54 protein-coding genes, 3 tRNA genes and 1 pseudogene (2 of these 58 only partly in view) are annotated in these 56,702 nt (G+C 69.5%); 31 read left to right on the top strand and 27 right to left on the bottom strand.

Annotation, left to right across the window (positions count from 1 at the left end):
* From O6P37_RS15500 to O6P37_RS15535, 8 genes and pseudogenes are all read left to right on the top strand, one after another.
* Positions 1-2,164, top strand: the 3' portion of a protein-coding gene (locus O6P37_RS15500; protein WP_269894923.1) for a DUF6049 family protein. The gene continues 293 nt to the left of window position 1, outside the view; 2,164 of the gene's 2,457 nt are visible here — the last part of the coding sequence; its start codon lies beyond the left edge, outside the window; its stop codon occupies positions 2,162-2,164.
* Positions 2,161-5,892 (top strand): murein biosynthesis integral membrane protein MurJ, encoded by a 3,732-nt coding sequence (gene murJ / locus O6P37_RS15505; protein ID WP_269894924.1) that lies wholly within the window; start codon positions 2,161-2,163, stop codon positions 5,890-5,892. The genes O6P37_RS15500 and murJ overlap by 4 nt, the downstream gene beginning before the upstream one ends.
* Positions 5,893-5,992: 100 nt before the next feature.
* Positions 5,993-6,565: pseudogene (gene sigM / locus O6P37_RS15510) on the top strand (RNA polymerase sigma factor SigM); the annotation flags it as partial.
* Positions 6,566-6,668: 103 nt separating this feature from the next.
* Entirely contained in the window at positions 6,669-6,962 is a 294-nt protein-coding gene (locus O6P37_RS15515) for a hypothetical protein (RefSeq protein ID WP_332909797.1), read from the top strand.
* Between the two features lie 109 nt (positions 6,963-7,071).
* Positions 7,072-8,043 carry a thioredoxin-disulfide reductase gene (gene trxB / locus O6P37_RS15520; protein WP_269894925.1) on the top strand — a complete coding sequence of 324 codons (972 nt, stop codon included), beginning with the start codon at positions 7,072-7,074 and terminating at the stop codon, positions 8,041-8,043.
* A 33-nt stretch (positions 8,044-8,076) separates the two neighbouring features.
* Positions 8,077-8,415 (top strand): thioredoxin, encoded by a 339-nt coding sequence (gene trxA / locus O6P37_RS15525; protein WP_269894994.1) that lies wholly within the window; start codon positions 8,077-8,079, stop codon positions 8,413-8,415.
* Between the two features lie 144 nt (positions 8,416-8,559).
* Positions 8,560-9,753: an N-acetylmuramoyl-L-alanine amidase gene (locus tag O6P37_RS15530; RefSeq protein WP_269894926.1), complete on the top strand. Its 1,194-nt coding sequence runs from the start codon at positions 8,560-8,562 to the stop codon at positions 9,751-9,753.
* A 21-nt stretch (positions 9,754-9,774) separates the two neighbouring features.
* A complete protein-coding gene (locus O6P37_RS15535; RefSeq protein ID WP_269894927.1) occupies positions 9,775-10,173 on the top strand; it encodes a VOC family protein in 399 nt (132 codons plus the stop codon).
* Positions 10,174-10,186: 13 nt separating this feature from the next.
* On the opposite strand, the gene O6P37_RS15540 is transcribed toward O6P37_RS15535, so the two are convergent.
* The 10 genes from O6P37_RS15540 to rpmH all read right to left on the bottom strand — a co-directional run bounded on the left by O6P37_RS15540 (position 10,187) and on the right by rpmH (position 17,396).
* Positions 10,187-11,044, bottom strand: coding sequence for a class I SAM-dependent methyltransferase (locus O6P37_RS15540; protein ID WP_269894928.1), 858 nt, complete (start codon positions 11,042-11,044; stop codon positions 10,187-10,189).
* A gap of 4 nt (positions 11,045-11,048) precedes the next feature.
* Positions 11,049-11,792 (bottom strand): acetyltransferase, encoded by a 744-nt coding sequence (locus O6P37_RS15545; protein WP_269894929.1) that lies wholly within the window; start codon positions 11,790-11,792, stop codon positions 11,049-11,051.
* A 218-nt stretch (positions 11,793-12,010) separates the two neighbouring features.
* Positions 12,011-12,994 carry a ParB/RepB/Spo0J family partition protein gene (locus tag O6P37_RS15550; protein WP_269894930.1) on the bottom strand — a complete coding sequence of 328 codons (984 nt, stop codon included), beginning with the start codon at positions 12,992-12,994 and terminating at the stop codon, positions 12,011-12,013.
* Between the two features lie 39 nt (positions 12,995-13,033).
* The gene (locus O6P37_RS15555) at positions 13,034-14,104 is read right to left on the bottom strand and encodes a ParA family protein (RefSeq protein WP_408633179.1); all 1,071 of its coding nucleotides are present in this window, start codon (positions 14,102-14,104) and stop codon (positions 13,034-13,036) included.
* Positions 14,101-14,802, bottom strand: a complete 702-nt coding sequence (gene rsmG, locus O6P37_RS15560; RefSeq protein WP_269894932.1) for a 16S rRNA (guanine(527)-N(7))-methyltransferase RsmG — start codon at positions 14,800-14,802, stop codon at positions 14,101-14,103. The genes O6P37_RS15555 and rsmG overlap by 4 nt, the downstream gene beginning before the upstream one ends.
* A 48-nt stretch (positions 14,803-14,850) precedes the next feature.
* Complete coding sequence (locus tag O6P37_RS15565) at positions 14,851-15,414, bottom strand: Jag family protein (protein WP_269894933.1); 564 nt, start codon at positions 15,412-15,414, stop codon at positions 14,851-14,853.
* A gap of 35 nt (positions 15,415-15,449) precedes the next feature.
* Positions 15,450-16,505: a membrane protein insertase YidC gene (gene yidC, locus O6P37_RS15570; protein WP_408633183.1), complete on the bottom strand. Its 1,056-nt coding sequence runs from the start codon at positions 16,503-16,505 to the stop codon at positions 15,450-15,452.
* Positions 16,506-16,548: 43 nt separating this feature from the next.
* Positions 16,549-16,878, bottom strand: coding sequence for a membrane protein insertion efficiency factor YidD (gene yidD / locus O6P37_RS15575; protein WP_269894935.1), 330 nt, complete (start codon positions 16,876-16,878; stop codon positions 16,549-16,551).
* Positions 16,875-17,231 carry a ribonuclease P protein component gene (gene rnpA, locus O6P37_RS15580; protein WP_269894936.1) on the bottom strand — a complete coding sequence of 119 codons (357 nt, stop codon included), beginning with the start codon at positions 17,229-17,231 and terminating at the stop codon, positions 16,875-16,877. The genes yidD and rnpA overlap by 4 nt, the downstream gene beginning before the upstream one ends.
* Before the next feature lie 21 nt (positions 17,232-17,252).
* Positions 17,253-17,396, bottom strand: coding sequence for a 50S ribosomal protein L34 (gene rpmH, locus O6P37_RS15585; RefSeq protein WP_264014458.1), 144 nt, complete (start codon positions 17,394-17,396; stop codon positions 17,253-17,255).
* 560 nt (positions 17,397-17,956) lie between these two features.
* Here rpmH and dnaA point away from each other — a divergent pair.
* The 12 genes from dnaA (at position 17,957) to O6P37_RS15645 (ending at position 31,324) form a co-directional block, all read left to right on the top strand.
* The gene (gene dnaA / locus O6P37_RS15590; RefSeq protein ID WP_269894937.1) at positions 17,957-19,447 is read left to right on the top strand and encodes a chromosomal replication initiator protein DnaA; all 1,491 of its coding nucleotides are present in this window, start codon (positions 17,957-17,959) and stop codon (positions 19,445-19,447) included.
* A gap of 613 nt (positions 19,448-20,060) precedes the next feature.
* Positions 20,061-21,254: a DNA polymerase III subunit beta gene (gene dnaN, locus O6P37_RS15595; RefSeq protein WP_408633180.1), complete on the top strand. Its 1,194-nt coding sequence runs from the start codon at positions 20,061-20,063 to the stop codon at positions 21,252-21,254.
* 31 nt (positions 21,255-21,285) lie between these two features.
* Positions 21,286-22,179 carry a phosphogluconate dehydrogenase (NAD(+)-dependent, decarboxylating) gene (gene gnd / locus O6P37_RS15600; RefSeq protein WP_264014460.1) on the top strand — a complete coding sequence of 298 codons (894 nt, stop codon included), beginning with the start codon at positions 21,286-21,288 and terminating at the stop codon, positions 22,177-22,179.
* A 3-nt stretch (positions 22,180-22,182) separates the two neighbouring features.
* The gene (gene recF / locus O6P37_RS15605; RefSeq protein WP_269894939.1) at positions 22,183-23,337 is read left to right on the top strand and encodes a DNA replication/repair protein RecF; all 1,155 of its coding nucleotides are present in this window, start codon (positions 22,183-22,185) and stop codon (positions 23,335-23,337) included.
* Positions 23,334-23,921, top strand: coding sequence for a DUF721 family protein (locus O6P37_RS15610; RefSeq protein WP_269894940.1), 588 nt, complete (start codon positions 23,334-23,336; stop codon positions 23,919-23,921). Before recF ends, O6P37_RS15610 begins: the two co-directional genes overlap by 4 nt.
* Before the next feature lie 214 nt (positions 23,922-24,135).
* A complete protein-coding gene (gene gyrB / locus O6P37_RS15615) occupies positions 24,136-26,163 on the top strand; it encodes a DNA topoisomerase (ATP-hydrolyzing) subunit B (RefSeq protein WP_269894941.1) in 2,028 nt (675 codons plus the stop codon).
* A gap of 36 nt (positions 26,164-26,199) precedes the next feature.
* On the top strand, positions 26,200-28,704 hold the full coding sequence (gyrA, locus tag O6P37_RS15620) for a DNA gyrase subunit A (RefSeq protein WP_269894942.1): 2,505 nt from the start codon (positions 26,200-26,202) through the stop codon (positions 28,702-28,704).
* A 31-nt stretch (positions 28,705-28,735) separates the two neighbouring features.
* Positions 28,736-29,605, top strand: coding sequence for a DUF3566 domain-containing protein (locus O6P37_RS15625; protein ID WP_269894943.1), 870 nt, complete (start codon positions 28,736-28,738; stop codon positions 29,603-29,605).
* Between the two features lie 56 nt (positions 29,606-29,661).
* Positions 29,662-29,735: transfer RNA gene (locus tag O6P37_RS15630), tRNA-Ile, on the top strand.
* 161 nt (positions 29,736-29,896) lie between these two features.
* Positions 29,897-29,969: transfer RNA gene (locus tag O6P37_RS15635), tRNA-Ala, on the top strand.
* Between the two features lie 39 nt (positions 29,970-30,008).
* Positions 30,009-30,494 (top strand): guanosine-3',5'-bis(diphosphate) 3'-pyrophosphohydrolase, encoded by a 486-nt coding sequence (locus tag O6P37_RS15640; protein ID WP_269894944.1) that lies wholly within the window; start codon positions 30,009-30,011, stop codon positions 30,492-30,494.
* Positions 30,491-31,324, top strand: coding sequence for a hypothetical protein (locus tag O6P37_RS15645; protein WP_269894945.1), 834 nt, complete (start codon positions 30,491-30,493; stop codon positions 31,322-31,324). Before O6P37_RS15640 ends, O6P37_RS15645 begins: the two co-directional genes overlap by 4 nt.
* A gap of 4 nt (positions 31,325-31,328) precedes the next feature.
* On the opposite strand, the gene cwsA is transcribed toward O6P37_RS15645, so the two are convergent.
* A complete protein-coding gene (gene cwsA, locus O6P37_RS15650; protein ID WP_269894946.1) occupies positions 31,329-31,754 on the bottom strand; it encodes a cell wall synthesis protein CwsA in 426 nt (141 codons plus the stop codon).
* A gap of 128 nt (positions 31,755-31,882) precedes the next feature.
* Here cwsA and O6P37_RS15655 point away from each other — a divergent pair, with 128 nt between their 5' ends.
* Positions 31,883-32,410: a peptidylprolyl isomerase gene (locus tag O6P37_RS15655; protein ID WP_264012280.1), complete on the top strand. Its 528-nt coding sequence runs from the start codon at positions 31,883-31,885 to the stop codon at positions 32,408-32,410.
* A 73-nt stretch (positions 32,411-32,483) separates the two neighbouring features.
* Here O6P37_RS15655 and O6P37_RS15660 read toward each other — a convergent pair whose 3' ends face one another.
* Together O6P37_RS15660 and crgA are read right to left on the bottom strand one after the other, a co-directional pair.
* Positions 32,484-32,903, bottom strand: coding sequence for a PH domain-containing protein (locus O6P37_RS15660; protein WP_269894947.1), 420 nt, complete (start codon positions 32,901-32,903; stop codon positions 32,484-32,486).
* Positions 32,904-33,058: 155 nt separating this feature from the next.
* Positions 33,059-33,343 carry a cell division protein CrgA gene (gene crgA, locus O6P37_RS15665; protein ID WP_264012278.1) on the bottom strand — a complete coding sequence of 95 codons (285 nt, stop codon included), beginning with the start codon at positions 33,341-33,343 and terminating at the stop codon, positions 33,059-33,061.
* A gap of 122 nt (positions 33,344-33,465) precedes the next feature.
* On the opposite strand from crgA, the gene O6P37_RS15670 reads away from it, so the two are divergent.
* From O6P37_RS15670 to O6P37_RS15680, 3 genes are read left to right on the top strand one after another with little or no spacing between them, the layout of a single operon-like run.
* The gene (locus tag O6P37_RS15670; RefSeq protein WP_264012277.1) at positions 33,466-34,218 is read left to right on the top strand and encodes a DUF881 domain-containing protein; all 753 of its coding nucleotides are present in this window, start codon (positions 33,466-33,468) and stop codon (positions 34,216-34,218) included.
* On the top strand, positions 34,218-34,754 hold the full coding sequence (locus O6P37_RS15675; RefSeq protein WP_269894948.1) for a hypothetical protein: 537 nt from the start codon (positions 34,218-34,220) through the stop codon (positions 34,752-34,754). The genes O6P37_RS15670 and O6P37_RS15675 overlap by 1 nt, the downstream gene beginning before the upstream one ends.
* 31 nt (positions 34,755-34,785) lie before the next feature.
* Positions 34,786-35,460: an aminodeoxychorismate/anthranilate synthase component II gene (locus O6P37_RS15680; protein ID WP_269894949.1), complete on the top strand. Its 675-nt coding sequence runs from the start codon at positions 34,786-34,788 to the stop codon at positions 35,458-35,460.
* Here the strand turns inward: O6P37_RS15680 and pknB are convergent.
* From pknB to O6P37_RS15715, 7 genes are all read right to left on the bottom strand, one after another.
* A complete protein-coding gene (pknB, locus tag O6P37_RS15685; protein WP_269894950.1) occupies positions 35,438-37,315 on the bottom strand; it encodes a Stk1 family PASTA domain-containing Ser/Thr kinase in 1,878 nt (625 codons plus the stop codon). The two genes, O6P37_RS15680 and pknB, sit on opposite strands and share 23 nt — an antisense overlap.
* Complete coding sequence (locus tag O6P37_RS15690; protein ID WP_269894951.1) at positions 37,312-38,646, bottom strand: protein kinase domain-containing protein; 1,335 nt, start codon at positions 38,644-38,646, stop codon at positions 37,312-37,314. The genes pknB and O6P37_RS15690 overlap by 4 nt, the downstream gene beginning before the upstream one ends.
* A 31-nt stretch (positions 38,647-38,677) precedes the next feature.
* Positions 38,678-40,156 carry a D,D-transpeptidase PbpA gene (pbpA, locus tag O6P37_RS15695; RefSeq protein ID WP_269894952.1) on the bottom strand — a complete coding sequence of 493 codons (1,479 nt, stop codon included), beginning with the start codon at positions 40,154-40,156 and terminating at the stop codon, positions 38,678-38,680.
* A complete protein-coding gene (locus tag O6P37_RS15700) occupies positions 40,153-41,565 on the bottom strand; it encodes an FtsW/RodA/SpoVE family cell cycle protein (RefSeq protein WP_269894953.1) in 1,413 nt (470 codons plus the stop codon). The genes pbpA and O6P37_RS15700 overlap by 4 nt, the downstream gene beginning before the upstream one ends.
* Positions 41,562-43,085, bottom strand: coding sequence for a protein phosphatase 2C domain-containing protein (locus tag O6P37_RS15705; protein ID WP_269894954.1), 1,524 nt, complete (start codon positions 43,083-43,085; stop codon positions 41,562-41,564). The genes O6P37_RS15700 and O6P37_RS15705 overlap by 4 nt, the downstream gene beginning before the upstream one ends.
* A complete protein-coding gene (locus O6P37_RS15710) occupies positions 43,082-43,546 on the bottom strand; it encodes an FHA domain-containing protein FhaB/FipA (protein WP_264011818.1) in 465 nt (154 codons plus the stop codon). Before O6P37_RS15710 ends, O6P37_RS15705 begins: the two co-directional genes overlap by 4 nt.
* A 192-nt stretch (positions 43,547-43,738) precedes the next feature.
* Positions 43,739-45,226, bottom strand: coding sequence for a DUF3662 and FHA domain-containing protein (locus tag O6P37_RS15715; RefSeq protein WP_269894955.1), 1,488 nt, complete (start codon positions 45,224-45,226; stop codon positions 43,739-43,741).
* Between the two features lie 258 nt (positions 45,227-45,484).
* On the opposite strand from O6P37_RS15715, the gene O6P37_RS15720 reads away from it, so the two are divergent.
* The 4 genes from O6P37_RS15720 to O6P37_RS15735 all read left to right on the top strand — a co-directional run bounded on the left by O6P37_RS15720 (position 45,485) and on the right by O6P37_RS15735 (position 47,649).
* Positions 45,485-45,567, top strand: a tRNA-Leu gene (locus O6P37_RS15720).
* A gap of 271 nt (positions 45,568-45,838) precedes the next feature.
* On the top strand, positions 45,839-46,216 hold the full coding sequence (locus O6P37_RS15725; protein WP_269894956.1) for a helix-turn-helix domain-containing protein: 378 nt from the start codon (positions 45,839-45,841) through the stop codon (positions 46,214-46,216).
* A complete protein-coding gene (locus O6P37_RS15730) occupies positions 46,213-46,572 on the top strand; it encodes a hypothetical protein (RefSeq protein WP_269894957.1) in 360 nt (119 codons plus the stop codon). The genes O6P37_RS15725 and O6P37_RS15730 overlap by 4 nt, the downstream gene beginning before the upstream one ends.
* A gap of 783 nt (positions 46,573-47,355) precedes the next feature.
* The gene (locus tag O6P37_RS15735; protein WP_269894958.1) at positions 47,356-47,649 is read left to right on the top strand and encodes a hypothetical protein; all 294 of its coding nucleotides are present in this window, start codon (positions 47,356-47,358) and stop codon (positions 47,647-47,649) included.
* A 226-nt stretch (positions 47,650-47,875) separates the two neighbouring features.
* Here O6P37_RS15735 and O6P37_RS15740 read toward each other — a convergent pair whose 3' ends face one another.
* A complete protein-coding gene (locus tag O6P37_RS15740) occupies positions 47,876-48,490 on the bottom strand; it encodes a hypothetical protein (protein ID WP_269894959.1) in 615 nt (204 codons plus the stop codon).
* Between the two features lie 135 nt (positions 48,491-48,625).
* On the opposite strand from O6P37_RS15740, the gene O6P37_RS15745 reads away from it, so the two are divergent.
* The gene (locus tag O6P37_RS15745) at positions 48,626-49,156 is read left to right on the top strand and encodes a hypothetical protein (protein WP_269894960.1); all 531 of its coding nucleotides are present in this window, start codon (positions 48,626-48,628) and stop codon (positions 49,154-49,156) included.
* A 17-nt stretch (positions 49,157-49,173) separates the two neighbouring features.
* Here the strand turns inward: O6P37_RS15745 and O6P37_RS15750 are convergent, their stop codons facing one another.
* The 5 genes from O6P37_RS15750 to O6P37_RS15770 form a co-directional block, all read right to left on the bottom strand.
* Positions 49,174-50,382 carry a Dyp-type peroxidase gene (locus tag O6P37_RS15750; RefSeq protein ID WP_269894961.1) on the bottom strand — a complete coding sequence of 403 codons (1,209 nt, stop codon included), beginning with the start codon at positions 50,380-50,382 and terminating at the stop codon, positions 49,174-49,176.
* On the bottom strand, positions 50,375-50,875 hold the full coding sequence (locus tag O6P37_RS15755; protein WP_269894962.1) for a copper chaperone PCu(A)C: 501 nt from the start codon (positions 50,873-50,875) through the stop codon (positions 50,375-50,377). The genes O6P37_RS15750 and O6P37_RS15755 overlap by 8 nt, the downstream gene beginning before the upstream one ends.
* Complete coding sequence (locus tag O6P37_RS15760) at positions 50,868-52,298, bottom strand: PepSY-associated TM helix domain-containing protein (RefSeq protein ID WP_269894963.1); 1,431 nt, start codon at positions 52,296-52,298, stop codon at positions 50,868-50,870. The genes O6P37_RS15755 and O6P37_RS15760 overlap by 8 nt, the downstream gene beginning before the upstream one ends.
* Before the next feature lie 141 nt (positions 52,299-52,439).
* Positions 52,440-52,979, bottom strand: coding sequence for a hypothetical protein (locus O6P37_RS15765; protein ID WP_269894964.1), 540 nt, complete (start codon positions 52,977-52,979; stop codon positions 52,440-52,442).
* A 34-nt stretch (positions 52,980-53,013) separates the two neighbouring features.
* Positions 53,014-53,847 (bottom strand): LLM class flavin-dependent oxidoreductase, encoded by an 834-nt coding sequence (locus O6P37_RS15770; RefSeq protein WP_269894965.1) that lies wholly within the window; start codon positions 53,845-53,847, stop codon positions 53,014-53,016.
* A 101-nt stretch (positions 53,848-53,948) separates the two neighbouring features.
* On the opposite strand from O6P37_RS15770, the gene O6P37_RS15775 reads away from it, so the two are divergent.
* Together O6P37_RS15775 and O6P37_RS15780 are read left to right on the top strand one after the other, a co-directional pair.
* The gene (locus O6P37_RS15775) at positions 53,949-54,713 is read left to right on the top strand and encodes an SDR family NAD(P)-dependent oxidoreductase (protein WP_408633184.1); all 765 of its coding nucleotides are present in this window, start codon (positions 53,949-53,951) and stop codon (positions 54,711-54,713) included.
* Between the two features lie 2 nt (positions 54,714-54,715).
* A complete protein-coding gene (locus tag O6P37_RS15780) occupies positions 54,716-55,654 on the top strand; it encodes a phosphotransferase family protein (protein ID WP_269894967.1) in 939 nt (312 codons plus the stop codon).
* A 3-nt stretch (positions 55,655-55,657) separates the two neighbouring features.
* On the opposite strand, the gene O6P37_RS15785 is transcribed toward O6P37_RS15780, so the two are convergent.
* Positions 55,658-56,702, bottom strand: partial view of an acyl-CoA dehydrogenase family protein gene (locus O6P37_RS15785; protein ID WP_269894968.1) — the 3' portion only. 254 nt of this gene lie beyond the right edge of the window; only the last 1,045 of its 1,299 coding nucleotides appear in the window; the start codon falls outside the window, past its right edge; the stop codon is at positions 55,658-55,660.

Here is a 56,702-nt window from a genome sequence, read left to right on the forward strand (position 1 = left end):
CGCCGGGCTGCGCACCAACCTGACCGGCAACGTCGACCAGTTCGCCCCCGTGGCCGAATTCGTCACGCTCGCCCCCGAACTCCAGCGCGGCAGGCAGGTGCCGTTCACCCTGCGCTACCCGCTGCGCTCCCCCGACCAGCCCTCACTGGCCATCGGCGCGCCGGGGGTGTTCCCGGTGCTGGTCAACGTGAACGGCACCCCGGACTACGGCGCGCCGGCCCGGCTCGACGACGCCCGGTTCCTGCTGCCCGTGCTCGGCGTCCCGCCCGACGGCGCCGCCGCGTCGGTCGCCGAGACCCTGACCTCCGTGGTGCCGCCCGACACGTCCCGCCCGGTCCGCCTGACCATGTTCTGGCCACTCGCCGACCGGCCGCGCCTCGCGCCGGGCGTCCCCGGCGGCGCGGCGCCCGTGCGGTTGGTCGACGACGAGCTGGCCACCTCGCTGGCGCCGGGCGGCCGGCTGGACACCCTGCTGTCGGCGGTGGACTTCGCCGTCGGGCCGACCGTCGACGCAGGCGGGCAGCTCAGCGGCGCGCTGTGCCTGGCCGTCGACCCCGATCTGCTCGTCACGGTCAACGCGATGACCACCGGCTACGTCGTCAACGAGGGTGTCGATGCCGGACCCGGCACCCCGACGCGGCCCGGCACCGGTCAGGACGCCGCAATCAGCTGGCTCAACCGCCTCAAGGCGCTGGCGCAGCGGATGTGTGTCGCGCCGACCACCTACGCCCAGGCCGACCTCGACGCCGTGCAGCGCGTCGGCGACCCGGCGCTGCGCACGATCGCCACCACCGGCGCCGCCGACATCGTCGACCAGCTGCTGGGTGTCCCGTCGGTGCGGGGCGTGACGATCGTCGGCGACGGTCCCCTGACCGGACCGGCCGCACAGCTGTTGTCCGCGCAGGGCCGCCGGGTGGCCATCGCCGCGGCCGACCTGACCGCGCAGGACTCCGCGACCGGTGTGCTGAGCACCGCCGACCTCGCCCCGATGCGCCTCGCTCCCGACCTGGTCGCGGTGCGGTTCGACCCGACCGTCGGGGCCGCGCTCGCCGGGGTCGGCTCCGAGCCGGTCGCCCCCACCTACCTGGATCCGTCGCTCGAGGTCCCCGTCCAGCACGACTCCGAGGTGGCCCGCCGCCAGGATGCGCTCGGCTCACTGCTGTGGCGTGGTCTGCGCCCGGATGCCGCGCCGCGCACCCAGCTGCTGATGCCGCCGCTGACGTGGAACGTGCGGGCCGACGACGCGCAGGCGATCCTGACCGCCGCCGCCACCGCGATCCGCGCCGGCCTCGCGGTGCCGCGTCCGCTGGCGGAGGTGATCGCCGACGGCGACGCGCTTCCGCCCCAGCCGCTGGCCCCGCCCCCGCCCGCCGAACTGGGCAACCCGGACGGCCGCATCGACCAGGCGGTCACGTCCGGCATCGCCGCGGCCGTCGGCCGGCTCAACGGACTCTCGGCGGCGCTGACCACCGACACGCGCACCGGCCTGACAGGCACCCAGTACACCGCGCCGCTGCGCGAGGACATGCTGCGCGCGCTCAGCCTGGCCGTGCCGCCCGGTGCCCGCAACGGGCTTGCGCAGCAACGGCTCTCGCGCATCGCAGACACCGTCGACGACCTGTTCGGCGCGGTCACCGTCGTCAACCCCGGCGGCGCCTACACCTTGGCGACCGAGCGCAGCCCGCTGCCGCTGGCGCTGCGCAACGACCTGCCGGTCCCGGTGCGGGTGCGCCTGCAGGTCGACGCCCCGCCGGGCATGTCGGTGACCGACATGGGTGTCATCGAACTCCCGCCCGGCTTCCTGCCGCTGCGGGTGCCGATCGAGGTGCACTTCACCCAGCGAGTGGCGGTCGACGTCGCACTGCAGACCGACGACGGGCTGCCGCTCGGCGAACCGGTGCGGCTGTCGGTGCACTCCAACGCCTACGGCAAGGTGCTGTTCTTCATCACGCTGACCGGCGGCGCGGTGCTGGCACTGCTGGTCGGCCGGCGGTTGTGGCACCGGTTCCGCGGCCAGCCCGACCGTGCCGACCTCGACGACGACATCGACGACGACATCGACAGCGAGCCGTCCGACCCGCTGGACACCGCGATCCGGCACGCGCCCGGCGCGGATGCCGACGCGAACCGGGTGGGTCGCGCGTCACCGGGCGACCGGGCATGAGCACGACCGGGCGGTGGGGGCCCGAGCCGACGCCGCCGCCGGTCCAGCCGTTCGAGCGCAGGCCGAGCACCCCTCCGCCGCCGCGCCGCCACGCAGCGCCGGGACCTCCGCCCCCTCCCCGCCGGCTGCCGCCGCCACCACCCCGCCAGCGCATCCCCCGCGGACCCGCTCCGCGGCGGCGGGCGGGCCGCCCCGAACTCTCCGACGCCGCCGTGGTCTCGCGGTCGTGGGGCATGGCACTGGCGACGCTGATCAGCCGCATCACCGGATTCCTGCGGATGGCCCTGCTGGCCTACCTGCTCGGCGACGCGCTGCTGAGTTCCTTCTCGGTGGCCAACCAGCTGCCCAACCTCATCGCGGCCCTGGTGCTGGAGGCCACGTTCACCGCGATCTTCATCCCGGTGCTGGCCCGGGCCGAGCGCGACGACGCCGACGGCGGCACCGCATTCGTGCGGCGGCTGGTCACGCTGGCCACCGCCCTCCTGCTGGTCACCACCGTGCTGTCGGTGGCCGCCGCTCCCGTGCTGGTGCGCCTGATGCTGGGCGACGACCCGCAGGTCAACAGCCCGCTGACGGTCGCCTTCGCCTTCCTGCTGCTGCCCCAGGTGCTGTTCTACGGGCTGTCGTCGGTGTTCACCGCCATCCTCAACACCCGCAATGTGTTCGGCCCGCCTGCGTGGGCACCGGTGATCAACAACGTGATCGCCATCCTCACGCTCGGCGTCTACATGCTGGTCCCCGGTGAACTGTCGCTCGACCCGGTGGAGATGGGCAACGCCAAGCTGCTGGTGCTGGGCATCGGCACCACCCTCGGTGTGGTCGCGCAGACCGTGGTGCTGCTGGTGGCGATCCGCAAGGAGCGCATCAGCCTGCGCCCGCTGTGGGGGCTCGACGACCGGCTCAAGAGGTTCGGCGCGATGGCCGCCGCGATGGTCTGCTACGTGCTGATCAGCCAGCTCGGCCTGATTGTGGGCAATCAGATCGCCAGCACCGCGGCGGCGTCGGGACCGGCGATCTACAACTACACCTGGATCGTCCTGATGCTGCCCTTCGGCGTGATCGGCGTGACGGTGCTGACCGTGGTGATGCCGCGGCTGAGCCGCAACGCCGCCGCCGACAACCTCCCCGCCGTGCGGGCCGACCTGTCGCTGGCCACCCGGCTGACCATGGTGACCCTGATCCCGATCGTGGCGGTGATGACCGTCGGCGGGCCTGCGATCGGCAGCGCGCTGTTCGCCTACGGCAACTTCACCCCCGAGGCCGCCGGCTACCTCGGCATGGCGATCACCCTCTCGGCGTTCACGCTGGTCCCGTACGCGCTGGTGCTGCTCCAGCTCCGGGTGTTCTACGCCCGCGAACGGCCGTGGACGCCGATCGCCGTCATCGTGTTCATCACCGCGGTCAAGATCGCCGGATCACTGGCCGCGCCGCACCTGACCGACGACCCCCAGTTGGTGGCCGGTTACCTGGGCCTGGCCAACGGACTGGGCTTCATCGCCGGCGCCGTGGTCGGCTATCTGCTGCTGCGCTCCCATCTGCGTCCGCCCGGCGGACGGCTCTTCGACAGGCAGGTGGTGCGCACGATCCTGGTGACGGTCGCCGCGTCACTGCTCGCCGGGCTGGTCGCCCACGTCGCCGACCAGCTGCTCGGGCTCGAGTCGTTGACGGAACGCTTCGGCGCAGGCGGTTCGCTGGTGCGGCTGGCGGTCATCGGACTGCTGATGGGGCCGATCATCGCCGGGGTGCTGATCGCCGCGCGGGTGCCCGAGGCGACCGCGGCGCTTGCGGCGGTCCGGCGGCGGTTCGGACGCGCACCCGCGGCGCCCGCGGCGCCCGCCGGGCGTGCCGTCTCGCCACGCCCGGATGGCCGGTTCCCGTACCCTGAGCACAGGAATCTCCATCCGGAACGGCGGCGGCCAGGACCGCCCGCCGGCTGGCCAGGACCCCCGGCGGGGGCAGGGATGCGGAAAGGACCAGCGGTGACCGACGAATCCGCGGGTGACGCCGTACCTGCGCCGGACCGCACGGCCACCACCAAGCTGCCCCGCGCCACCGCCGACGACTTCCAGCCCGACGTCGGCTACTCCGACGATGCTGCCGCCGACAGGGACGTCACGGCCGAGGTGCCCAACGGCACGACGCCGATGCCCGCATCGGGGCGCCCGCCTGCCGACTACGGCGGCGACCCGACGCGCGAGTCGCTGCCCTTCGACGCGCCGCGCGAACCAGCCATCGAGGCCGCCACCTCCGACGAGGATGTTCACCTCATCCCCGGCGCCACCATCGCCAACGGTCGCTACCGCCTGCTGGTCTTCCACGGCGGTCCGCCGAACCTGCAGTTCTGGCAGGCCGTGGACACCGCGTTGGACCGCCAGGTCGCACTGACGTTCGTCGACCCCGACGCGACGCTGCCCGACGACCAGCTGCAGGAGATCCTCGGCCGCACCCTCAAGCTCAGCCGCATCGACATGCCGGGGGTGGCACGCGTTCTCGACGTCGCAAACACCGGGTCGGGCGGGCTGATCGTGTCGGAGTGGATCCGCGGCGGCTCCCTTGCCGAGGTCGCCGACACCTCGCCGTCGCCGATCGGCGGCGCCCGCGCCATGCAGAGCCTGGCCGCTGCGGCCGAGGCCGCGCACCGTTCCGGGGTGTCGCTGTCGATCGACCATCCCAGCCGCGTCCGGGTCAGCATCGAGGGCGACGTGGCGCTGGCGTTCCCCGCGACCATGCCCGACGCGACGCCGGAGGCCGACATCCGCGGGATCGGCGCCTCGCTGTACGCGCTGCTGGTCAACCGCTGGCCACTCGACGAGCCGGGGCTGCCGAGCGGCCTGCGGCCCGCCGACCTGGACAGCGCAGGCAATCCGGTGGAGCCGCGGTCGGTGGACCGCGACATCCCGTTCCAGATCTCGGCCGCCGCCGCCCACGCGATACAGCCCGACGGCGGCATCCGCAGCGCGCCCACGCTGCTGAACCTGTTGCAGCAGGCGACCGCGATCGCCGACCGCACCGAGCAGATCAACCCCGTCGACCAGCCGAACGGGCCGGAGCGGGCACGCCCGGCACCGGACGACGACCCAGAGTTCGTGGCCCGTCGCCGCAAGGGCCTGATGGTGGGGCTGGCGATCGGCGGCGCGATCCTGGTGGTGGCGCTGATCGTGCTCGCCACGGTGCTCAGCCGCATCTTCGGCGATGTCGGCGGCGGCCTCGACGGCGACGAACTGGGACTGAACGCACCGTCGTCGACCGAGGCCGGCGAGTCCGGCGGCGGTACCGGCACCGCCGTGAAACCCGTTCGGGTGACGGTGTTCTCGCCCGAGGGTGAGGCCGATGCGCCCGATGAGGCCGGCCTGGCGATCGACGGCAACGCCTCGACCGTGTGGCCGATCGACACCTACTCCGACCCCGAACCGTTCCCGAACTTCAAGAACGGGGTGGGGTTGATGCTCGAACTTTCCGAGCCCACCACGCTGTCCGCGGTGAAGATCGACCTCAACAGCACCGGCACCGAGGTGGAGATCCGGTCCGCCTCGTCGCCCTCCCCGTCGTCGCTGGACGACACCACCGAACTCACGCCCGCGACGCCGGTGCGCCCCGGCTCGAACACCATCGAGATCAGCGACGCGGCGCCGACGTCGAACGTGCTGGTGTGGGTCTCGAAGCTGGGCAAGGTCGACGGGGAGAGCCGCAGCGACATCGCCGAGGTCACCCTCGAGGCCGCCCCCTGAGGCGTTGTCCCCAGGGGCCTGCGGCGCTGAACCCGCGGTGGGAGCCATCGGCGCAAACTGGTGTCTCGATCGCCCTCCGGCGCCGTTTAGTGTTCGGCGTGTGGAGAGCTTCGGGGGAACCTCTGAACCACCGGGGGTGACGCACTGCCAGTCGGACGCGGACCTGCTGGCCGCGCACGTCGCGGGTGACCGGTACGCGTTCGAGGTGCTGTTCCTGCGCCACGAGCGGCAGCTCTACCGGCTGGCGCTGGTCACCAGCCGCAACCCCGAGGACGCCGCCGACGCGCTGCAGGACGCCATGCTCAAGGCGCACCGCAAGGCCCACGCGTTTCGGTTCGACTCGGCGGTGAGCAGCTGGCTCTACCGCATCGTCATCAATGCCTGCCTGGACCGGCTGCGCCGCAACAAGAACCACCCCACCACCGCGCTGCTCGACGACGCTCTGCCCGCCGGCGACTCCACCGCCCGCGTCGACACCGCGATCGTGGTGGAGCGCGCGCTGCTGGCACTCCCGGTGGAGCAGCGGGCCGCGGTGGTCGCCGTCGACATGCAGGGCTACTCGGTGGCCGAGACGGCGCGGATGCTCGGCGTGCCCGAGGGCACCGTCAAGAGCCGGTGCAGCAGGGCCCGCGCCAAACTCGCCGAGGCACTGCACTACTTCGATGCGGGCGCCGAGCCGACGCGCGAACCGCGGACAGGGCGCCGCATCGCGGGCACCCATGGTGGAGACTGGGCGGGCAGGCCAGTGGCGATGCGACGGAAGGGCGGGAGCGGCGATGCCGGACGAGGGGCGCACGGACGCCGCGCCGCCCGACGGCCCGATCACGCCTGAACTCCTGGCCGAGCTGCAGGCCGGCACCCTCGACGCCGAGACGACCGCCCGGCTGTGGCGCCGGTTGCGCACCGATCCCGCGGCGGCTGCCACGCTGGCGGCGCTGGACCGCGTCCGGCGTGACCTCGCGCGTCTGGGCGGTGACGACGCGTCCGCCGGCGGTGTGCCTGCCGCGGTGACGGCGGGTGTCACCGCAGCACTGCGGGCGGCGCCGCCCCACCCCCGGCCCGGGTGTTGACCGCCGCACACTTGCGCCGGTCGTAGTCTGACCCACAGCCGATCGGGGAACACCCGGACCTAGGCTGGTGTTTGTACCCGTGCCGGCGTGATACGGCAGAAAGGCCCACATGACCACCTCATCGAAGGTCCACGACCTGATCATCATCGGTTCTGGCCCGGCGGGTTATACCGCGGCGATCTACGCCGCCCGTGCCCAGCTCGAGCCCCTGGTCTTCGAGGGCACCCAGTTCGGCGGCGCACTCATGACCACCACCGAGGTGGAGAACTTCCCCGGCTTCCGGAACGGCATCACCGGTCCCGAACTGATGGACGAGATGCGCGAGCAGGCCCTGCGATTCGGCGCCGACCTGCGGATGGAGGACGTCGACGAGGTGTCGCTGGAGGGTCCGGTCAAGACGGTCACCGTCGGTGACGAGACCCACCGGGCGCGCGCGGTGATCCTGGCGATGGGCGCCGCGGCCCGTCACCTCGGCGTGCCCGGCGAGGACACGCTGCTCGGGATGGGCGTCAGCACCTGTGCAACCTGTGACGGGTTCTTCTTCCGCGACCAGGACATCGCGGTGATCGGTGGCGGCGACTCCGCGATGGAGGAGGCCACCTTCCTCACCCGGTTCGCTCGCAGCGTCACCGTGATCCACCGGCGCGAGGAGTTCCGCTCCTCCCGCATCATGCTCGACCGGGCCCGCGCCAACGAGAAGATCACGTTCCTGACCAACACCCAGGTGACCGAGGTCGAGGGCGACCCCAAGGTGACCGGCATCCGGCTGCGCGACGCCATCACCGGCGAGGAGTCCAAGCTCGCCGTCACCGGCGTGTTCGTCGCCATCGGGCACGTCCCGCGCTCGGACCTGGTGCGCGGTCAGGTGGAGCTCGACCCCGACGGCTACGTCCAGGTCGAGGGTCGCACCACGAGCACCTCGATCGAGGGCGTGTTCGCCGCGGGCGACCTCGTCGACCGGGTCTACCGGCAGGCGATCACCGCGGCAGGCAGCGGCTGCGCGGCGTCCATCGACGCTGAGCGCTGGCTCGCCGAGGTCGGCGCCGCCCCGACTGATCAAGAGATCTCAGCGCCGATCTGACCCCGTCTGAACCACAGTCCGAACCGAAGGAGAATTACGATGCCCGAGACCTCCGCGACGGTCGCCGTCACCGACGACTCGTTCGCTGACGACGTACTGTCAAGCAGCACACCGGTTCTGGTGGACTTCTGGGCGACCTGGTGCGGCCCGTGCAAGATGGTCGCCCCGGTGCTCGAGGAGATCGCCGGCGAGAAGGCCGGCGCGCTGACCGTGGCGAAGCTCGACGTCGACGCCAACCCGAACACCGCACGCGACTTCCAGGTGGTGTCGATCCCGACCATGATCCTGTTCAAGGACGGCGAAGCGGTGAAGCGCATCGTCGGCGCCAAGGGCAAGGCCGCGCTGCTTCGCGAACTGGCCGACCTGGTCTGACATCCGCCACGCGGCAACCACGACCCGCCTGCGGTTTTCCGGATTCTGGCGAAGGTCTGCGACAATACTGGCTAGCGGTTCATGAAATAGTCGGCGCTGTCATTTTCTGTCAGCCGGATCGAAAGGCCATCCTGGAGGGCCAGTATGTCGATTCTTCGTCGCGGTGACCGCGGGGGTGCGGTCACCGAGGTCCGCGCGGCATTGTCCGCACTGGGCCTGATCGACAGCCCGGACGATGACCTGAGCACCGGCAAGCACGTCGCACTCGACGTGTTCGACGGCGAGCTCGACCACGCGGTCCGCGCTTTTCAGCAGCACCGCGGCCTGCTGGTCGACGGCATCGTCGGCGAAGCCACCTACCGTGCGCTCAAAGAGGCCTCCTACCGTCTCGGCGCCCGCACGCTGGCCCACCAGTTCGGCGCCCCGATGTACGGCGACGACGTCGCCACACTGCAGGCCCGGCTGCAGGACCTGGGTTTCTACACCGGCCTGGTCGACGGTCACTTCGGGCTGCAGACGCACAACGGGTTGATGTCCTATCAGCGCGAGTACGGCCTGTACCCGGATGGCATCTGCGGCCCGGAGACGTTGCGGTCGTTGTACTTCCTCGGATCCAGGGTGACCGGCGGGTCGCCGCACGCGATCCGCGAGGAGGAGCTGGTGCGGCGCTCGGGGCCCCGGCTGTCGGGTAAGCGGGTGATCATCGATCCGGGCCGCGGCGGCGCCGACCACGGGATGATCATGAACGGCCCGGCCGGCCCGATCAGCGAAGCAGACATCCTGTGGGACTTGGCGAGTCGGCTCGAGGGCCGGATGACCGCGATCGGCATGGAGACGTTCCTGTCGCGGCCCAACAATCGGGCGCTGACGGATGCCGAACGCGCCGAGACGGCCAACACCGTCGGTGCGGACCTGATGATCAGCCTGCGCTGCGCCGCCCAGTCGAGTCCGTCGGCGAACGGCGTCGCGTCGTTCCACTTCGGGAACTCACACGGTTCGGTGTCCACCATCGGCCGCAACCTCGCCGACTTCATCCAACGGGAAGTGGTGGCCCGCACCGGATTACGCGACTGCCGTACTCATGGCAGGACGTGGGACCTGCTCCGGCTGACCCGGATGCCTACCGTGCAGGTCGACGTCGGGTACATCACCAACCCGCAGGACCTCTCGCTGCTGGTGTCGACGCAGACCCGTGACTCGGTCGCCGAGGGCATCCTCGCCGCGGTGAAACGGCTGTACCTGCTCGGCAAGAACGACCGTCCCACAGGGACTTTCACGTTCGCCGAACTGCTGGCGCACGAACTGTCGGTGGAGCAGGCGGGCCGGCTCCCGTCCTAGCGGGACCGTGCCGCGCGAGACATGCTGGGGCACATCGGACTCAACGTCCCCGACCTCGTTGTAGCGAAGAAGTACTACGACGAACTGATGCCGCTGGTCGGGTTCGAGCCGTTCCTGGCCGCCGACGATCAGTTCGCCTTCCGTCCGGCCGGCGGCAAGCCCGGTACGTATCTGTTCTTCTATCCGGCCGTCGAGGCCGGTCCCTACTCACGTCACCGCGCCGGACTGCAGCATCTCGCATTCATGGTGAAGACCCGGTCCGCCGTGCACGCCGTTCATCGACTCGTCCAGCGGATCGGCGCCGACGTGGTGCACGAGCCCCAGTCGTTCCCGCAGTACCAGCCGCCCTACTTCGCGACCTTCTGGCTCGACCCGTTCGGCGTGTTGCTCGAAGCGGTGTGTCACCACGACCGGGACTGAATCCCTGGTCGGCTCAACGACTCGCTTCGCGTCTGGCTACGATCGCGAAGTTCAACGGGATCCTCGGCATGGAGTCGGGCAGCGTCCAACCCTGCTGACAGGGAACCAGTTCGGTGAATGCCGGCCAGTCCATGTAGGGCAGCTCGGCGAGGGCCTCGATCCGAAGGCCGGCTCGAAGTAGCGCGGTGACCACCTCGCCGACGTCGTGGCGCCATTCGTGATTCTCGACATGGGCGATGAGGCCGGCCGATTCTTCGGTGTACGAGCCGGAGTCTTCGTAGGTGCGAGGTCCGCCACCACCGAGGTAGTCGTCGCTGATGTCCCACGGCGAGAACGCCATCGCGCCGAGGATGGGGTGGTCGTCGCGGATGAGGAACACTCCGCCTGGTTCGAGGAGGTCGTGAATTGATGCCGCCCAGTCCTCGAGGTCCGGCAGCCATACGATCGTGCCTGCGCTGGTGACGACGATCTCGAATCGGCGGTCGATCAGACGAGCCGCGAACCGGGCGTCTCCTCCCACCCATGTGACGTCGCTCCGATCGGCGACCGCGATGCGGGTGGCATGGCGAAGCGAGTTGGGCGACAGGTCGAGTCCGTGGACGCCGACGGCGCCCAGCCGTGCCCATGAGATGGTGTCCAACCCGATGTGGCACTGCAGATGTAGCAGTGACCTGCCTTGCGCCTGACCGCCGGGCAGGTGCGGGGCGAGCACCGACAGATCGTTGAGCACCACCCGCGAGATTGCGGAGCGATCCGCGAGGAACCCGTCGACGTCGTACATGCGCGACGCGACGTGCACGTCGGCGCGGTCGTCCCAGTTGGCTCGGTTCGCCGCGATCGCGGCCGCGTGGCCGCGGATGTCGCCGACCACGCGACTATCCGATGCGGCCCGCGCCGGCGCCGACGGGCTGCTCCAACTGCGCGTGCTCGAGCAGCCGCTCCAACGCCGCCTCGACGCCGGCCTTCCAGCCGAGGCCCTGTTCCAGTTCGAGGCGCAGCCGCGGGAAGTACCGATGCGGGGCGACGACGGTGAAGCCGACGTCTTCGAGGAAGTCGGCGGCGATGATGCACTGATCCACCGAACAGTCGCCGAGTGTCTCGACAACCGCCCCGAGATCGCCCGGCACCAGCCGCGGGTCGGCGAGCTCGGCCGCCTCGGCGGTCCTGCCGAATGCCTCGAGCGCACGGACGCCCCGTCGAACGAGGTCGCTCACCACCGATGTCAGCAGGCTGCGCGACAACCCGTCGCAGCCGTCGCCGGATTCGACGCCGACGGTCGTCAGCAGGATCGCGTCGGCGCTCACCGGTCCGGTCGGGAAGAGCCGGGCGCGCGGGACGGCACGGGGCGGCGCGTAGAACGCGTACCCAAGGCAGGAGCCGGTGTCATCGGTGGGCGCCGCGTCCTCGAACCCCGGCGCCGCGTGGATGGCGACCTGGCCGCACGAACCCCACTCCAGCATGACCATCGACAGCCACGCTTCCTTCTCGAATTCCGGGTCGCTGAGGTGGTCGTCGGCGCCGAGGGTGGACGGATCCACCTCCCAGAACACGCAGCGGCGCGCATGCTTCGGCAGCTGTTCGAATGCCTCGAGCCGAAGAGGCGTGATTCGGGCCGGCACTAGACTCCCCGGATTCGTCGGTGGGCTGGCATGCGCGTGTGCGCCTCCAGGATAGGGAAGCCCGCCGAGCCGGGCCCGGTTTCCGCCGCTTCCCGCGACGAAATCACATGTTCAGACGAAACAGGTTGTCGCCCATCACGATTGCTTAGTCGATGAACGCAGTCGGACGTGCGCATTGGCATCAGTGTCACAGTGACGTAATTACCGTGTGTGGACGGTCATCGTCGCGACGAGTTCATCAAGTCCACTATCCGCTGCAAGTCTTCGACCGACCCGAACTCCACCACGATCTTGCCCTTGCGTTTGCCCAGGCTCACGGTGACGCGGGTGTCGAACGCCGAGGACAACTTCTCAGCAACGTCCTGCAGGCCCGGCATCTGAATCGGCTTGCGCCGCGGAGCCGAGGGTGCCGAGCCGTCGCCCCGATTGGCCAGGGTGACCGCTTCCTCGGTGGCGCGCACCGACAGCCCCTCGGCCACGATGCGGGCGGCCAGTTCTTCCTGCCGTTCCGGCCCGCCCTCAAGCGAGAGGAGGGCACGGGCGTGGCCGGCGGACAGCACCCCGGCGGCGACGCGGCGCTGGACGGCTATCGGCAGGCGCAGCAGCCGGATCATGTTGGTGATCAGCGGACGGGAGCGGCCGATCCGCGTCGCGAGTTCATCGTGGGTGACGTCGAACTCTTCGAGCAGCTGCTGATAGGCGGCCGCCTCCTCCAGCGGGTTCAACTGGGCGCGGTGGATGTTCTCCAGCAGCGCGTCGCGCAGCATGCTGTCATCGGCCGTCTCGCGGACGATGGCCGGGATGGTGGCCAGGCCGGCCTGTTGGGCCGCCCGCCACCGCCGCTCCCCCATCACCAACTGGTAGCGCGATGACTCGGTACCGGTGCTGACTGCCCGCACGACTATCGGCTGCATCAGACCGAACTCACGGATCGAGTGCACGAGTTCGGCGAGCGCCTCCTCGTCGAACACCTGCCGGGGCTGGCGCGGGTTGGGCTCGATGGTTGCCGGATCGATCTCCCGGTACACCGCGCCGACATCGCTCGGCTCGGCGACCGGAAGCCCGCCGATCACCACGTCGGCCGCGGCGTCACCCATCCGTGGTCCCATGGTGCCCGGGCCGCCCTCGTCGGCCGGACCGGTCGGGATGAGGGATGCCAGACCACGTCCGAGGCCGCTGCGCTTGCGGGTGGGTTGAGTCATCGTCGTCCTCTCGTCACGGATGTGCTGTCGCGGGGGTGCTCATCGCGGCGGGGCCTCGCCCGGTGCACCCCGTTCGGCGAGTTCACGGCTCGCGTCGAGATAGCTCAGCGCGCCGCGTGAGCCCGGGTCGTAATCGAGGATCGTCATGCCGTAGCCGGGCGCCTCGGACACCTTCACGCTGCGTGGGATCACCGTCCGCAGCACCTTGCTGCCGAAGTGCGCGCGGACGTCCGCGGCGACCTGATCGGCGAGCTTGGTGCGGCCGTCGTACATGGTGAGGATGACGGTCGACACGTTGAGTTCGGGATTGAGGTGCGACTTGACCATCTCGATGTTGCGGAGCAACTGGCCGACACCTTCCAGCGCGTAGTACTCGCACTGGATCGGGATCAACACCTCCGGCGCAGCCACGAGCGCGTTGATCGTCAGGAGTCCGAGCGACGGTGGGCAGTCGATGAACACGTAGTCGAAGTCGAACTGCTTGAGCTCGGCCAGCGCGGTCCTCAGCCTGCCTTCGCGCGCCACCATGCTGACCAATTCGATCTCGGCGCCCGCGAGGTCGATGGTCGCCGGGATGCAGAACAGCCGTTCGTTGTGCGGGCTGCGCTGCAGCGCCTCCGCGACGGGGATCTCCCCGATGAGGACTTCATACGACGACGGGGTGCCAGGGCGGTGCTCGATGCCGAGCGCGGTGCTGGCATTGCCCTGCGGGTCGAGGTCGATCACCAGGGTCTTGAGGCCCTGCAGCGAGAGCGCCGCCGCGACGTTCACCGCCGTGGTGGTCTTGCCGACGCCGCCCTTCTGATTGGCGATGGTGAACACCCGTTGGTGCGTCGGCCGCGGAAGGTGGCCCTGCGTGGTGTGCAGTAGGCGCACCGCCCGTTCGGCCTCGGCGCCGATCGGGGTGTCGATGCCGGCATCGTCGGTCCACGCGCCGCCGCTCGCTCCGCGCTGCCATGTTTCACGTGAAACATCGCGGGGAGGCTGCGCTCCGCTGCTCGCCCGCGATCCCGCGGTGGACGCTCGCGGCGGCACCGCCGCACCGGTCGGTGGAAGCGGAGCGGCCGCACCGCGCGGCCCGGTCCGTTCGCTGTCTGGCCCCGGCCTCATCGAGTTCTCCTGCCCGTTCGTTCCGACCGAGCCGATCTCGGCTTCTTCACCTCGCGCCGCGCCACGACCACGGTCGCGGGTGGATCTAGATAGTCCGCGCCACATTTCAACCCCCTCACATCGACGGCGCCAACCGACGCCAGCACACGCCGGTGCTCTTCGATCTCTGACTCGGCGCGCTCGCCCTTGAGGGCGATCATCCGGCCACCGTCCCGAAGGAGCGGGATGCTCCACCGGGCGAGCTTGTTCAACGAGGCGACGGCGCGTGACGTGACGACGTCCATCTCCCCCACCTGTTCGCGCACTGCCTTGTCTTCGGCCCGGCCGCGGACGACGCCCACGGCGAGTCCCAACTCGGCGATCACTTCGGTGAGGAACTCGCTACGGCGGAGCATCGGTTCCACGAGGGTCACCTCGAGGTCCGGCCGGGCCAGAGCCAACGGTATCCCGGGCAGCCCGGCGCCGCTGCCGATATCCACCAGCCGCTCGTGCGGGGTGAGCAACTCGGCCATCGCCGCACTGTTGAGGACGTGGCGTTCCCACAGTCGCTCGACCTCGCGTGGCCCGATCAGCCCGCGCTCGACGCCGGCGCCAGCGAGGATCTCCGCGTAGCGCTGGACGTCAGGCAGGCGGTCCCCGAAAAGGGTCCGCCCCGCCTCCGGTGGCGGCCCGGCGTCAGCATGTTTCACGTGAAACATCCCTCCGCCGAACCGCTCGAGAGAACTACACCGGTGTAACTCAGAGGATCAGTCAGCGAGGACGACAACACGGCGGGACGGCTCCACGCCTTCGCTCTCGCTGTGCACGCCCTGGACCGCGGCCACCGCGTCGTGCACGATCTTGCGTTCGAACGGGGTCATCGGCGCCAGCTCCTCGCGCTCCCCGGTCTCCAGCACCCGGCGGGCCACCTTGTCGCCCAGCGTCGCCAACTCGTCGCGACGATTGCGGCGCCACCCGGCGATGTCCAGCATCAGCCGGCTCCGCTCACCCGTCTTCTGGTGCACGGCCAGCCGGGTCAGTTCCTGCAGTGCGTCGAGCACCTCGCCCTTGCGGCCGACGAGCTTGTTCAGGTCGGTGCCGCCGTCGATGCTCACCACCGCACGGTCGCCCTCGACGTCGAGATCGATGTCGCCGTCGAAGTCGAGGAGGTCCAAGAGTTCCTCCAGATAGTCCCCGGCGATCTCGCCCTCGGCGACCAACCGTTCCTCGAGGTCCTCCCCGGCAGGCCGGGCGGCGTTCTCCTCGGCGTCAGCCTGCTCGAGGCCGGCGTCGATCTCGTCGGTGCGCTCGGTGGTATCAGCGTCCGTCATCTGTGTCTCTCCCTCTCCCCCAGTCCGCGGACTGGTCAACGCTTTCGCTTCTTCGGACGGGCGCCCGGCCGCGGCGTGCGGTTGGCGACCTGTTCTCCGCCGGCCGCCTTCGTGGGGCTGCCGTTGCTCTCTCCATCGACCGATGCGGTGCTCGTCGGCTCCGCGGCCTCCGACTCCGGCTCTCCCGCGGCGACGTCCTTGCCCGGGGCGGCGGCCGACGCCTTGCGCGCCCGATTCGGCTTGGCGCCAGGCGCCGGCGCATTGGCGGCTCGGCGTTCAAGCGCCTCGGTCTTCTTGGCTTCTTCTTCCTTCTCGATCTTGCCGAAGACGTAGTGCTGCTGTCCGTAGGTCCAGATGTTGTTGGCGAGCCAGTACATGATCACCGCGAGCGGCAGGAACGGGCCACCGACGATGACGCCGAGCGGGAAGACGTACAGGGCGAGCTTGTTCATCATCGCCGTCTGCGGGTTGGCCGCCGCCTCGATGCTCTGCCGCGCCACCGATGCCCGGCTGTTGAAGTGGGTGGCGATGCCGGCCAGGAGCGCGATCGGCACACCGACCAGGATCACCGACAGGCGGTTGAATTCGGTGAACGCCAGCAGACCGTGCTGCTGGATCATCGTCGCGCCGAGCGGGGCGCCGAAGAGGTTCGCGTCCAGGAAGTGCCCGACGTCGGTCGCGCTGAACACGTAGTTGCCCAGGCTGCGGTTCTCCTCCACCGACAGCCCGAGCCGGCCGATGCCGGTCTGCGTCCGGTTGAACGACATCAGCACGTGATAGAGGCCGAGGAACACCGGCACCTGCGCGAGCATCGGCAGGCAGCCCAGGATCGGGTTGAACCCGTGCTCGCGCTGCAGCTTCTGCATCTCGAGCGCCATCCGCTGGCGGTCCTTGCCGTACTTCTTCTGCAGCGCCTTGATCTGTGGCTGCAGTTCCTGCATCTGCCGGGTGGTGCGGATCTGCCGCACGAACGGCTTGTAGAGGATCGCGCGCAGGGTGAACACGAGGAACATCACCGTCAGCGTCCACGTGAAGAAGTTGTCCGGACCCAGGAACGGGATGGCGGAGAAGGCCTTGTACCAGACCCACATGATCGCCGACACCGGGTAGTAGATGATGTCGAGGCTGAACCAGTTAAACACTCGCCTTGCTCCAGACTTGGTCGTCGTCGGCCGCTTCGGTGCCGCTCGCATGCTCGGAGTGCGCGCACGCACCGCTGCCACGCTCCGGGATCGGATCCCATCCTCCCCTATGCCAGGGGCCACACTTGGCGAGCCGGACGACGGCCAACCATCCGCCGCGCACCAGTCCGTACTCGGTCAGCGCGTCGACGGCGTACTGACTGCAGGTCGGCATGAACCGGCAGGTCGGCAATCGCAGCGGCGAGACAGTGTGCCGGTAGAGCTGGATGGCCGCGATGACCGCCCGCGCCGCCATCGCACCCGTGCCCCGCAGCCGACTCATCGCGATGTCCCCCGCCGGCGCCGCACGCGAGCGAGACCGTCGCGCAACTGGCGCTCCAGATCGGGCGAGACCGCACGGGCGGAGTTCGGCAGCGCCCGGATCACCAACCGGTCGCGGCTGTCGAGATCCTCGAGCACGGTCCGGGCCACGTGACGCAACCGCCGGGACACCCGGTGGCGCACGACGGCGTTGCCGACGGACTTCGCCACAACGAGACCGATCCTCGGACCGCTGTCATCCACGGTGTCGAGGGCGGCGTGCAGCACCAGATCGGGGTGCGCCGAGCGCACCCCTTGACTGACCGTGGAACTGAACTCCGTCGACCGCGTCATCCGGTACCGGGCCGGAAGCACCGCGCTAGATCCTGCGTCGGATCACGCAGTGAGCGAACGACGGCCCTTTTGACGACGACCCGAGACGATCGCACGCCCGGCACGGGTGCGCATCCGCAACCGGAAGCCGTGGACGCGCGCACGCCGGCGGTTGTTGGGCTGAAAGGTCCGCTTGCCCTTGGCCACGGCAATATCTCCTCGTTACGAGTGGCGGCCACGCGCCACGCACAGCGGACTGTGTCGGTGGACGCGGTCGCCGTTGGTAAGCTCATGCGTCTTGCTAACCGGCGCGGTCTCCGGACCCCGGGTCGCAGCCGTGTCGCCACGTGCGGGCGACTGTTCGAGGGTACTGACGAGATTTCGCTGGGTCAAACCTGGTCGGACCGCTCCTCACGGGGCCGGAAAAGTTCACAACAGTCACAACCTTCACCGTCTTCGAGAAGCTGTCCAGGAGTGCCCAAACAATGTTGCAGAACGGTTGGCACGTCGAGAGAAAACTGTTAGCTTCTGGCAATGCCGTTCCCAGATCGGGGCGGCGGCGACAACGAAGCGAGGATGCCCACCGCACCGAGAGCCCACAGCATGCACCACCACTGTGACGAGCCCCGGCCTGCGGCGTTCACGCCGGTAGACAACAGAGAGCGGCGACGTACTGTCTCTATCCACAGACTGTGGATAACCATGTGGACAGACCGTCTTCGTTCCTTTGGTCGTCCTTGGACCGACCACGAGGGGGTAGGCGTCAATTGACTGCTGACCCCGACCCACCCTTCGTCGCCGTGTGGAACAACGTGCTGGCCGACCTCAACGGCGACGCCGACACCCGCGACCGCAACGGCTCCGGCCCACTGCCCGTCCTGACTCCTCAGCAAAGGGCCTGGCTGAAACTCGTCAAGCCGCTGGTGATCACCGAGGGATTTGCCCTGCTGTCGGTTCCCACGCCGTTCGTGCAGAACGAGATCGAACGCCACCTCCGCGAACCGATCATCTCCGCGCTCAGCCGGCACCTCGGTCAGCGGGTCGAGCTCGGGGTGCGCATCGCCACCCCCTCGACCGACGACGCCGACGACGCCACCGGACCGCCGCCACCGGCCGCGGTCACCGAGCCCGACGAGGTCGACGACGACCGAGAGGCGCTCGCCAGCGCCGAGGAAAGCTGGCCGACGTACTTCCGCGCTCCGGCGTCCGACTCCTCTGCCGCCGACGCCGTCAGCCTCAACCGCCGCTACACCTTCGACACCTTCGTCATCGGTGCGTCGAACCGGTTCGCCCACGCCGCGTCGCTCGCGATCGCCGAGGCGCCGGCCCGGGCGTACAACCCGTTGTTCATCTGGGGCGAGTCCGGTCTCGGCAAGACCCACCTGCTGCACGCCGCCGGCAACTACGCCCAGAGGCTGTTCCCCGGCATGCGCGTCAAGTACGTGTCGACCGAGGAATTCACGAACGACTTCATCAACTCGCTGCGCGACGACCGCAAGGCGTCGTTCAAGCGCAGTTACCGCGACATCGACGTGCTGCTCGTCGACGACATCCAGTTCATCGAGGGCAAGGAAGGCATCCAGGAGGAGTTCTTCCACACCTTCAACACGCTGCACAACGCGAACAAGCAGATCGTGATCTCCTCCGACCGGCCGCCCAAGCAGCTGGCCACACTGGAGGACCGGCTGCGAACCCGCTTCGAGTGGGGCCTGATCACCGACGTCCAGCCGCCGGAACTCGAGACACGCATCGCGATCCTGCGCAAGAAGGCGCAGATGGACCGCCTCGACGTGCCCGCTGACGTGCTGGAACTCATCGCGGCCGGCGTCGAACGCAACATCCGTGAACTCGAGGGCGCCCTGATCCGCGTCACCGCGTTCGCCTCGTTGAACAAGACCCAGATCGACAAGTCGCTGGCCGAGATCGTCCTGCGGGACCTCATCTCCGATGCCGGCACAATGCAGATCAGCACCGCGGCGATCATGGCCGCCACCGCCGAATACTTCGAGACCACCGTGGAAGAACTGCGCGGCCCGGGCAAGACCAGGGCGCTGGCACAGTCACGGCAGATCGCGATGTATCTGTGCCGCGAGCTCACCGAGCTCTCGCTGCCGAAGATCGGTCAGGCCTTCGGCCGCGACCACACCACGGTGATGTACGCCGAGAAGAAGATCCGCGGCGAGATGGCGGAGCGCCGTGAGGTGTTCGATCACGTCAAGGAACTCACCACCCGGATCCGTCAGCGCTCCAAGCGCTGAGACCCTTCACTCCATCTCATCCCGCGCGGTGTCCCGCGCACCATTCGTGTGCGCTCCCCCGCACCGCCATGTCATCCCGACGCACCCGGCTGGGTGCCGTCGGACGTCGAATCGCACTCCTCGCGGCGAAAAACTTCCGTCACATCGGCATCACTCGTCACCGCGGCGACCTGTGCACAACGGTGTGAACAACATGGTGGCCGATCGGGCGAACCGCCGAAGTTGTCACACATCCACCGTGTGCTCCACAGTTCCCGACCGCCCGCAGCCGGCCCGTCCACAGCCCACTCACAATTCGACACGCATGACTGCCAGCGCCGACGCGGCTTCATCCCCAGCGTCCACAGCCCCTATTACTGTTACTCATTTATCTCCATTGGTTTCCTCTCTGAAGACAGCGCCTGGGGAAACTCCGTCACCACCCCGGCCGGACGGCCGCACACCCCCGGTTGTCACCCCGATCGATTAGCTTTCAAGTTGGCGCGGAAAGCTCTACGGTGGTTCTTCGACAGCCGTTACGGTCATCGCATCGCATGCAGGTCACGCGGGTTGAGACGCCGGGAAACCGCTGGTTATCGCTGATTGTGTGGTTCATCGAAGGGACGTTTTGGACGTGACGACATCGACGGCTGGTCTCACGGATCTGAAATTCCGACTGGTGCGTGAGGACTTCGCCGACGCGGTGGCCTGGGTGGCCCGCAATCTGCCCACCCGGCCGACCGTCCCGGTGCTCGCCGGGGTGCTCCTCACCGGCAGCGACGACGGTCTGACGATCTCCGGATTCGACTACGAAGTCTCCGCCGAGGTCCGCGTCGCAGCCGAAATCGCTTCTCCGGGAAGCGTTCTGGTCTCCGGACGGCTGCTGTCCGACATCACCAGGGCGCTGCCCGCAAAGCCGGTGGACGTCAGCGTCGAAGGCACCCGCGTCTCGCTGACCTGCGGCAGCTCCCGATTCTCGCTTCCGACGATGGCCGTCGAGGACTACCCGACGCTGCCCACGTTGCCCGAGGAGACCGGTGTGGTTCCCGCCGCTCTGTTCGCCGAGGCGATCGGCCAGGTCGCGGTTGCCGCCGGCCGGGACGACACGCTGCCGATGCTCACCGGGATCCGGGTCGAAATCTCCGGCGAATCGGTGGTTTTGGCGGCGACCGACCGGTTCCGCCTCGCGGTCCGCGAGCTGACGTGGTCCACCGGGACCGCCGACATCGAGGCCGCGGTGCTGGTGCCGGCCAAGACGCTGGCCGAAGCGGCCAAGGCCGGTTCCGACGGTTCCGACGTCCACCTGTCGCTCGGCGCCGGGGCAACGGTCGGCAAGGAAGGCCTGCTCGGTATCCGCAGCGAGGGTAAGCGCAGCACCACCCGACTGCTCGACGCCGAGTTCCCGAAGTTCCGCCAGCTGCTGCCCAGCGAGCACACCGCGGTGGCCACCATCGGCGTCGCCGAGCTGACCGAGGCGATCAAGCGCGTCGCGCTCGTCGCCGACCGTGGGGCGCAGATCAGGATGGAGTTCTCCGAGGACGCGCTGCGGCTGTCGGCCGGTGCGGACGACGTCGGCCGCGCCGAGGAGGATCTTCCGGTGTCGTTCGCCGGCGATCCGTTGACCATCGCGTTCAACCCGACCTACCTCACCGACGGCCTGGGTTCGTTGCATTCCGAGCGGGTGGCGTTCGGCTTCACGACACCCAGCCGTCCCGCTGTGTTGCGGCCGGCAGGCGAGGATGATGGAACCGTCGGCGCAAGTGGCCCCTACCCGGCCGCCCAGACCGATTACGTGTATCTGTTGATGCCGGTACGGCTTCCCGGCTGACCGGCCCCTACCGCCGGAGAAGAGGGCATACATGCAGCTGGGTCTGATCGGGCTGGGCAAGATGGGCTTCAACATGCGGGAGCGCCTGCGTGAAGGTGGCCACGAGGTCGTCGGATTCGACCCACGCCCGGAGGTGACCGACGTGCCCACCATCGGCGCGCTGGCCGAGGCCCTCGCGGCACCCCGGGTGGTGTGGGTGATGGTGCCGTCGGGACCCATCACCCATGACACGATCGCGACGCTGGCGAACGAGCTCAGCGAGGGCGACCTGGTGATCGACGGCGGCAACTCCCGCTACACCGAAGACGGTCTGCACGCGAAGCTGTTGTCCGAGAAGGGAATCGCGTTCATCGACGCGGGTGTCTCCGGCGGTGTGTGGGGTTTGAAGGAGGGCTACGGCTTGATGGTCGGCGGCAGCGACGCCGACGTCGAGCGGGCCATGCCGATCTTCGACACGTTGCGGCCGCCGGGTGACCGGGCGGACGGATTCGTGCATGCCGGGCCGGTGGGCGCGGGTCACTTCGCGAAGATGGTGCACAACGGGGTGGAGTACGCCCTGATGACCGCGTACGGCGAGGGCTACGAAATGCTCGCCGCCGAGGAACTGATCACGGATCCGCAGGCGGTGTACCAGGCGTGGAGCAACGGCACCGTGGTGCGGTCGTGGTTGCAACAGCTGCTTGCCAAGGCGCTGAAGGAAGATCCGCAGCTGGCCGAGATCTCCGGCTACACAGAGGATTCCGGTGAGGGCCGCTGGACGGTGGAAGAGGCGATCCGGTTGCGGGTCCCGGTGCCGAGTATCGCAGCGTCCCTGTTCGCGAGATTCTCCTCGCGTCAGGAGGATTCGCCGACGATGAAGGCCGTCGCGGCACTGCGCAACCAGTTCGGGGGTCACGCCGTCAAGAGGATCAGCGAGTCCGGTTAGCCCGTGTACGTCCGTCACGTGACACTCACCGATTTCCGGTCCTGGGCGCACATCGACATCGATCTGACGCCGGGCCGGACGGTGTTCGTCGGTCCCAACGGCTTCGGCAAGACCAATCTCGTTGAGGCGTTGTGGTACTCGGCAACCCTCGGGTCGCACCGCGTGGGTGCGGACGCACCGCTGATCCGGACCGGCGCCGAACGCGCGGTGGTGTCGTCGATCGTCGTCAACGACGGCCGCGAACTCGCCGTCGACCTCGAGATCACCAGCGGTCGTGCGAACAAGGCGCGGCTGAACCGCTCCCCCGTGCGCAGCGCGCGCGAGATCCTGGGGGTGCTGCGCGCGGTGCTGTTCGCGCCCGAGGACCTGGCGCTGGTGCGTGGCGACCCGAGTGACCGGCGCCGCTACCTCGACGATCTGGCCACCACGCGCAGGCCGGCGATCGCGGGCGTGCGTGCGGATTACGACAAAGTGGTGCGGCAGCGGACGGCGCTGCTGAAGACCGCCGCGGGTGGCCGGCACCGCGGCGACCGCAGTGTGCTCGACACCCTCGACGTGTGGGACGGCCACCTGGCTGCCCACGGGGCCCGGCTGATGGCGGCGCGCGCGGTGCTGATCTCCGAACTCGCCCCCGAGGTGGAGAAGGCCTATCAACTCCTGGCGCCCGCGTCGCGGCCGGCCGCCATCCGGTACCGCCCCAGCATCGACCTGGACGACGACGCGCCGGCACCCGACAGCGTGCAGCACTACGAGGCGGCGCTGCTGGCGGCGATGAGTAGCCGGCGCGACGCCGAACTGGAGCGCGGCGTCTGCCTGGTCGGTCCGCATCGCGACGACCTCGAGCTGCGGCTCGGCGATCAACCCGCGAAAGGTTTTGCCAGCCATGGTGAGTCGTGGTCGATGGCGCTCTCTCTGAGATTGGCGGCCTACGAGCTGCTGCGCGCCGACGGCGGCGACCCGGTGCTGCTGCTCGACGACGTGTTCGCTGAACTGGACACCGCGCGGCGGCGGGCGCTGGCCACCGTCGCCGAGTCCGCCGAGCAGGTGCTGGTCACCGCAGCCGTCGGTGAGGACATCCCTGAGGACTGGGACGTCCGGCGGATCGAGATCCGCATGACGGACGGCGACGACGGGCGGATATCGACGGTGCAGACATGACGGACGACGAGATCCCCCAGAAGAACGACGACTCCGGCGATCCCGCGCCGGGTCCGCCGGCCCATCTGGCCGGCCTGTCCGGCATGGACCTCGTGCGCCGCACGCTGGAGGAGGCTCGCGGCGCCGCCCGCAGCCAGGGCAAGGACGTCGGCCGCGGCCGCACCTCCCCCGCCCGGCGCTCGGCGGGCACCGGCCGGCGGCGCAGCTGGTCGGGACCCGGCCCGGACTCCCGTGACCCGCAGACACTCGGTGCAGCGACGAGTGACCTGGCCCGCAGCCGCGGCTGGTCGGGCCGGGTGGCCGAGGGTTCGGTGCTGGGCCGGTGGACCACGGTGGTCGGCGAACAGATCGCCGAGCACGCGGTGCCCACCGGACTGCGCGACGGGGTGCTGACGGTGTCGGCGGAATCGACCGCCTGGGCGACCCAGCTCCGGATGGTGCAGTCCCAGCTGCTGGCCAAGATCGCCGCGGCCGTCGGCGACGGCGTGGTGACGTCGCTGAAGATCGTCGGCCCGGTGGCGCCCTCCTGGCGCAAGGGTCGCTACCACATCTCCGGCCGCGGGCCGCGCGACACGTACGGATGAGTCGCGACCGATCCGCTGTGCGCCGTCTGGCGCGCGGATCGGAGGTCCTCAAGCGTCCTGACGCACCGAAGTTCGAGAAATTCGGTGCACGGCCCAGTGAGATAGGTGGAAACGCCGCCACAGTGTCGGTCCAGTCGGCATGTTTCGGTAGACTGGTGAGCGATCACGAGGGGCAGTCGACCTCTCATGCGAACCCCGAGGAGACGCGTCCGACGTGCCTGCCCAAAAGAAGAGTGCGCCGACCGAGTACGGCGCCGAGTCGATCAAGGTCCTCGAAGGGCTGGAGGCGGTTCGTAAACGGCCGGGCATGTACATCGGTTCCACGGGCGAGCGCGGTCTGCACCACCTGGTCTGGGAGGTGGTGGACAACGCCGTCGACGAGGCGATGGCCGGTTACGCCACCAAGGTCGACGTCAGGATCCTCGAGGACGGCGGCGTCCAGGTCACCGACGACGGCCGCGGCATCCCCGTCGCGATGCACTCCACCGGCATCCCCACCATCGACGTGGTGATGACCGTCCTGCACGCGGGCGGCAAGTTCGAGGAGGGCGCCTACCAGGTGTCCGGCGGCCTGCACGGCGTCGGTGTGTCGGTGGTGAACGCGCTTTCCAGCAGGCTCGAGGCCGACGTCCGCACCGATGGCTACGAGTGGTTCCAGACCTACGAGCGGTCGGTTCCGGGAACCCTGAAGCAGGGTGAGAAGACGAAGGAGACCGGGTCGACCATCCGGTTCTGGGCTGATCCCGACATCTTCGAGACCACCGACTACGACTTCGAGACGATCGCGCGGCGGCTGCAGGAGATGGCCTTCCTCAACAAGGGGCTGACCATCGACCTCGTCGACGAACGGGTGAAGGCCGAAGAGGTCGTCGACGAGGTGGTCAGCGACACCGCCGAGGCCCCGAAGACCGCGGAGGAGAAGGAGGCCGAGAAGACCGCGCCCCACAAGGTCAAGCACCGCACCTTCCACTACCCCAACGGTCTCGTCGACTACATCAAGCACATCAACCGCACGAAGACCGCGATCCACCAGAGCATCGTCGACTTCGGCGGCAAGGGCACCGGCCACGAGGTCGAGATCGCGATGCAGTGGAACGCCGGCTACTCCGAATCGGTGCACACCTTCGCCAACACCATCAACACCCACGAGGGCGGCACGCACGAGGAGGGCTTCCGCGCGGCGCTCACCTCGGTGGTGAACAAGTACGCCAAGGACAAGAAGCTGCTCAAGGAGAAGGACCCCAACCTGACCGGCGACGACATCCGCGAGGGCCTGGCCGCGGTCATCTCGGTGAAGGTCGGCCAGCCGCAGTTCGAGGGTCAGACCAAGACCAAGCTGGGCAACACCGAGGTCAAGTCATTCGTGCAGCGGGTCTGCAACGAACAGCTCACCCACTGGTTCGAGGCCAACCCGGCCGAGGCGAAAACGATTCTGAACAAGGCGGTCTCGTCGGCCCAGGCCCGGATGGCCGCGCGCAAGGCCCGAGAGCTGGTGCGGCGCAAGAGCGCCACCGACATCGGTGGACTGCCCGGCAAGCTCGCAGACTGCCGTTCCACCGATCCCAGCCGCTCCGAACTGTATGTGGTGGAGGGTGATTCGGCTGGCGGCTCGGCGAAGAGCGGTCGCGACTCGATGTTCCAGGCGATCCTGCCGCTGCGCGGCAAGATCATCAACGTCGAGAAGGCACGCATCGACCGGGTGCTGAAGAACACCGAGGTCCAGGCGATCATCACCGCGCTGGGCACCGGCATCCACGACGAGTTCGACCTGTCGAAGCTGCGCTACCACAAGATCGTGCTGATGGCCGATGCCGACGTCGACGGCCAGCACATCTCGACGCTGCTGCTCACGCTGCTGTTCCGGTTCATGAAGCCGCTCATCGAGCACGGCCACGTCTTCCTGGCCCAGCCGCCGCTGTACAAGCTGAAGTGGCAGCGTTCGGAACCCGAGTTCGCCTACTCGGACCGGGAGCGCGACGGTCTGCTCGAGGCGGGCCGCGCAGCGGGCAAGCGGATCAACACCGAAGACGGCATCCAGCGGTACAAGGGCCTCGGTGAGATGGACGCCAAGGAACTGTGGGAGACCACCATGGACCCGTCGGTGCGGGTGCTGCGGCAGATCACGCTGGACGACGCCGCGGCCGCCGACGAACTGTTCTCGATCCTGATGGGCGAGGACGTCGAGGCCCGCCGCAGCTTCATCACCCGCAACGCCAAAGACGTTCGTTTCCTTGACGTTTAACCGCTTCGCGACCACGAACAGCGACCAGAGGATCTGATGACTGACACCACGTTGCCACCGGGCGACGAAGCCGGCGACCGCATCGAACCGGTCGACATCCAGCAGGAGATGCAGCGCAGCTACATCGACTACGCCATGAGCGTGATCGTCGGGCGTGCGCTGCCGGAGGTGCGCGACGGCCTCAAGCCGGTGCACCGCCGCGTGCTCTACGCGATGTTCGACTCCGGCTTCCGCCCCGACCGCGGACACGCGAAATCCGCACGGTCGGTTGCCGAGACGATGGGCAACTACCACCCGCACGGCGACTCGTCGATCTACGACACCCTGGTGCGGATGGCCCAGCCGTGGTCGCTGCGCTACCCGCTGGTCGACGGGCAGGGCAACTTCGGCTCTCCGGGCAACGACCCGCCGGCCGCCATGCGTTACACCGAGGCCCGGCTCACCCCGCTGGCCATGGAGATGCTGCGCGAGATCGACGAGGAGACAGTCGATTTCGTCCCGAACTACGACGGGCGCGTGCAGGAGCCGACGGTTCTGCCCAGCCGGTTCCCGAACCTGCTGGCCAACGGCTCCGGCGGCATCGCCGTCGGCATGGCCACCAACATGCCGCCGCACAACCTCCGCGAGCTCGCCGAGGCCGTGTACTGGTGCCTGGAGAACTTCGAGGCCGACGAGGAAGCCACCCTGGCCGCCGTCTGCGAGCGGGTGAAGGGCCCCGACTTCCCGACCCACGGCCTGATCGTCGGGTCGCAGGGCATCGACGACACCTACAAGACCGGACGCGGGTCGATCCGGATGCGCGGCGTCGTCGAGATCGAGGAGGACAGCCGCGGGCGCACCGGGATCGTCATCACCGAGCTGCCCTACCAGGTCAACCACGACAACTTCATCACCGGGATCGCCGAGCAGGTGCGCGACGGCAAGCTCGCCGGCATCTCCAACATCGAGGACCAGAGCTCCGACCGCGTCGGCCTGCGGATCGTCGTCGAGGTCAAGCGCGACGCCGTGGCCAAGGTGGTGCTGAACAACCTCTACAAGCACACCCAGCTGCAGACCAGCTTCGGCGCCAACATGCTGTCGATCGTCGACGGCGTTCCGCGCACGCTGCGACTCGACCAGCTGATCCGGCACTACGTCAACCATCAGCTCGAGGTCATCGTCCGGCGCACCACCTACCGGTTGCGCAAGGCCAACGAGCGGGCCCACATCCTGCGCGGCCTGGTCAAGGCGCTCGACGCGCTCGACGAGGTCATCGCGCTGATCCGGGCGTCGGAGAGTGCCGACGTGGCCCGCACGGGCCTGATGGAGCTGCTCGACGTCGACGAGATCCAGGCCCAGGCCATCCTCGACATGCAGTTGCGCCGGCTGGCCGCCCTGGAACGCCAGCGCATCGTCGACGACCTCGCCAAGATCGAGACCGAGATCGCCGACCTCGAGGACATCCTGGCCAAGCCGGAACGCCAGCGCGCGATCGTGCGCGACGAGCTCAAGGAGCTCGCCGACAAGTACGGCGACGACCGCCGCACCCGCATCGTGCCGGCCGACGGCGAGGTCAGCGACGAGGACCTGATCGCCCGCGAGGACGTCGTCGTCACCATCACCGAGACCGGCTACGCCAAGCGCACCAAGACCGACCTGTACCGCAGCCAGAAGCGCGGCGGCAAGGGTGTCCAGGGCGCCGGGCTGAAGACCGACGACATCGTGAACCACTTCTTCGTCTGCTCCACCCACGACTGGATCCTGTTCTTCACCACGCAGGGCCGGGTCTACCGGGCGAAGGCCTACGAGCTGCCGGAGGCGTCACGCACCGCGCGTGGTCAGCACGTCGCCAACCTGCTGGCCTTTCAGCCGAACGAGCGCATCGCCCAGGTCATCCAAATCAAGGGTTACGAGGATGCGCCGTATCTGGTGCTGGCCACCCGCAACGGCCTGGTGAAGAAGTCGAAGCTCACCGACTTCGACTCCAACCGCTCCGGCGGCATCGTGGCGGTGAACCTGCGTGACGGCGACGAACTGGTCGGCGCGGTGCTGTGCTCGGCCGAGGAGGATCTGCTCCTGGTGTCGGCCAAGGGCCAGTCGATCCGCTTCTCGGCAACCGACGAGGCGCTGCGGCCGATGGGCCGTGCCACCTCCGGTGTGCAGGGCATGCGGTTCAACGAAGAGGACAAGCTGCTCTCCCTCAACGTGGTCCGGCCGGACACGTATCTGCTGGTCGCGACGGCCGGCGGGTACGCCAAGCGCACCGCGATCGACGAGTACACCGCGCAGGGCCGCGGCGGAAAGGGCATCCTGACGATCCAGTTCGACCGCAGGCGTGGCAACCTGGTGGGAGCGTTGATCGTCGATGACGACACCGAGTTGTACGCCATCACCTCCAACGGCGGCGTCATCCGGACCGCGGCCCGTCAGGTCCGCAAGGCCGGACGGCAGACCAAGGGCGTTCGCTTGATGAACCTGGGTGATGGCGACACACTGATTGCCATCGCGCGCAACGCCGAAGAGGGCGACGGCACCGACGAGGTCAACACCGACCTCGGCTGACGCCGGCGCCGGACCACTTAAGGAGCCGTAGGTGAGTTCACCGAACGAGCCGGGATACCCGCGCGCGGGCGACGGCCCGAGTGTTTCCAACGGTTCCGCGGCGGGCCGCGACGGCGGCGCCCTTGGCGCCGCGGCCGGGCGTACCGGGTCACCGGCCGGGCACGCCGCCGAGCACGGCGAGGTGCCGCCCTGGCAGCGCAGCCGTGCCCGGCCGCCACGCCCGCAGGGTGAGGCGCCGGTCCGCACCGACGGGCCGCGCGGTCCCGAAGGACCGGTCCGCACCGACGGGCCACGCGGGACCGACGCGCCGACCCGCACGGAGTCGGTGACCCCGCCGCCCGCGCGGGCGCCCGAGCGTGCCGACGCCGGTCGCTCCGAGTCGCGTTCGGAGGCCTACGCCAGCGAGCTGCCCGACCTGTCGGGCCCGGTGCCGCGGCCCCCGCAGCGGCGCACCGGCACAGACCGGCCCGCCGAACCGGCGCCGCGGACGTCGGCCCCGACGAGCCGCGTCCACGTGGGCAGCAGTAAGCCGAAGGGCCCGGTGCGGGCCACCATGCAGATCCGCCGGGTGGACCCGTGGAGCGCGCTGAAGGTGTCATTGGTGCTGTCGGTGGCGCTGTTCTTCGTGTGGATGATCGCCGTGGCGTTCCTGTACCTGGTGCTCGGCGGCATGGGCGTGTGGAGCAAGCTCAACAGCAATGTGGGCGACCTGCTGACCAGCGCAAGTGGCAGCACCGGCGACGAATTGGTGTCCAGCAGCACCATCTTCGGTGGCGCGGCGTTGATCGGCCTGGTCAACATCGTGATCCTGTCGGCGATGGCGACGGCGGGCGCGTTCATCTACAACCTGACCACCGACCTCGTCGGTGGCGTCGAGGTCACGCTCGCCGACCGGGATTGAATTTGGGGCCGACGGCTGGATTACGGTAATCTTCCCGCTCGGCCGTATGCGATTACGGGCCTATAGCTCAGGTGGTTAGAGCGCTTCGCTGATAACGAAGAGGTCGGAGGTTCGAGTCCTCCTAGGCCCACGGGGCCGGCGCAGCCGGCGGGCGCCCACGGAAGGGGCACCGATGAAGCTGGTGGTGGTCATCGCGATGGCGACAGCCGCGGCCGTCGCCACCGTGGTGTGGCGTTCGCGTCACGGACCCGAGGTGTGGCACTCGGTCGACCACCCGGCCTGAACCCGCGAGGGGCCTTAGCTCAGTTGGTAGAGCGCTGCCTTTGCAAGGCAGATGTCAGGAGTTCGAATCTCCTAGGCTCCACTCTCCTGGTGTGACCGTGATCAAGAAGAGGTGCGGCGCATGGCTGTCTCGGCGCTGTCCGATGCCGCTCTGATCGCGAAAGCCGACGACATTGCCGGTCGCGCCCACCTCGGGCAGGTCGACAAGATCGGCCGGCCCTACATCGCCCACCCTCGGCGGGTCGCCGGATGTGTCGGCACTCCGGAGGCGAAGGCGGCGGCGCTGCTGCACGACGTCATCGAGGACTCCCCCGTCACCGCGGACGACCTCCTCGCCGAGGGCATCCCCCAGTCGGTCGTCGACTGCGTGGTCCTGCTGACGCGTCGTGACGACGTTCCGGAAGCCGACTACTACCGGGCGATCGACGCTCACCCGCTGGCCCGCGTCGTGAAACTGGCCGACCTGGCCGACAACTCCGACCCCGCCCGCCTGGCGCAGCTCCCCGAACCCACGCGGAGCGATCTGCGCGCCAAGTACGGCCGTGCCTACATCGCGCTCGGTGAGCCCGAGCTGGCTGCCGCGCTAAATGAGAAGTCGCCGGCTTGAGCCGCCCGGGCGCTGAGCGTCCAGACCTGCCCGACGGGTGGGCGGGCACGACAGGCGGTATAAGGGAACGCCTCGCGATCGCGGGAACGCTCACGATCGCGGCGGTGTCCTGCGCGACCGCAGTCGCGGCCGCGCTCGGCGGGAACGCCGTGGCGACCCGATACTGCCTGCTCTTCGCACTCCCGATGGCTCTCGTGGCGGCGCTCGGAGCGGCCATCGGATTCCGCAGTGTCGAGCTCCCCGCGGCGCTGCGGACAGTGGATGAGCGGGGTGGCGTCCCGGCGACCGAGATCCGTTGTTCGGAAGTCCAGTTCGCGCTGCTGGTCTCGTTGACGGCGTGCTGCGCGGCCTTCTGTCTCATGGCAGCCGTCGAGGTGTTCGTCCGCCAGCGCCATGGCGGACCTGCCGCCGCGACCGCTCTGCTGGCGGCGGGCGGGCTCTCCTTCGGTTCGTTCGGAGCGGCGGTGGCCTTGGGCCGCATCCGGCGTGGTGGAGTGACGCTGTCCGGTCGCGGTATCGCCCATCGCGGATGGAGCTTCGAGTCACGATTGGAGTGGCCGGCCGTCGCGGGCATCACGCCAGCTTTCAACGGCCACCCGACGATCCTCGTCATCGGGTACACCAACGCCGACTGGGATCGCCGGTACACGACACGACTCTGGCGAATCGATCGCCTCCCGCCGGTACCGATGATCGAGGTGGACTGCCGCCGGTTCGACCTCGATCCCCGAGTCCTCTACGGCTACCTGCGGGCCTACGTCGAGTCTGCGGACGTGCGCAGCGAGCTCGGGACCGAAGCGGCCCTCACGAGAGCCCGGAACGTGCTCTGAGCCGTCACGGCCTTGGCGTCACCTCGACGCTGGGCGGAAGCGGCGACGGCTGGGGTTTGTTGTTCCGGCGCACGACCGAGAAGGCCACCGCCCCACCGGCCAGCACTGCGGCGGCGATGGCGGCGATGACCAGCGGCCGGCGGCGCCGCGGCGGCGGTGTGCGCACGTCCTGCAGCACCTGCGGGAGATTGGCCACCACTTCCTGAGCGGCGGCGAGCTCTCCGGCGATCGCGCTCTGCGCGGCGGCGATCTCCTGGCGCAACCGGCTCTTGCGGTACTGACGGCGCAGGGTCGCCGTCGTCGACTGCGCCGAGTCGACGCCGAGGCCGAGCACGCCCCGGGTGACGTCGACGGGCCCCACCGCGGAGTACTTCAGGCCCCGGGCCAGGCGCTCACGCGGGGCCAAACGCGCATCGGTCTTCGAACTCATCTCTGCCCTCTCTGCGGCCGTGCAACGGTGCGCTCCACCCTGCCATCATCGTCGGTGCCACGGCGGGCATTGCGGCGACGGTGGGTGGCGTGCGTGCGCCCGATCGGTGGATGGCACACTGACTTCCCGTGACGAGCCCCATTCAGACAGCGACCGCGACCCTGCACACCAACCGCGGCGACATCAAGATCGCACTGTTCGGTAACCACGCACCCAAGACCGTCGCCAACTTCGTCGGGCTGGCTCAGGGCACCAAGGACTACAGCGGCGAGAACGCGTCCGGCAGCACGTCCGGACCCTTCTACGACGGCGTCATCTTCCACCGCGTCATCGACGGCTTCATGATCCAGGGCGGCGACCCCACCGGCACCGGCCGCGGCGGACCCGGCTACCAGTTCGCCGACGAGTTCCACCCCGAGCTGCAGTTCGACAAGCCCTACCTGCTGGCCATGGCGAACGCGGGCCCGGGCACCAACGGCTCGCAGTTCTTCATCACCGTCGGCAAGACGCCGCACCTGAACCGCAGGCACACCATCTTCGGCGAGGTCGTCGACCCGGAGTCGCAGAAGGTCGTCGACGCCATCGCCACCACGGCGGTCGACCGCAGCGACCGCCCCACCGAGCCGGTCGTGATCGAGTCAGTCACCGTCTCCTAGCCGAGCAGACGTAGATTCGCACTCCCGCTGCGGTGGGAGTGCGAATTTGTGTCTGCTCGCGGTGGAAGGCGCTCTATCTGGCGCCGGCGTAACCGGCCTCGGTGAGTGCGTCCAGCACGCTCAGCGGATCCGTCCCCAGATCCCACCGGGTGAACACCTGCAGCCGGTCGTCGGCCGTCTCGATCTCCAGCAGCCGCACGGTGCGTGCGATGCGGCGGAACTCCGTGATCCGGATGAGCTTGACGTCGGCCTGCTGCAGGATCTGGGTGCGCATCCACCCGCGAATCGCGAGCCCGTCGCCGGTGATTGCCAGTTTCGGGCGCGCGCGCCACGACATGCTTGCAAACGTGAGCAATCCCACCGCGGCAATGCCGGTGAGGACACGTCCGGGCGCGTCTGTGATGAGGGTCACAGCGGCCGCAGCCATCATAAGCCCGAATATGCCGCATGCGGCGATCCCCATGGTGGAGGGGCTCCACTCAGTTTGCTGCATGGCTCCCTAAGGGGCTTTTACCGTTGCGAATGGATCTATCCACAGGTGCTATCCCCAATGGGGATGAATCACACGGATGTGATTGGCCGGGCTGGTCGTTGCTGGAGCGGTAACGTCCTGAACGTCATTTGAATTCAAAACGTCGGACGGGCCGGTCAGCGCCAGCGCATCGTGAGCAACAGGCCGGTGATCATGAAGGCAAACGCGATGGCGTAGTTCCACGGCCCGAGATCGGCCATCCACTGCAGCATGCCCGGGGTGTCGATCGGGTTGGTCGCGGCGAGCTGGAACACCAGCAGCCAGATCAGGCCGATCAGCATCAGGCTGATGAAGAGCACGACGAACCACACGCTGGACGGCCCGGCCTTGACCTTCACCGGTGTCCGGCTGACCGGGCTGATGGTGAAGTCGTTCTTCTTGCGGACCTTGGACTTGGGCATGGGTACCTTCGCGGACGATCGGCGCCGCACACGTCGTCATCGGTGCGGATACCGACCACGCAGTGCGACGATGGAGTTGCATCAAAGAGCCTAACGTAGCCACCGACCGGAAAGGCCAACCGATGGACCAGCGACAGCGCCGCTCGGCCTGGCGCTTCGGCGTCCCGGTGGTCTGCCTGCTGGCCGGCGTGCTGTTGGCTGCCACGCACACGGTGGCCGGTGGCGACGAGATCCGGCGCAGCGACGCCCCCCGCCTGGTGGACCTCGTACGCGACTCCCAGCAGTCGGTGGATCGGCTCACGGCCGAGCGGGACGCCCTGTCGGGCCGGGTCGACGCCCACCACGGCGGCTCCCCCGGCACCGATGCTGCGCTGGCCGCGATCACCGCCCGATCCGACACCCTGGCCGGCGAGGCCGGGCTCGATCCGGTGCGCGGGCCGGGGCTGGTCGTCACGCTGAACGACGCGCAGCGGGACGCAGAGGGCCGATTCCCGCGCGATGCGGCACCCGACGACCTGGTGGTGCACCAGCAGGACATCCAGGCCGTTCTGAACGCGCTGTGGAGCGCAGGCGCCGAAGGAATCCAGATGCAGGACCAGCGCATCATCGCCACCTCGGCGCCGCGCTGCGTGGGCAACACCCTGCTGCTCAACGGCCGCACGTACAGCCCGCCCTACGTCGTCACCGCGGTCGGCGACGCGGCCGCCATGCAGGCCGCCCTGTCCGCCGCGCCCCTGGTGACCCTCTACAAGCAGTACGTCGTCCGGTTCGGCCTCGGCTACACCGAGGAGACGCGAGCCGACGTCGAACTGGTCGGCCACACCGAGCCCGTCCGGATGCGCTACGCGAAGCCGGCAGGCCCGATCGGCTACTGATGGCCGATGACGGCCGCTGGCTGGCCTACCTCCACGAGACCCATCCGCCGGAGCAGTTGCGGCTTTGGGCGCCCAGCCTGCGGTACTTCCGCTTCTGCCGGGCGTTCGGCGGCCACGCCGGTGACGGCGACTCCCTGCGGGCCGCGATTCGCGCCACGACCGAAGCCGAGGTGCGGACGGTCCTCGCCGGCCTCGGTCTGGACGCCACGGCGGTCGCCGAGGATGCACCCCGCCCGGTTCCCGGCGTCGCCTACCGCGGCGACGCGTACGCCAGGTTGCCGCGGCGGATCGATCACCTGCCGCACCTCGCGCAGCCCGGCCACGTCGACATCGGTGGCGTGCGGGCGTTCGTGTGGGTGCGCGCCACCCGCGTCGAGGTGTCCCTCCACGACGGCGGAGAGGTGACGCGGGAGGTGGTCGATTCGGGGTTGCGGATCGAGCCGCACCTGGCGCCGTTCGCCGCCGACGTCCTCGACCCGCCGCTCGAAGACCCGCACTGCGTCTGCCCGAAGTACCACCCGCACCTGTGGCGCTGAGCCCGCGAAATCACCCGGGTAACCTGGCTGCGTGCAGATCCTGGTCGTCGACAACTACGACAGCTTCGTGTTCAACCTCGTCCAGTACCTGGGCCAGCTCGGGGTGAACGCGCAGGTGTGGCGCAACGACGACCAGCGGCTGAACTCCGACGCCGACATCGCCGAGGTGGCCGACCAGTTCGACGGCGTGCTGCTCAGCCCGGGGCCCGGCACCCCGGAGCGGGCCGGGGCGTCCATTCCGCTGGTGCGGGCGTGCGCTGCGACGGCCACCCCGCTGCTCGGCGTGTGCCTGGGTCACCAGGCCATCGGCGTCGCGTTCGGCGCCACCGTGGACCGCGCCCCGGAACTGCTGCACGGCAAGACGAGCGTCGTCCACCACGCTGATACCGGTGTGCTGCAAGGGCTTCCGGATCCGTTCACGGCGACGCGGTACCACTCGCTGACCATCCTGCCCGACACGGTGCCTGCCGACCTCGAGGTCACCGCCCGCACCGCCGGCGGCGTCATCATGGGTGTGCGCCACGCCGAGCTGCCCATCCACGGCGTCCAGTTCCACCCGGAGTCGATCCTCACCGAGGGCGGCCACCGGATGCTGGCCAACTGGCTCGGCTACTGCGGCGGCGCCCCGGACGAGACGCTGGTGCGCCGGCTGGAGGACGAAGTCGCCGACGCGGTGGCCGCCGCTACGCAGCGAACGCCAGCGTGATCGATCCGTCGTAGTTGACGCCGGTGCCCGGCGGCGGACTCTGGGACACCACCGCGTTGAGCCGCTGACCGCTGTCCCGCACGTCGGCGGCCCGGTCCAGCGGCCCCACCCAGCCCAGTGCCTGCAGGCGCGGGAACGCATCCGACCAGAACTGCCCGACCAGGTTCGGCATGATGAACTGGTTGCCCTTCGACACCCGCAGCGTGACCGGTGTGTTCTTCGGCGCCGACGTCCCGGGCCCCGGATCGCACGCCAGCACCTCGCCCGCCGGGCGCGGGCTGTCCACCGGAGCGGTGAGCACCGTGGTGAACCCGATGGTGTTCAGGTTGCGGGTCGCCACGTCCACGGTCTGGCCCTCGCAGTCGGGCACCGGAAGTGATCCCGGGCCGGAGCCGACCACGATGGTGATGACGTTGGTGATCGCCGATGTCGAGTTCGCCGGTGGCAGCGTCGCCATCACCCGGCCACTCTGCTCCGGCGTGGACTCCGAGGGCTGCTGCTGGACCTCGTCGAACCCGGCGTCGGCGAGCTTGCGCACCGCCTCGGCGTAGGTCCCGCCGCGGACGTCGGGGACCTCGCGCTGCTCAGGTCCGGTGGACACGTTGAGGGTCACCTCGTCACCGGCGCCCACCTCGGAGTTGGCCTGCGGCGAGGTGCTGATGACATGGTCGGGCGGCACCTCGGAGTTGGGTTCCTGCTGGGTGCGCACCCGGAAGCCGGCGTTCTGCAACTCGGCGATCGCCTCGGCCGACACCTGGCCCTGCACATCGGGCACCGCCACGTCGCGGGTCTCGCCGCCGAACATGTTGATCGCCACGGTCACGACCACCGTCAGCACGGCCAGCACCGCCACCGCGATCAGCCAGCGTCCGACTGATCCGCCGCGGTCACTGCCTGCGGCGCGGGGTTCGGGCCGCGGCATGTAGTTGATCTGCTCGGTGCGGTCGTGGCTCGGTGTGCCGGTCATGAACGACGTCCGGTCGGCGTCGGTGAGCACCTTCGGCGCGTCGGGCTGCTCGCCGCTGTGCACCCGGACCAGGTCGGTGCGCAGGTCGGCGGCCGTCTGGTAGCGGTTGTCCGGGTTCTTGGTCAGCGCCTTGAGCACCACGGCGTCCAGCTCGGGGCTGATGCCCTCGTGGCGCCGCGACGGCGGGATCGGATCCTCGCGGACGTGCTGGTAGGCCACCGCGACGGGGGAGTCGCCGACGAAAGGCGGCTCACCGGTGAGCATTTCGTAGAGGACGCAGCCCAGCGAGTACACATCGGAGCGTGCGTCGACGGTGTTGCCGCTGGCCTGCTCGGGGGACAGGTACTGGGCGGTGCCGATCACGGCGGCGGTCTGGGTGACGCTGTTGCCGCTGTCGGCCAGGGCGCGCGCGATGCCGAAATCCATCACCTTCACCGCGCCGGCCTTGCTGATCATGATGTTGGCGGGCTTGACGTCGCGGTGGATGATGCCGTGCTGGTGGCTGAAGTTCAGCGCCTGGCAGGCGTCCGCGATCACCTCGAGCGCCCGCTTGGGCGGCATCGGACCGTCGTTGTGGACGATGTCGCGCAGGGTGACGCCGTCGACGTACTCCATCACGATGTAGGGCAGCGGCCCGGCAGGCGTCTCGGCCTCGCCGGTGTCGTACACCGCGACGATGGCCGGGTGGTTCAACGCGGCGGCGTTCTGCGCCTCACGGCGGAACCGGAGGTAGAAACTCGGGTCGCGGGCGAGGTCGGCGCGCAACACCTTGATGGCGACGTCACGGTGCAGTCGGTTGTCGCGCGCGAGGTGGACCTCGGACATGCCGCCGAAGCCGAGGATCTCGCCCAGCTCATAACGGTCGGACAGATGCTGTGGGGTTGTCATGTCTGTTCTGGGAGCCATATGTGTTCGGAGACGCGTGTCTGGTGTACCGCAGGAGTCACCGGCGGCCGTTCGGTCGCGCCGAGTAGGGATACCCCGAATCCCGCGTCGACAAGACTTTCCGTTCCGAATCGGCTTTGACCAGGCATCGCCGTCGGCGACGCGGGGGGCGATCCGGGAGGCGTGGTCTCGGTGATGGTGTTGGTGATCGTCGGCGCCGGCGACTGCTGGTCGCGGCGGTCCTGGGCGTTGAGCACGATCAGCACCGCGATCACGATGGCCAGCGCACCGAGCACGCCGGCCGCCCAGAGCAGCGCCCGCTGGCCCGACGAGAACGTCCGCCGCGGCGGGGGCGGCCGGTGACCCGTGGTGACAGGACGCGAACGGGCCGCCGTCACCGGGGCCCCGCCGGTCATGGCCGCACGGTTCTGCGCCGCCGACGGCACCGCGGCAGGCGCGGCCCGCCCGATCGTCGGCGCCTGGTTCGGGCGCGGTGGACGCCGGCCCGAGCGCACGGCGGCCACGGCGTCGGCGAACGGCCCACCCGAGCGGTACCGCATGCCCGGGTTCTTCACCAGGGTGATCTCGATCAGTTCGCGCACGTTCGGCGGCAGGTCGGCCGGCAGCGGCGGCGGCGTCTCCTTGATGTGCTTCATCGCGACGGTGAGCGCGCCGTCGCCGGTGAACGGGCGCTTGCCCGACACGGACTCGTAGCCGACAACCCCGAGGGCGTAGACGTCGCTGGCCGCGGTGGCGTCGTGACCGAGGGCCTGCTCGGGGGCGATGTACTGCGCGGTGCCCATCACCATGCCGGTCTGGGTGACGGGGGCGGCGTCGACGGCCTTGGCGATGCCGAAGTCGGTCAGCTTCACCTGCCCGGTCGGCGTGATCAGGATGTTTCCGGGCTTGACGTCGCGGTGCACCAGGCCGGCGGTGTGCGCCACCTGCAGCGCGCGGCCGGTCTGCTCCAGCATGTCCAGCGCGTGCCGCAGCGACAGCCGGCCGGTGCGCTTGAGGACGGAGTTCAGCGGCTCGCCGTTGACGAGCTCCATCACCAGGTAGGCGGTGCGGCCCTCGCCGTCCATGTCGGTCTCGCCGTAGTCGTAGACGCTGGCGATGCCCGGATGGTTGAGCATGGCGACCGTGCGGGCCTCCGCACGGAACCGCTCGACGAACTCCGGGTCCGACGAGAACTCCGCCTTGAGCACCTTGACGGCGACGCGGCGGCCCAGCCGCGAGTCCACCGACTCCCACACCTGGCCCATGCCGCCGGTGGCGATGAGCCGCTGCAGCCGGTACCGGCCGGACAGCGTGACACCGACGCGTGGGCTCATTGCTCGCCTCGCTTCGCTCGGCTTCGGTGGCTCATGAGCCCTCCCTCAGCGCCGCGGCGATCGTGGCCCGGCCGATCGGCGCGGCCAGGGTGCCGCCCGTTGCGCCCAGCCGGTCACCGCCGCCCTCCACGAGAACGGCGACGGCGACTTTGGGCGCCTGAGCAGGCGCGAAGGCGATGTACCAGGCGTGCGGCGGAGTGTTGCGCGGGTCGGACCCGTGCTCCGCGGTGCCGGTTTTCGAAGCGATCTGCACGCCGGCGATGGCTCCCTTCTGCTGCGTCACCTGCTCGGCGCCGACCATCAAATCCGTAAGTGTACTTGCGACCTGTGGCGTGACCGCCCGTCGCTGTTCTGCCGGACTGGTGGTGCTGATGTTGGCCAGGTCTGGTCCATTGAGGCTGTCGACCAGGTAGGGCCGCATGGTTACCCCTTCGTTCGCGATGGTGGCGGCCACCATCGCGTTCTGCAGCGGTGTGAGCGCCACGTCCCTCTGGCCGATGCTCGACATGCCAAGCGCGGCGGCGTCGGCGATCGGGCCGACGGTGGATTCGGCGACCTGCAGCGGGATCGGCGCGGGCGCGTCGTCGAGGCCGAAGGCCTGCGCGGTGTCGCGCAGCGCGTCGGCGCCGGTGTCGATGCCGAGCTCGACGAAGGCGGTGTTGCAGGAGCGCGCGAACGCCTCCCGCAGCGTGGCCGTCGGCCCGCCGCCGCACGACGAGCCGCCGAAGTTCTCCAGTGACGCGGTGCTGTCCGGCAATTCGATTCGCGGCGCGGCCGTCACCGTGGTGTTGGGTGTGGCGCCGGCCTGCAGCGCGGCCGCGGTGGTGATGACCTTGAACGTCGATCCCGGCGGGTAGGTCTCGGAGATCGCCCGGTTGAGCAGCGGGTTGTCCGGGTTGTCCCGCAGCCGTCCCCACGCGGTGGCCTGGTCGTCCATGTTGTGGGAGGCCAGCTGGTTCGGGTCGTAGGACGGCGCCGACACCATCGCCAGGATCTTGCCGGTGGACGGTTCGAGCGCCACCACCGCACCCTTGCACGCCCGGCCGCTGCACCCCTCTGACATCGCGTCCCACGCCGCCTGCTGCACCTGGGGATTGATCGTGGTGGCGACGTTCCCGCCGCGCGGGTCGCGGCCGGTGAAGAAGTCGGCCAGCCGACGGCCGAACAGCCGCTCGTCGGATCCGTTGAGGATGGTGTCCTCGGCGCGCTCCAGGCCGCTGCTCGAGTAGCTCAGCGAGTAGAAGCCGGTGACCGGGGCGTAGGCCTGCGGGTCCGGATAGACCCGCAGGAACCGGAACCGGCCGTTGGTCGACACCGAATACGCCAGCAGGTCACCGCCCGCCGAGATCTGGCCGCGCTGGCGGGAGTACTCGTCGAGCAGCACCCGCTGGTTGCGTGGATCCGTGCGCAGACCGTCGGCGGTGAACACCTGCGTGATGGTGGCGTTGGCCAGCAGCAGCACGATGAGCGCCATGATCGTGACGGAGATGCGGCGGAGCGAGGTGTTCATACCTTCGAGATCACCTCGGTGCTGGCCGCCGCGATCGAGGTCTGCGGCGTCACTTTGGTGTCGATGGGCCGGCGTGCGGAATGCGAGATCCGCACCAGGATGCCCAGCAGCAGGTAGTTGGCCAGCAGCGACGACCCGCCGTAGGACATCCACGGCGTGGTGAGGCCGGTCAGTGGGATCAGCTTGGTCACCCCGCCGACGACGATGAACAGCTGGATGCCCAGCGTGGACGCCAATCCGGCGGCCAGCAGCTTGCCGAAGCTGTCGCGCACCGCGATGGCGGTCCGCAGGCCGCGCACGATCACGATCGTGTAGAGCATCAGGACGGCGGCCAGGCCGACGAGGCCGAGTTCCTCGCCGACGGCAGCGATGATGAAGTCGGTGGACGCGGCGGGCACCGTTCCGGGCTGACCGTTGCCCAGTCCGGTGCCGAAGATGCCGCCGGTGGCGAAGCTGAACAGCGACTGCACCATCTGGTAGCCGGCGCCGTCCGGGTCGGCGAACGGGTCCAGCCACGTCTGCACGCGAACCCGGACGTGACCGAACATGTGGTACGCCGCAACGCTTCCCGCGGCGAAGAGGGCCAGCCCGATCACCACCCAGCTGAACCGGTCGGTGGCGATGTAGAGCAGCACCAGGAACGACGCGTACAGCAGCAGCGACGTGCCGAGGTCCTTCTCGAAGATCATCACGCCGATCGAGGCGATCCACGCCGCCAGCAGCGGCGCGAGGTCGCGGGGCCGCGGCAGGTCCATGCCGAGGACGTGCTTGCCCGCACTGGTGAACACGTCGCGCTTGGCCACCAGGACGGCGGCGAAGAAGATCAGCAGCAGGATCTTCGAGAACTCGGCAGGCTGAATCGAGAAGCCCGGCAACCGGATCCAGATCTTCGCGCCGCCCTGCTCGGAGAACCGGGACGGCAGCAGCGCGGGAATCACCAGCAGGATCAGGCCGGTCACGCCGCACACGTAGCCGTACCGCGCCAGCATCCGGTGGTCGCTCAGGAACACCACGACAAGCGTGAATCCCGCGACGCCGATCAGCGCCCACAGCATCTGCTGATTCGCGGTGCCGCCCAAGCCTTCTGACGTCAGCTCGCCGGCGGCGAGGTCGAGCCGGTGGATCATCACCAGGCCTAGTCCGTTCAGCAGCGCCACCACCGGAAGCAGCAGCGGGTCGGCGTACGGCGCGTACCGGCGGACGGCCACGTGCGCGGCGGCGAAGAGGGCGAGGTATCCCAGCGCGTACTGCGCGAGGTCCCAGCTGAGGCCCTGCTCCTGGTTCACCTCGACGATCAGCAGCGCCACGGTCGTGATGAGTGCCGCGAAGCCCAGCAGCACCAACTCGGCGTTGCGCCGGTTCGGCAGCGGCGGCATCACGGTCACCGGTGACTGGGGCTGCGTCGTCACGCCGCCTCCCGGCAGTTGGTGCCAGGCTCCGGGGGCGGTGGCGGCAGCGCCGTCACGGTGGGGGAGGGGGACGGGGTGGGCGGCGCCGGTGGCGGTGCCTGCGGGCCGCCGGCCGTGGCGCCGGGCGTGGGAGCGACGGTCCGCGGTGTCTCGGGAGCCGGCGCGTTGCCACCGGTGGTCACCGGAGCGTTCGGCACGCCCGGAGACTGCGGCGACCCGGGCAGATGCGGTTGTGTCTTCGGGGCGGGCGTCGGCTTGGGCGCCTGGCAGATCGGCAGCAGCGAATCGCGTGCCAGCTGGTTGATCTGGCCGATCGCCTCGTCCTCGGAGCCGGTCGGCAGCCCCGCGATCACCTGGCGCTGTTCGGACTGCTTGAGGTCGGCGACGCGGAACAGCTCACAGTCGCGCGGCGCCTGACCGGGGTTGATCAGGGTGAGGCCGTCGCGGGCGGTGAGGCAGCCCTGGCGGTAGGGCTCCTGGAGGTGGTAGCCCAGGATCGACCCGGGCACGCCGCGCATGATCGACACCGTGCCGTCGTCGTCGCTGACGTAGTAGTTGTTGCGGACGATCTCGCGGCCGATGGCCAGCCCGGCGAGGGCCACCAGGATGAGCAACACCGCGGCGATGATCATCCGGCGCTTCGAGCGCGGCTTGCGGGCGTCCTCCGCGGGTTGCGGCACAACACGTTTCGGCTCGTTGCGCTTCGGATTGAACGCCGACGCGCGGCCCGCCGCGGTGTTGGGCGGGGGTTGGTCGGCGTCGCCGGACACGGCGCCGGCCAGGATCGGCTGAGTCTGTCCGTAGTCGTAGTCCACGACGTCGGCGACCACCACGGTGACGTTGTCCGGCCCGCCACCGCGCAGCGCCAGCTCGATCAGCCGGTCGGCGCTCTCGGCGACGTCCGGGATCTGCATCGCCTCGGCGATCGTCTCGTGGCTGACGGGGTCGGACAGCCCGTCCGAGCACAGCAGGTAGCGGTCGCCCACCCGGGCCTCGCGGACGATCAGCGTGGGCTCGACCTCGTGGCCGGTGAGCGCCCGCATGATCAGCGACCGCTGCGGGTGGCTGTGCGCCTCCTCGGCGGTGATGCGGCCCTCGTCGACCAGGGTCTGGACGAAGGTGTCGTCCTTGGTGATCTGGGTGAGCTCGCCGTCGCGCATCAGGTAGCCGCGCGAGTCACCGATGTGCACCAGGCCGAGGCGGTTGCCCGCGAACAGGATCGCGGTGAGCGTCGTGCCCATGCCCTCGAGCTCGGGATCGGCCTCGACGTGCGCCGCGATGGCCGAGTTGCCCTCGGCGACGGCGGAATCGAGTTTGCCGAGCAGGTCGCCGCCTGGCTCGTCGTCGTCGAGATGGGCCAGTGCGGCGATCACCAGCTGCGAGGCGACCTCGCCCGCCGCGTGCCCGCCCATGCCGTCGGCGAGGGCCAGCAGGCGCGCGCCGGCGTAGACCGAGTCTTCGTTGTTGGCACGAACCAGGCCGCGGTCGCTGCGCGCGGCGTACCGGAGAACCAGCGTCACGGGCGCAGCTCGATCACCGTCTTGCCGATTCGAACCGGCGTGCCAATCGGAACCTTTACCGCCGTCGTCACCTTCGCCCTGTCGAGGTATGTGCCGTTGGTCGATCCTAGGTCCTCCACGTACCACTCCGAACCTCGTGGGGACAGCCGGGCGTGCCGGGTGGAGGCGTAGTCGTCGGTGAGCACCAGCGTCGAGTCATCGGCGCGGCCGATCAGCACCGGCTGGCTGCCCAGGGTGATCCGGGTACCGGCGAGCGCGCCCTCGGTGACCACGAGCTGCCGGATCACGTTGCGCTGCCGGTTCGGCAGCAGCGATCCGCGCAGCGCCAGGCCGCGGCGCACCATCACCGCGCCGGTGGGCGCGTAGATGTCGGTGCGCAGGATCCGCAGCACCGACCAGATGAACAGCCACAGCAGCAACAGGAATCCGACGCGCGTCAGCTGCAGCACCAACCCCTGCATCTGACGTTCCTCTCGTTCCCCGATCCGTACTCCTCGCCGCATCAACACGGATCCCCGGGTCGCTGCGCCCTGCCCGCCGGTCCAGCCGGCGGTCGTCGGCAACGTCACGATACTTGGACGCTGTTCGACGTGGAGGTGAAGCCTTCAGCTTCGCCCGCGGCTGTGCCCAGGTCGTGACCCAGCCGCGATCAGTCAGTGAACGCGGACGATGATCTCGGAGTGCCCGAGCCGGATGACGTCGCCGTCAGCCAGCTGCCATTCCTGGACCGGTGCGTTGTTCACGGTGGTGCCGTTGGTCGAGTTGAGGTCTGACAGCAGCGCGACCTGACCGTCCCAGCGGATCTCCAGGTGCCGCCGTGAGACGCCGGTGTCGGGCAGCCGGAACTGGGCGTCCTGGCCGCGGCCGATCACGTTCGCGCCCTCGCGCAACTGGTAGGTGCGACCGCTGCCGTCGTCGAGCTGCAGCGTGACGGTCGCGCCACCGGCCGGGTAGTCGCCCTGCCCGTAGGCGCCGCCGTAGCCGCCGCCTGCCTGCTGGCCGTACTCGTAGTCGCGGCCCGCGGGCTCGGCGTAACCGGCCTCGCCGTAGCCGGCCGGCTCGGCGTAGCCGCGGCCGCCGCCGTACTCCTGCTGCCCGTACTCCTGGCGTCCGTACTGGCCGCCGCCGTAGCCGCCCTGGTCGGGGTAGCCGCCCTGATCCGGGTAGCCGCCGCCCTGGTCGGGGTAGCCGGGCCGGCCGGCCGGGGCGCCGTAGCCACCGTCCTCGTGCCTGCCGGGTGCCGGGGGACGGCCGTAGTCGTAGTCGCCGCCGGGCTGCCCGTACCCGGGCTGACCGCCGCCGTAGCCGCCGCCGGGACCACCGGGGCCGGGGCCGGCGGGACCCGGACGGTAGCCCTGTTCGTAGCCGCCTGCGGGCGGCGGGCCGGGCGGCGGGCCGTAGCCGCCGGGACCTGCCGGGCCGCGCTGCTCATAGGACGGCGGCGGGTAGCCACCCTGGTCCGGGTAGCCGCCACCGCCCTCGGGGTAGCCGCCGCCGTCGGGGTAGCCACCCTGCTCGGGGTAGCCGCCGCGGGGCGGGTAGTTCGGCTCGCCACCCTGCTGCGCCGGGTAGCCGCCCTGCTCGGGCGGATAGGCAGCGCGCGGATCGTCGCCCTGGCGTCCGTACCGCTCGTCGTAGTACTCGTCGCCGGGCCGCCCCTGTCCCTGGCCGCCGCCGCGGTACGTCGGATTGTCGGTCATCGGTGGTACTCCTGATCCTGCGTCGGACGCATGCTCTCGGTCTGCTGGGGCGGGTTCGCCGGTGGTCGAGTCGGGGTTGACCGCGCACCGCGCGCGGAATTGGCCGGTGTGCAGATTCGGGGACTGCTCGAACCTGACGACCACATCACCATACGTTTGCCACCCCTGATCATGGATGTATCCCTCCAGATGTCTGGCGAATGTGGTCGAGGTCAGGTCCGGGTCGGCGCTCACCTTCTGGTGGTCGGAAACACTGAGGGTAATTACGTACTCGTTCGGGGCCAAAATGCGACCGCGGCCGACCTCGCGGGTGCCGGCCTCGGCTTCCCTGCGCAGGAGTGCTTCAACCTCCTGCGGGACGATCGATCCGCCGAAGACACGGGCGAACGCGTCGCCGACGGTGGACTCGAGCTTGCGTTCGATGCGGTCGACCAGTCCCATGTCACCGCCCGCCTCACTCGTGTCGTCGCTCGGCCCTGCGCGCCTCGGCCTCCCACCGCGTGTCGCTCGGGCACTTTCCTGCAGTGCATGGTATCGGCCCAGTACTGAACTGCGGGACCAACAGAACTCTGAGAATCGTGTCGGTGCAGGTCAGACGCGCGATCTTGGGAGCTGCGGGGGTTGCTGGGGGCCCTGTTGGGCCCGATCTCTACGGTTTGGGGGCCGAGGCGGTCGGGTGATAGGCTCCCTCGGTCTTCAGGGCGAGTGGCGGAATGGCAGACGCGCTGGCTTCAGGTGCCAGTGTCCTTCGGGACGTGGGGGTTCAAGTCCCCCTTCGCCCACAATCGACAAAGGTCACGAACCTCCGGGTTCGTGACCTTTGTCGTGTGGCGGGTGCGATCGGCGCCAGCGCCTTGCCGGGTTGCATTGCGACCCCTCGAACGAGCCTTTGAGCGGAGGCTCCGTCAAGAGATTCGAGCTGAGTTGGTCGGCTACGCGCGGGCTGGCGTCGGACATCGGGAGCATTTGACCGGATCGCGCCCACCGGGGGAAGTCAAGCGTGAGGCCCGAAGGGTTTTGGACTGAACGTTCTTGAATGGTTATTCTCAAACCATGGGGCGTCCGCGACGGTTTGACGAAGCGGATGCTGTCGATGCCGCTGCGACGGTGTTTCGACATGTCGGGTATGCCGCAACCTCCATTGATCACCTCGTGGAGGCAACAGGCGTACATCGAGGAAGCCTCTACAACGTTTTCGGAAGCAAGCACGGGCTGTTCCTGCGCGTGCTCGACGCTGCTGCAGCACCGGATGCCGACCCCGTTGGACGGCTCGATGTCTTGCTGGTCGCGTTGCTCGAACTCGCCGGCGTCGATGGGCGGGTCCGAGAACGAGTGAGCGGCATCATCAGCCAGAACGCCGTCACAGTCGAGCAATTGGGCGAGCGCCTGCTGGCTCGAGCGGAACTCCACATCGAAAGGGAGCCAACATGATCAACCGAGTCACCGTCACCGAAGACCTCCTGGTTGTCGAGCCACTGGGCCTGACCAAACTGTGGTCGTTCACTCGTCGTCTCCAATTCCCGCTGAAACACGTGCGCGGAGCGACTTTCGACCCAGGCATGAAACACGAACCCAAGGGTTGGCGCGGCCCCGGTCTCGGACTCCCGGGCATGTTGTCCGGCACTTATCATGCTGACGGGGCAAGGCAATTCTGGAACATCAGAGGGTACGACCGCGCGGTCGTGGTCACGCTGGACTCTGCGGAACGCTTCGACCGCCTCGTGATCACCGTTGACAATCCAAACGAAGTGGTTGAAGCCATCAACAGTGTCCGTGGCGCGCACTGATCCACCGGACCGTGCGACTTCTGCCGGCCGATATGGATCGAACAGCAACGCAACCGGCAAGACCGTGCTCGCGGCGACAGCGGCCTAGCTACCGGTGAGGAGGTGCCGCCGGCTCACCGTGCGTCCGGCCGGCACTGAGCAATATTGACTTGGGGGCGCTCCCCAACCGTCTCCGGTGTCGTTGCGGTGGCGAATTTGTGCTTCAGCACCCGGTTCGAGTTGGAAATGGACCGCATCGAGGTCGCATCCACCCGATCGACTTTCGCGCTGCGCCGGAACAATCAACGAAGTCCCCGTCACCATGGCTGACGACATCGGTGTACTGATCGCGGAGATCTTCGCCAAGAATGGGCGCGCGCAAACATCTCGGCCGCAACGACATCCGAGTAGACGACGTCAGCCGCCGCCAGGTCGGCCGCGTGCTGTGAATTCTGCGAGCATGCGTCCTCGTGCCCACGACTTCTTCGGCGGCACGGTCGAACGGAAACAGGGCCAGATCATCTTTCTGTGTCGAAGTCGGCCCTCGGCATCCCGGAGGACTTATCCATCAAGGCTTCTGCCGCACAGCCGGCCATGGCGCGAGGAGTCAGGAGTGACGTCACCTCGGTGCGTCGCGAAGCCGTCGTCGTCTTGCCGAATTGATCCCAGCGATACCAGAAACGAACACCCGGCCGATCACTTCCTGCCACCGGTCAACCAATTACTGCCAGCGGAATTAAACCCCTGACCTGCGGGTTTAAGCAGTCAGAAGACAACGAGAAACACCAAGAAAGAAGCAAGGCCATGAACAAGTTCGGATTCGCCACCATCGCCGCCAGCGCCTTCGCCGCCGCCTTCATCGGCCTCGCCGGCCCCGCCGCCGCCGCACCCACCGGCCCCGGCAACGCCGAACAAGCCATCGAAGAACTGCGCTCGCAGGGCTACCGCGTTCAGGTCAACCGCCTCAACGACGTCCCGCTCGACGAAGCCCGCGTCGTCTCGGTCAGCCCCAACGCCAGCACCCGGCCCAACGCCATCCGCTCCAACGACAAGAACACCTCCACCTTCAGCCCGACGGTCACCATCACCGTCAAGTAACACCACGCACTACCGACGACGGCCCCCGGAAAAATCCGGGGGCCGTCGTCGTATCGGGGACGAGGTGCGGACGCTCGCCACCGCCTGCGCCTCCCGGCGCAAGGTGACTACGTGAACGCGTTCGCGTAGCAAGCGGTGGCGGATTGCCTCGCGTCAACGTCGCGACGCAACGATCGACGCGGACCGCCTGATCCAACAGCTCGTCGTGTGGCGGGTGGGACGCTGCTCAGACGACGTCGGTGATGGTGCCTGAGACGTCGGCGCGCACCTGCTTGCTGCTCCGTTCGCCCTCGACGTTGATGAACATGGTCACGCTCGGGTCGAACGGGATGTTCCGCTTGATGATGACGCTCTGCACCTCGCCGCCCGGGATCGCGCTCATCGTCACCGCGCCGTCGACGGCCGCGGCGATGGCGCCGGTCTCGACCTCGTTCACGGAGAACAGGTTCTCGCCGAGAGCCTCGACGTCGTCGCCGTAGTCGACGGGGCGCGACGGCCCGACCAGGCCTGCGGTGTAGCTCCACTGATTGAGCTCGGTCGGGGCGTTCGGGTCGACGGCCTGGACGGTGAGGACGCCGGAGATGATCGTCACCTCCACCACTTGCATCGGATCGGCGCCGACCTTCTTCGAGACCGCCGCGTAGGCGGCGTCGATGCCTTCGGCGGTGAACAGGTCGCCGCCCGCCGCGGCCTGGGTGATCTTCTCGGTGCCCGAGGTGACGACCTGCTCGGCCGCGTGGGCCGCCACGTCCCTGATCTCGGTGGCCTTCGAGCAGCCGCTCAGTGCGGAGATCGCAAGAACGGCGGTGGTGACGGCGATTCCGATGCGGGTCGCTTTCATGTCTTCCTCTCATGGTGTCCCGTCCCGGCGGGTCCGGCCGGGATGCATGACAGAGCCTCTCGGCGCGAGCCGGCTACCGATCACGACTTCGGGGCACGGCCTACCATTCGGGTGACCATCGAACATGGGACTGCCGTGACCGACACCTCGAGTCAAACGCCGCATCATCTGGTGCCGCCCACCGAAGGTTGTGACGCGAGAGGCCGCTACGCAGCGGTCGGATTCGTCGGCTACACCGCGCTGATGATGGTCCTCGAGCGGGAGATGCGACGGACCGGCGGCCCGGGCATCATCCCGTTCGAGCTGGCCCGCACCCCTGCCCGCGCCGAGAGCATCATGAGCCGCTGGGGTCCACGCGGCCGGCGCGCGGCGCGGGCGTCCCTGTGGCTGGACTTCGGCTATATGGCCACCTACGGCGTTCTCGTCTCCCTGCACGTCGACCGTGCGCGGCGCATCTTCGGCCACCCGCCCGTGCCGGTGCTGATGGTGATGGGCGCCGTGGCCGGCGATGCGGTCGAAGGCGTGTCGCTGTTGAACGTGCTGAGCGGCAACCGGATTGCCGTGTACACACGGCGTGCCCATCTGGCGGCCTCGATCAAGTTCGCCCTGCTGGCCGCCGCCGGCGGATATGTGGCGGCCGCTCAGGTACGCCATCGCGGGCGGTGACGCGCTCGTGTCGGGACTCACCGACTCTCGAGCAACTCCTGCCCCAGGTATTCGCCCTCGGCGACACCCGGCAGCACGGCGAAGGTGGCCGATCCGACGGTGGTGGTCCACTCGTTGAGGGCGTCCGCCTCGGCGAGACGCCGCTGCACCGGCACGAACTGGGTCGCCGGATCGCGCTGGTAGGCGGCGAACAGCAGTCCGCTGTCGGTGGTGCGGCCGTTCGCGGGCGGGTCGTCGTAGTTGTAGGGCCGGCGCAAAAACTGTTCCCCGTCGTGGCGGTGGCGGGCCAGCGCGACGTGGCTGTTCGGCGGGATCACCGGGATCCCGCCCGCCGTCGCAGCGAGGTCCGGCTCGTCGGTCTCGTGTTCACCGGTCAGGGGGGCGCCGGTGTCGAGCCGCCTGCCCACCACCAGTTCCTTGCTGGCGCGGTCCAACTCGTCCCAGGTGTCCATCTCGGCGCGCACCCGGCGCAGCACAAGGACGGTGCCGCCGGCGAACCAGCGTCGAGCCTCCCCACCGTCCCAGACCAACCGGTCGAACGCCGCGTCGTCGTTAAAATTCGCGGTGCCGTCGAGTTGGCCCATCAGGTTGCGCATCGTCCCGCCCGACGGGTCGGCGCCGTGGGCGTTGCGGAACCCGCGCTGCCGCCACCGCTGAGTCGTCATGGCCCGCACGTTCTTCAGCAGCACCCGGCTGGCGTGCGAGACGGCGACGGGGTCGTCGGCGCAGATCTGCAGCAGCAGATCGCCACCGCAGAATCGGGGGTCCAGCCGGTCGGTGCGGAAGGCCGGCGGTTCGGCGGCCGTCGGTGGCCGCAGCCCGGCCAGGCCGGCGCGGTCGAACGCGGTGGGCCCGAGTCCGACGGTGACGGTGAGCCGGGCCGGGCGCTGCGCCAGTTCGGGTTCGGTGTCGGCCAGCGCGGGCCGGCCCTGGGTGAGCCGGGCGGCGTCGGCTGTCCACAGCCGCAGCACGGCGGCCAGGGCGTCGCGGGCGCTGCGCGACCCGTCGTTGCGCAGGTCGAGCGCAAGGAACAGCGCGTGCGCCTGCGGGGCGGTGCTGACACCGGCCTGGTGCGGACCGTAGAACGGCTCGACCGAGCTCCCGAATCCCGTTGCCGGGGTGGCGGACTGAGCGGCGCTGCACTGGGTGAGCGCGGCACCGGCGGCCAGCGCGGCGGCACCCCCGGTGAGGAGGTGCCGCCGGTTGACCGAGAACCGCTCAGCCATGGTGGTGTGGCGATGCCGCCGGGTGGTACTCCTCGTCGGCGCCGGGGAAGTCGCGCACCTGCGCGGTGACCGGCAGCGCGGAGCCGTCGTCGAAGAGCACGGTCAGCGCGACGTCGACGCCGGGCTGCATCGGCTCCCTGAGGTCCATCAGCATCAGATGGTCACCGCCCGGGGCCAGTTGGTGGCTGCCGCCCGCGGGCACGGTGATGCCACCGGCCTTGGGCCGCATCGACTTCCCGCCGCCGTCGGCCACCACCTCGTGCACCTCCACCCGGTCGGCGGCAGGCGACTCGCCGCCGACGATGCGGGCGTCGTGATGGCCGGTGTTGGTGAGGTTGCCGAACACCCCGACCATCCCGGTGTCGGACGCGCTCACCCACTGCTCGGTGAACGTGACCACGGCCGCCATGGACTCGTCGTGGTGGTCGTCCTGCGACGTGCACCCACTCAGCAGCAGGCTCGCCGCCACGGCGCAGGCCAGTGCCCTACGCATCGGCGGCTGCCTTGCGTCGCTTGACCGCCCCGACCACGAGATCGGCGACGAGGAATGCGGCGAGGCTGAGCCCGAACAGCGGCAGGAACCAGCCGACCGCGACCGCCGCGACGACGAGCGCGGTGGTCGTGGCGGGCGGCAGATTCCGCAGCGTCCCGCGTAACGGCGGCCGGCCCGCCGCCCACGCCGAACCGCGGGTGGGCCTGCGCTGCCACCACATGAGGTAGCCCCGCACGACGACGGTGATCAGTCCGATGGCCACCAGGGCGAGCGCGATCTGGTTGGCCAGACCGAACAGCACGCCCATGTGCGCGTCGATGGCCCAGTCCTTGAGCTTGGCCAGGAACGGCCAGTCGGCCTGGTTCACCCGGTCGACGACGGCGCCGCTGCCCGGGTCGACGGCGATCGCGTCGGCCCTCGTCGGCCAGTCCCGCTTGTTCTCTGCGGCCTGCCACGCCTCACCGGCTTCGGCGGGCGGCGAAAGCCACATCGGGCCCTGCAGCCCGGCCTGCTCGGCGGCACGCAACACCACGTCGGCGCCGCTGCTGTCGGTGGCCGTTGCGCCGCCGTGCGCGCCGTGGTGGTGGTTCCCGGCGGTGGTGTCCGGGCCAGGTGCGGCGGTCAGTGCGGTGTCGACGGCGGGCGCCGAGGAGTTCAGCCTGTCCTGGATGAGGTCGACCGACTCGCCGCCATAGCGCGACCAGGTGATGCCGGTGATCGACAGGCCGAGCAGCGCGACCACCACCCACACCCCGACGGCGCCGTGCCAGGACATGGTCCGGCGGCGGTCCTTCTTGTCGCGGTCCGGCGTGGCCAGGCGGCGCAGCTTGCGGGTGTCGCGGCGGTGCAGGACCCACAGCGCCAGCCCGGCCAGCGAGATCACCCACAGCCAGCTCGCCGCGAGCTCGCTGTAGTTGCGTCCGACGGCGTCGAGGTGCAGGTTGCGGTGCAGTTCGTCGAACCACGCGCGCGTCGGCAGCCATTGACCATAGGTGGTCAGCGCACCGCGCACCTCGCCGGAGTAGGGGTCGACGAACACGGTGCGCGCATAGTCGGGCGGTACGTCGTCGACGGCGAGCCGCACCCACGTGGTCTCGTCCGGGGCGGCCGGCGGCCGGATGCTCGCGACGGTGCCTTCCGGATGCGCGGCGCGAGCGGCGGCGAGCTGGTCGGACAGCGGCAGGCGTTGGTCGCCGACCTGCGCGACGGTCAACTCGTGGCGGTGCACCATCGTGTCGATCTGGGGGATGAGCGCGTAGAGCAGGCCGGTGACGGCGGCGATCAGGATGAACGGGCCGACGAAGACGCCTGCGTAGAAGTGCAGGCGCAGCAGCAGCGGGCGCAGGCCACGCAGCCGCTGCCCGGCCGGCGTAGGTGGTGGGGCGGGTGGAGTGTGGACGTCGTCCTCGGGAGTGGTGGTCATGACAGGTGTGAGCCTTCTGGCTGGGGGCGGCGTGGCACGCGGACGCGGCGCCGCCGACGTGATGCCGCTGGTGCGGCGGTCAGCAGGTACGGGAAGACGCCGCGTCAATGCGACGGCGGCGACGAAGGCGAAGGGTGGCCGTCAGGCGGCCGGCAGGAGACCCGCGGGCGGCGCCCGCATGCCGAGCCCCGAATGCGGTAGGACCGGCTGTACCACAACGACATTGGTCGCCCAGCGGCGCACCGTCGGGACGGGTCCGGTGGCGGCGGTGGCGAACAGGCGCAACCAGCGCAGCACCGAAGTGGCGACCACGTAGGCGTATTCGACCGCGGAGATCGCGATGCCGAGCACCACGGCGGCCGCCAGGTGGGCCGTGAGCATGGCCGGGGTGAGGCCGGCGGCGCCGACGTGGTGGTGGCCGCCGGCCATCACCAGGTGGCCGAGCAGCTGGGCGACGGCCAGCGCGGCGATCACCGCTGCGGGGCGGGCGCGGCGGCCTGTGAGGTGCACGCCACCGATTGCGCCGCCGACGGTGAGGCAGACCAGCGCGGCGACGACCAGTGCGGAGCCCCGTGGCAGTCCGCCGCCCGCGGCGGCGTGCGCGCCTGCGGTGACGACGGTCGAGCAGACACCGACCAGCCCGCCGCGCACCCAGCGCGCACGGGAGACCGGTGTGCTCACCCGCCGAACGTTACCGCCACCACTACTACAACACCTAGTACTGCTGCGCGGCCAGGACCGTCTCGCCGAATTCACGGATGGTGTCCGGCGCGGCGAAGTCGGCGAACCACACGTAGAAGCGCTGCGCGCCCTGCTCGGCCAGCGTGCCGAAGTGGTCGGTGAGTTCGGCGGCGTCGCCGCACACCAGCCCGGATCCCAGGTGCCCCCAGCGCCGCCGGCTCTTCTCGATCACGGCGTCCCGGTCGGCGTCGCGGCCGACGAAGCCGACCATCTGCTGCACCGACGCCCGGGCAGCACCGATCTGCGGCAGCAGTTCCGGCAGCCGGTGCACGTAGCCGGCGGGCAGGTTCCACCAGTCCGCGTGCTCACGCACCAGGCCGAGCATCCGCGGCCCGACGCCGCCGAGCAGCAGCGGGATCGGGGCGCTCGGAACCGGCTGCTGGTCCCCGGCCCAGTACCGCTTCAGGTCGGCCAGCGTCTGCGCCAGTGCGGCTACCCGCTCGCGTCCGGTGGCGGTGCCGAACCCGAATCGCGCCAGCTCGTCGGGCATCGACCCGGAGCCCAGGCCGAGCTCGAACCGGCCGCCGGAGGCCTCGGCGAGGGTGACGGCCTCCTTGGCCAGCGTCGCCGCGTGCCGGAACGGGTCGCACAGCACCAGGTGCCCGACCCGCAGGCGCTCGGTGCGGGCCGACACCCAGGTCGCGGTGATCATCGCCTCCCAGATCGGGCTGTCGGGCGCCATCGGGGTCTCGAGGTGGTCGAGCATCGCGATACCCGTGAAGCCGCTCGCCTCGGCGACCCGGGCCCGCATGACGATGTCGTCGATGCCCTGCCTGCTCTGCGGTAGGTACAGCCACCATTCCGGCATGTTCGCTCCTTCTCGACCGCCCGAGGGTAACGTCATTCTCGTAATTGGATAAGGCGTTCTCGGATCGGAAGGTGGGCGCGGTGGCGGGACGTTGTGCCGGCATGGTCGCGTTGGTGACCGGCAGCAGCAGGGGCCTCGGCAGCGCGATCGCCCAGCGGCTGGCCGCCGAGGGCGCCGTGGTCGCACTCACCGCCCGCACGGCCGAACCCGATCCCAAGTACTCCGGCTCGTTGGTCGAGACGCTCGAGAAGATCACCGCCGCAGGCGGATCGGCGATCGCGGTCGCCGCCGACCTCTCCCAGCCCGAGGATCGCGAGCGGATGTTCGCTGAGGTCGTCGATCGCGTCGGCGCGCCGGACATCCTGGTGAACAACGCGGCGGTGACGTTCCTCCGCCCGCTCGACACGTTCCCCGAGCGGCGGGTGCGGCTGATGATGGAGATGCACGTTTTCGCGCCGCTGCACCTGACCCAGCTGGCCATCCCCGCCATGCGTGAGCGCGGCCGCGGCTGGGTGCTCAACCTGACGTCGGTCGGCGGTGACCTGCCCGACGGGCCGCCGTTCTCGGAATTCGACCGCAGCGCGGGGTTCGGGATCTACGGCACCGCGAAGGCGGCGCTGAACCGGCTGACCATGAGCCTGGCCGCCGAACTGCACGCCGACGGCATCGCCGTCAACGCCGCCGCCCCCACCAACCCCGTCGCCACCGAGGGCGCCGGGGCGCTGGACCTGGCCAAGGTCGACACCGAGGACATCTCGCTGATCACCGAGACCGCACTGGCGCTGTGCACCGGTGACCCCGCCACGCTGACCGGCCGGATCGCCCGCACCCAGTCGTTCCTGCGGGAGATCGGGGCACTGTCCTGACCGTGCCCGACGGGCTCGCCGACCGGCTGGCCCCGCGCGGCGTCTCCGGTCTGCGACCGCTGGCGGGCGGTGCGTCCAGCCTCACCTTCGCCGGCGACCTCGACGGCCGTCCGGTGGTGGTCAAGGTGGCGCCGCCGGGTGTTTCGCCGACCGCCCACCGTGACGTGCTCCGGCAGGCCCGCATCATCAGGGCGCTCGGTCCGACCGCGGTGCCGGTGCCCGAGGTGCTGCTGGAGGACGCGGGCGATCCGCCCGGGGTGCCGCCGCTGTTCGTGATGAGCCGCCTGGCCGGTGAGAGCTTCGAACCGCTCTTCGACGCGCCCGGTGGAACGGCGGACGACGCTGTCGCGCAGCGGTTCCGGGACGCGTCCCGGGTGCTGGCGTCGCTGCACCGGCTGGCGCCCGCGGATGTCGGGGCCGACGCTGAACCGGTGGTCGGCGCCGCGGCGGAGATCGACCGCTGGTGTGCGACGCTGCAGACGGTGGACCGGTCACTGGCGCCGGACTGGCCGGACACGGCAGAGGCGCTGCGCACCGGGGTGCCCGCGCCGATGGGTCCGGGCATCGTGCACGGCGACTTCCGGCTGGGCAATCTGCTTGCCGTCGACGGGTCGGTGACCGGGGTGATCGACTGGGAGATCTGGTCGGTCGGCGATCCGCGCATCGATCTGGGCTGGTTCCTGGTCAACGCCGACCCGGCCACCTACTCCCGCCCGTCACCTCACGTCGGCGCGGTGCCGTCGCGCGACGAGCTGCTCGAGCGGTACGGCGCGGTGGCCGACGTCGCGTGGTTCATGGCGCTCGCCTGCTTCAAGTCGGCGGCAACGTGGGGCCTCATCGTCAAGCACAATCGCAGGCGCACCACGCCACGACCGGAGCTCGAGGCGATGGCACCGGTACTGCCGGAACTGCTGGCACGGGCGCGGACGCTGCTGGCGTGACGGTCAGCCGCGCGGGAGGCCGGCCAGCCGGTCGGCGAACTTGGCCTCGGCGGCGTCGCGCCGCCGGAGCAGGTGCTCGGAGGGGAACAGGTCGGGCGAGGGCTCGACGTCGCGCAGCAGCTGCCGCGCCAGCGTCACCTTGTGCACCTCGGTCGGCCCGTCGGCCAGCCCCAGCACGAACGACTCGGTCATGTACTGCACGAACGGCATCTCGTGCGAGGTGCCCAGCGACCCGTGGATCTGCAGGGCCCGTGCCGACACGTCGTGCAGCACCTTCTGCATCATCGCCTTGACCGCCGAGATGTCGGCCCGCACTGCCTTGTAGTCGTTGTACTTGTCGATCTTCCAGGCGGTCTGCAGAGTCAGCAGGCGGTAGGCCTCGATCTCCATCCACGAGTCGGCGATCATCTCCTGCACCATCTGCTTGTTCGCCAGCACCTCGCCCTGGGTGTGCCGCGACACCGCGCGTTCGGTGATCATGTCGAAGATGCGTCGCACCAGCCCGACGGTGCGCATCGCGTGATGGATGCGGCCGCCGCCGAGCCGGGTCTGCGCGACCACGAACGCCCCACCCCGCGGGCCAAGCATGTGATCGGCGGGCACCCGGACGTTCTCGTAACGCACGTAGCCTTCCCGGCCGCCGCCGCCCAGCGGCTGGTACCCGAGGCCGACATCGCGCAGCACGTTGATGCCCGGTGTGTCACCCGGCACGACGAACATCGAATAGCGTTGGTACGGCGGTGCATCCGGGTCGGTCATCGCCATGACGATGATGAAGGACGCCACCGACGCGAACGACGAGTACCACTTCTCGCCGTTGATCACCCAGTGGTCGCCGTCCTGGATCGCGGTGGTGGTGAACACCTTCGGGTCGGCGCCGCCCTGCGGCTCGGTCATCGAGAAGCAGGAGATGATGCGGTTGTCGAGCAGCGGTTCGAGGTAGCGCGCCTTGAGCTCCGGTGTGCCGTAGTGTGCCAGGATCTCGCTGTTGCCGGAATCGGGTGCCTGCGAACCGAAGACGATGGGCGCGCACTCCGAGCGGCCGAGG

The sequence above is a fragment of the Mycobacterium hippophais genome, assembly GCF_027529605.1.
GTDB lineage: Bacteria > Actinomycetota > Actinomycetes > Mycobacteriales > Mycobacteriaceae > Mycobacterium > Mycobacterium arseniciresistens.

Bases quoted from the DNA above. Each gene is read 5' to 3' on its own strand.
- yidC (WP_408633183.1), bottom strand. From the start codon at position 16,505: ATGTGGGTCTGGTACAAGGCCTTCTCCGCCATCCCGTTCCTGGGTCCG.
- O6P37_RS15515 (WP_332909797.1), top strand. From the start codon at position 6,669: ATGCCGGACGAGGGGCGCACGGACGCCGCGCCGCCCGACGGCCCGATC.
- pbpA (WP_269894952.1), bottom strand. From the start codon at position 40,156: ATGAACACCTCGCTCCGCCGCATCTCCGTCACGATCATGGCGCTCATC.
- murJ (WP_269894924.1), top strand. From the start codon at position 2,161: ATGAGCACGACCGGGCGGTGGGGGCCCGAGCCGACGCCGCCGCCGGTC.
- crgA (WP_264012278.1), bottom strand. From the start codon at position 33,343: ATGCCCAAGTCCAAGGTCCGCAAGAAGAACGACTTCACCATCAGCCCG.
- O6P37_RS15675 (WP_269894948.1), top strand. From the start codon at position 34,218: ATGGCCGATGACGGCCGCTGGCTGGCCTACCTCCACGAGACCCATCCG.
- O6P37_RS15565 (WP_269894933.1), bottom strand. From the start codon at position 15,414: ATGACGGACGCTGATACCACCGAGCGCACCGACGAGATCGACGCCGGC.
- O6P37_RS15710 (WP_264011818.1), bottom strand. From the start codon at position 43,546: ATGCAGGGGTTGGTGCTGCAGCTGACGCGCGTCGGATTCCTGTTGCTG.
- O6P37_RS15530 (WP_269894926.1), top strand. From the start codon at position 8,560: ATGTCGATTCTTCGTCGCGGTGACCGCGGGGGTGCGGTCACCGAGGTC.
- O6P37_RS15670 (WP_264012277.1), top strand. From the start codon at position 33,466: ATGGACCAGCGACAGCGCCGCTCGGCCTGGCGCTTCGGCGTCCCGGTG.
- trxB (WP_269894925.1), top strand. From the start codon at position 7,072: ATGACCACCTCATCGAAGGTCCACGACCTGATCATCATCGGTTCTGGC.
- O6P37_RS15725 (WP_269894956.1), top strand. From the start codon at position 45,839: ATGGGGCGTCCGCGACGGTTTGACGAAGCGGATGCTGTCGATGCCGCT.
- O6P37_RS15760 (WP_269894963.1), bottom strand. From the start codon at position 52,298: ATGACCACCACTCCCGAGGACGACGTCCACACTCCACCCGCCCCACCA.
- O6P37_RS15755 (WP_269894962.1), bottom strand. From the start codon at position 50,875: ATGCGTAGGGCACTGGCCTGCGCCGTGGCGGCGAGCCTGCTGCTGAGT.
- pknB (WP_269894950.1), bottom strand. From the start codon at position 37,315: ATGACAACCCCACAGCATCTGTCCGACCGTTATGAGCTGGGCGAGATC.
- O6P37_RS15775 (WP_408633184.1), top strand. From the start codon at position 53,949: ATGGTCGCGTTGGTGACCGGCAGCAGCAGGGGCCTCGGCAGCGCGATC.
- yidD (WP_269894935.1), bottom strand. From the start codon at position 16,878: ATGAGTCGGCTGCGGGGCACGGGTGCGATGGCGGCGCGGGCGGTCATC.
- O6P37_RS15750 (WP_269894961.1), bottom strand. From the start codon at position 50,382: ATGGCTGAGCGGTTCTCGGTCAACCGGCGGCACCTCCTCACCGGGGGT.
- O6P37_RS15555 (WP_408633179.1), bottom strand. From the start codon at position 14,104: ATGAGGCCGGGGCCAGACAGCGAACGGACCGGGCCGCGCGGTGCGGCC.
- O6P37_RS15610 (WP_269894940.1), top strand. From the start codon at position 23,334: ATGACGGACGACGAGATCCCCCAGAAGAACGACGACTCCGGCGATCCC.
- O6P37_RS15730 (WP_269894957.1), top strand. From the start codon at position 46,213: ATGATCAACCGAGTCACCGTCACCGAAGACCTCCTGGTTGTCGAGCCA.
- gyrA (WP_269894942.1), top strand. From the start codon at position 26,200: ATGACTGACACCACGTTGCCACCGGGCGACGAAGCCGGCGACCGCATC.
- O6P37_RS15735 (WP_269894958.1), top strand. From the start codon at position 47,356: ATGAACAAGTTCGGATTCGCCACCATCGCCGCCAGCGCCTTCGCCGCC.
- O6P37_RS15690 (WP_269894951.1), bottom strand. From the start codon at position 38,646: ATGAGCCCACGCGTCGGTGTCACGCTGTCCGGCCGGTACCGGCTGCAG.
- O6P37_RS15550 (WP_269894930.1), bottom strand. From the start codon at position 12,994: ATGACTCAACCCACCCGCAAGCGCAGCGGCCTCGGACGTGGTCTGGCA.
- rsmG (WP_269894932.1), bottom strand. From the start codon at position 14,802: ATGTTTCACGTGAAACATGCTGACGCCGGGCCGCCACCGGAGGCGGGG.
- O6P37_RS15660 (WP_269894947.1), bottom strand. From the start codon at position 32,903: ATGCAGCAAACTGAGTGGAGCCCCTCCACCATGGGGATCGCCGCATGC.
- gnd (WP_264014460.1), top strand. From the start codon at position 21,286: ATGCAGCTGGGTCTGATCGGGCTGGGCAAGATGGGCTTCAACATGCGG.
- O6P37_RS15640 (WP_269894944.1), top strand. From the start codon at position 30,009: ATGGCTGTCTCGGCGCTGTCCGATGCCGCTCTGATCGCGAAAGCCGAC.
- O6P37_RS15535 (WP_269894927.1), top strand. From the start codon at position 9,775: ATGCTGGGGCACATCGGACTCAACGTCCCCGACCTCGTTGTAGCGAAG.
- cwsA (WP_269894946.1), bottom strand. From the start codon at position 31,754: ATGAGTTCGAAGACCGATGCGCGTTTGGCCCCGCGTGAGCGCCTGGCC.
- O6P37_RS15715 (WP_269894955.1), bottom strand. From the start codon at position 45,226: ATGGGACTGGTCGACCGCATCGAACGCAAGCTCGAGTCCACCGTCGGC.
- O6P37_RS15770 (WP_269894965.1), bottom strand. From the start codon at position 53,847: ATGCCGGAATGGTGGCTGTACCTACCGCAGAGCAGGCAGGGCATCGAC.
- O6P37_RS15740 (WP_269894959.1), bottom strand. From the start codon at position 48,490: ATGAAAGCGACCCGCATCGGAATCGCCGTCACCACCGCCGTTCTTGCG.